The organism is Vibrio sp. S9_S30, from assembly GCF_014694455.1.
Lineage (GTDB): Bacteria > Pseudomonadota > Gammaproteobacteria > Enterobacterales > Vibrionaceae > Vibrio.
This window is the reverse complement of record NZ_JAAUWT010000006.1, coordinates 115343-173013: the sequence shown is the minus strand read 5'-3', so window position 1 is coordinate 173013 and position 57671 is coordinate 115343. Positions and strand designations below refer to the sequence as shown.

At 44.0% G+C, this 57671-nt stretch carries 49 protein-coding genes (2 of these 49 running past the window's edge); 23 read left to right on the top strand and 26 right to left on the bottom strand.

From position 1 onward, the window contains the following. The 3 genes from HC752_RS09270 to HC752_RS09260 form a co-directional block, all read right to left on the bottom strand. On the bottom strand, positions 1-171 hold the 5' end (the start) of the coding sequence (locus HC752_RS09270; RefSeq protein WP_190334860.1) for a pyridoxal phosphate-dependent aminotransferase. 912 nt of this gene lie to the left of the window's left edge; 171 of the gene's 1083 nt are visible here — the first part of the coding sequence; it begins with the start codon at positions 169-171; its stop codon lies off the left edge, out of view. Positions 172-173: 2 nt separating this feature from the next. Continuing rightward, entirely contained in the window at positions 174-803 is a 630-nt protein-coding gene (locus tag HC752_RS09265; RefSeq protein ID WP_190334859.1) for a 2OG-Fe dioxygenase family protein, read from the bottom strand. Between the two features lie 932 nt (positions 804-1735). Further along, a complete protein-coding gene (locus HC752_RS09260) occupies positions 1736-2662 on the bottom strand; it encodes a hypothetical protein (protein WP_190334858.1) in 927 nt (308 codons plus the stop codon). Positions 2663-3007: 345 nt separating this feature from the next. Here HC752_RS09260 and HC752_RS09255 point away from each other — a divergent pair, with 345 nt between their 5' ends. Next, positions 3008-3439 (top strand): nuclear transport factor 2 family protein, encoded by a 432-nt coding sequence (locus HC752_RS09255; RefSeq protein WP_190334857.1) that lies wholly within the window; start codon positions 3008-3010, stop codon positions 3437-3439. 173 nt (positions 3440-3612) lie between these two features. Then, entirely contained in the window at positions 3613-3996 is a 384-nt protein-coding gene (locus tag HC752_RS09250) for a hypothetical protein (protein ID WP_190334856.1), read from the top strand. A 112-nt stretch (positions 3997-4108) separates the two neighbouring features. Here the strand turns inward: HC752_RS09250 and HC752_RS09245 are convergent, their stop codons facing one another. Together HC752_RS09245 and HC752_RS09240 are read right to left on the bottom strand one after the other, a co-directional pair. Continuing rightward, on the bottom strand, positions 4109-5296 hold the full coding sequence (locus HC752_RS09245) for a M12 family metallopeptidase (protein ID WP_190334855.1): 1188 nt from the start codon (positions 5294-5296) through the stop codon (positions 4109-4111). Positions 5297-6114: 818 nt separating this feature from the next. Further along, positions 6115-6735, bottom strand: a complete 621-nt coding sequence (locus HC752_RS09240) for a heme-binding beta-barrel domain-containing protein (protein WP_190334854.1) — start codon at positions 6733-6735, stop codon at positions 6115-6117. A 728-nt stretch (positions 6736-7463) separates the two neighbouring features. On the opposite strand from HC752_RS09240, the gene xdhA reads away from it, so the two are divergent. From xdhA to guaD, 4 genes are read left to right on the top strand one after another with little or no spacing between them, the layout of a single operon-like run. Then, entirely contained in the window at positions 7464-8912 is a 1449-nt protein-coding gene (gene xdhA / locus HC752_RS09235; RefSeq protein WP_342029465.1) for a xanthine dehydrogenase small subunit, read from the top strand. Beyond that, positions 8905-11307, top strand: coding sequence for a xanthine dehydrogenase molybdopterin binding subunit (gene xdhB, locus HC752_RS09230; protein ID WP_190334853.1), 2403 nt, complete (start codon positions 8905-8907; stop codon positions 11305-11307). Before xdhA ends, xdhB begins: the two co-directional genes overlap by 8 nt. Positions 11308-11334: 27 nt before the next feature. Continuing rightward, positions 11335-12192 (top strand): xanthine dehydrogenase accessory protein XdhC, encoded by an 858-nt coding sequence (gene xdhC / locus HC752_RS09225; protein ID WP_190334852.1) that lies wholly within the window; start codon positions 11335-11337, stop codon positions 12190-12192. A gap of 10 nt (positions 12193-12202) precedes the next feature. After that, the gene (gene guaD, locus HC752_RS09220) at positions 12203-13528 is read left to right on the top strand and encodes a guanine deaminase (RefSeq protein WP_190334851.1); all 1326 of its coding nucleotides are present in this window, start codon (positions 12203-12205) and stop codon (positions 13526-13528) included. Positions 13529-13810: 282 nt separating this feature from the next. Here guaD and HC752_RS09215 read toward each other — a convergent pair whose 3' ends face one another. Further along, complete coding sequence (locus HC752_RS09215; protein WP_190334850.1) at positions 13811-14350, bottom strand: GNAT family N-acetyltransferase; 540 nt, start codon at positions 14348-14350, stop codon at positions 13811-13813. A 496-nt stretch (positions 14351-14846) separates the two neighbouring features. Continuing rightward, positions 14847-15461, bottom strand: a complete 615-nt coding sequence (locus tag HC752_RS09210; RefSeq protein WP_190334849.1) for a LysE family translocator — start codon at positions 15459-15461, stop codon at positions 14847-14849. Between the two features lie 233 nt (positions 15462-15694). On the opposite strand from HC752_RS09210, the gene HC752_RS09205 reads away from it, so the two are divergent. Both HC752_RS09205 and HC752_RS09200 read left to right on the top strand, forming a co-directional pair. Then, a complete protein-coding gene (locus HC752_RS09205) occupies positions 15695-16867 on the top strand; it encodes a hypothetical protein (RefSeq protein ID WP_190334848.1) in 1173 nt (390 codons plus the stop codon). An 11-nt stretch (positions 16868-16878) separates the two neighbouring features. After that, positions 16879-18486 (top strand): hypothetical protein, encoded by a 1608-nt coding sequence (locus HC752_RS09200; RefSeq protein WP_190334847.1) that lies wholly within the window; start codon positions 16879-16881, stop codon positions 18484-18486. Between the two features lie 103 nt (positions 18487-18589). On the opposite strand, the gene HC752_RS09195 is transcribed toward HC752_RS09200, so the two are convergent. Beyond that, positions 18590-19498 (bottom strand): DMT family transporter, encoded by a 909-nt coding sequence (locus HC752_RS09195; protein ID WP_190334846.1) that lies wholly within the window; start codon positions 19496-19498, stop codon positions 18590-18592. A gap of 96 nt (positions 19499-19594) precedes the next feature. On the opposite strand from HC752_RS09195, the gene HC752_RS09190 reads away from it, so the two are divergent. Further along, positions 19595-21016, top strand: coding sequence for an aminotransferase-like domain-containing protein (locus tag HC752_RS09190; RefSeq protein ID WP_190334845.1), 1422 nt, complete (start codon positions 19595-19597; stop codon positions 21014-21016). 75 nt (positions 21017-21091) lie between these two features. Here the strand turns inward: HC752_RS09190 and HC752_RS09185 are convergent, their stop codons facing one another. Beyond that, positions 21092-21529 (bottom strand): Lrp/AsnC family transcriptional regulator, encoded by a 438-nt coding sequence (locus HC752_RS09185; protein WP_190334844.1) that lies wholly within the window; start codon positions 21527-21529, stop codon positions 21092-21094. A 168-nt stretch (positions 21530-21697) separates the two neighbouring features. On the opposite strand from HC752_RS09185, the gene yjeH reads away from it, so the two are divergent. After that, entirely contained in the window at positions 21698-22954 is a 1257-nt protein-coding gene (gene yjeH, locus HC752_RS09180) for an L-methionine/branched-chain amino acid transporter (protein ID WP_190334843.1), read from the top strand. An 88-nt stretch (positions 22955-23042) separates the two neighbouring features. Here the strand turns inward: yjeH and lhgO are convergent, their stop codons facing one another. Next, entirely contained in the window at positions 23043-24245 is a 1203-nt protein-coding gene (lhgO, locus tag HC752_RS09175) for an L-2-hydroxyglutarate oxidase (RefSeq protein ID WP_190334842.1), read from the bottom strand. Between the two features lie 232 nt (positions 24246-24477). Here lhgO and HC752_RS09170 point away from each other — a divergent pair, with 232 nt between their 5' ends. Next, positions 24478-26664, top strand: a complete 2187-nt coding sequence (locus tag HC752_RS09170; RefSeq protein ID WP_238930485.1) for an ATP-binding protein — start codon at positions 24478-24480, stop codon at positions 26662-26664. Between the two features lie 12 nt (positions 26665-26676). Here the strand turns inward: HC752_RS09170 and HC752_RS09165 are convergent, their stop codons facing one another. From HC752_RS09165 to HC752_RS09145, 5 genes are all read right to left on the bottom strand, one after another. Continuing rightward, on the bottom strand, positions 26677-28794 hold the full coding sequence (locus HC752_RS09165) for a TRAP transporter permease (protein WP_190334840.1): 2118 nt from the start codon (positions 28792-28794) through the stop codon (positions 26677-26679). 202 nt (positions 28795-28996) lie between these two features. Beyond that, positions 28997-30013, bottom strand: a complete 1017-nt coding sequence (locus HC752_RS09160; RefSeq protein ID WP_190334839.1) for a TAXI family TRAP transporter solute-binding subunit — start codon at positions 30011-30013, stop codon at positions 28997-28999. 366 nt (positions 30014-30379) lie between these two features. Beyond that, entirely contained in the window at positions 30380-31720 is a 1341-nt protein-coding gene (locus HC752_RS09155) for a sigma-54-dependent transcriptional regulator (RefSeq protein WP_190334838.1), read from the bottom strand. Between the two features lie 41 nt (positions 31721-31761). Continuing rightward, entirely contained in the window at positions 31762-33000 is a 1239-nt protein-coding gene (gene codB / locus HC752_RS09150) for a cytosine permease (RefSeq protein WP_190334837.1), read from the bottom strand. Next, entirely contained in the window at positions 32997-35153 is a 2157-nt protein-coding gene (locus HC752_RS09145) for a transporter substrate-binding domain-containing diguanylate cyclase (RefSeq protein WP_190334836.1), read from the bottom strand. The genes codB and HC752_RS09145 overlap by 4 nt, the downstream gene beginning before the upstream one ends. A gap of 579 nt (positions 35154-35732) precedes the next feature. Here HC752_RS09145 and HC752_RS09140 point away from each other — a divergent pair. Together HC752_RS09140 and HC752_RS25265 are read left to right on the top strand one after the other, a co-directional pair. Then, complete coding sequence (locus HC752_RS09140; protein WP_190334835.1) at positions 35733-36224, top strand: molybdopterin-dependent oxidoreductase; 492 nt, start codon at positions 35733-35735, stop codon at positions 36222-36224. A 92-nt stretch (positions 36225-36316) separates the two neighbouring features. Further along, on the top strand, positions 36317-37312 hold the full coding sequence (locus tag HC752_RS25265; protein WP_190334834.1) for a diguanylate cyclase domain-containing protein: 996 nt from the start codon (positions 36317-36319) through the stop codon (positions 37310-37312). A gap of 225 nt (positions 37313-37537) precedes the next feature. Here HC752_RS25265 and HC752_RS09130 read toward each other — a convergent pair whose 3' ends face one another. Together HC752_RS09130 and HC752_RS09125 are read right to left on the bottom strand one after the other, a co-directional pair. Next, positions 37538-39850 (bottom strand): methyl-accepting chemotaxis protein, encoded by a 2313-nt coding sequence (locus HC752_RS09130; protein ID WP_190334833.1) that lies wholly within the window; start codon positions 39848-39850, stop codon positions 37538-37540. A gap of 295 nt (positions 39851-40145) precedes the next feature. Continuing rightward, positions 40146-41486, bottom strand: a complete 1341-nt coding sequence (locus HC752_RS09125) for an alpha-amylase family protein (protein ID WP_190334832.1) — start codon at positions 41484-41486, stop codon at positions 40146-40148. Positions 41487-41738: 252 nt separating this feature from the next. Here HC752_RS09125 and HC752_RS09120 point away from each other — a divergent pair, with 252 nt between their 5' ends. Continuing rightward, a complete protein-coding gene (locus HC752_RS09120; protein WP_190334831.1) occupies positions 41739-42869 on the top strand; it encodes an acyl-CoA desaturase in 1131 nt (376 codons plus the stop codon). Between the two features lie 68 nt (positions 42870-42937). Here the strand turns inward: HC752_RS09120 and HC752_RS09115 are convergent, their stop codons facing one another. The 3 genes from HC752_RS09115 to HC752_RS09105 form a co-directional block, all read right to left on the bottom strand. Beyond that, positions 42938-43402, bottom strand: coding sequence for a GNAT family N-acetyltransferase (locus tag HC752_RS09115; RefSeq protein WP_190334830.1), 465 nt, complete (start codon positions 43400-43402; stop codon positions 42938-42940). Further along, positions 43399-43728, bottom strand: a complete 330-nt coding sequence (locus tag HC752_RS09110) for an antibiotic biosynthesis monooxygenase family protein (RefSeq protein ID WP_190334829.1) — start codon at positions 43726-43728, stop codon at positions 43399-43401. The genes HC752_RS09115 and HC752_RS09110 overlap by 4 nt, the downstream gene beginning before the upstream one ends. A 389-nt stretch (positions 43729-44117) precedes the next feature. Beyond that, positions 44118-44816, bottom strand: a complete 699-nt coding sequence (locus tag HC752_RS09105) for an aspartate/glutamate racemase family protein (RefSeq protein ID WP_190334828.1) — start codon at positions 44814-44816, stop codon at positions 44118-44120. A 236-nt stretch (positions 44817-45052) separates the two neighbouring features. On the opposite strand from HC752_RS09105, the gene HC752_RS09100 reads away from it, so the two are divergent. The 3 genes from HC752_RS09100 to HC752_RS09090 all read left to right on the top strand — a co-directional run bounded on the left by HC752_RS09100 (position 45053) and on the right by HC752_RS09090 (position 47261). Further along, positions 45053-45598 (top strand): effector binding domain-containing protein, encoded by a 546-nt coding sequence (locus HC752_RS09100; RefSeq protein ID WP_190334827.1) that lies wholly within the window; start codon positions 45053-45055, stop codon positions 45596-45598. A 251-nt stretch (positions 45599-45849) separates the two neighbouring features. Further along, positions 45850-46200: a DUF3147 family protein gene (locus HC752_RS09095; RefSeq protein WP_190334826.1), complete on the top strand. Its 351-nt coding sequence runs from the start codon at positions 45850-45852 to the stop codon at positions 46198-46200. Between the two features lie 56 nt (positions 46201-46256). Next, positions 46257-47261 carry an AbrB family transcriptional regulator gene (locus tag HC752_RS09090; RefSeq protein ID WP_190334825.1) on the top strand — a complete coding sequence of 335 codons (1005 nt, stop codon included), beginning with the start codon at positions 46257-46259 and terminating at the stop codon, positions 47259-47261. Between the two features lie 107 nt (positions 47262-47368). Here the strand turns inward: HC752_RS09090 and HC752_RS09085 are convergent, their stop codons facing one another. From HC752_RS09085 to HC752_RS09075, 3 genes are all read right to left on the bottom strand, one after another. Continuing rightward, on the bottom strand, positions 47369-47587 hold the full coding sequence (locus tag HC752_RS09085) for a hypothetical protein (RefSeq protein WP_190334824.1): 219 nt from the start codon (positions 47585-47587) through the stop codon (positions 47369-47371). 216 nt (positions 47588-47803) lie between these two features. Beyond that, positions 47804-48784 (bottom strand): oxygen-dependent tRNA uridine(34) hydroxylase TrhO, encoded by a 981-nt coding sequence (trhO, locus tag HC752_RS09080; protein ID WP_190334823.1) that lies wholly within the window; start codon positions 48782-48784, stop codon positions 47804-47806. A gap of 310 nt (positions 48785-49094) precedes the next feature. After that, entirely contained in the window at positions 49095-49598 is a 504-nt protein-coding gene (locus HC752_RS09075) for a GNAT family N-acetyltransferase (protein WP_190334822.1), read from the bottom strand. 130 nt (positions 49599-49728) lie between these two features. Here HC752_RS09075 and HC752_RS25125 point away from each other — a divergent pair, with 130 nt between their 5' ends. Next, positions 49729-49854 (top strand): hypothetical protein, encoded by a 126-nt coding sequence (locus HC752_RS25125; RefSeq protein ID WP_274602119.1) that lies wholly within the window; start codon positions 49729-49731, stop codon positions 49852-49854. On the opposite strand, the gene HC752_RS09070 is transcribed toward HC752_RS25125, so the two are convergent. Next, positions 49851-51611 (bottom strand): methyl-accepting chemotaxis protein, encoded by a 1761-nt coding sequence (locus tag HC752_RS09070; RefSeq protein ID WP_190334821.1) that lies wholly within the window; start codon positions 51609-51611, stop codon positions 49851-49853. The two genes, HC752_RS25125 and HC752_RS09070, sit on opposite strands and share 4 nt — an antisense overlap. A gap of 571 nt (positions 51612-52182) precedes the next feature. On the opposite strand from HC752_RS09070, the gene HC752_RS09065 reads away from it, so the two are divergent. Next, positions 52183-52800: a glutaredoxin family protein gene (locus HC752_RS09065; protein ID WP_190334820.1), complete on the top strand. Its 618-nt coding sequence runs from the start codon at positions 52183-52185 to the stop codon at positions 52798-52800. 153 nt (positions 52801-52953) lie between these two features. Here the strand turns inward: HC752_RS09065 and HC752_RS09060 are convergent, their stop codons facing one another. Together HC752_RS09060 and HC752_RS09055 are read right to left on the bottom strand one after the other, a co-directional pair. Further along, positions 52954-53100, bottom strand: coding sequence for a hypothetical protein (locus tag HC752_RS09060; RefSeq protein WP_190334819.1), 147 nt, complete (start codon positions 53098-53100; stop codon positions 52954-52956). A gap of 121 nt (positions 53101-53221) precedes the next feature. Further along, complete coding sequence (locus HC752_RS09055) at positions 53222-53572, bottom strand: hypothetical protein (protein WP_190334818.1); 351 nt, start codon at positions 53570-53572, stop codon at positions 53222-53224. A gap of 66 nt (positions 53573-53638) precedes the next feature. Between HC752_RS09055 and HC752_RS09050 the strand changes: the two genes are divergently transcribed. The 4 genes from HC752_RS09050 to HC752_RS09035 all read left to right on the top strand — a co-directional run. Continuing rightward, positions 53639-54247 carry an alpha-ketoglutarate-dependent dioxygenase AlkB family protein gene (locus tag HC752_RS09050; RefSeq protein WP_446751431.1) on the top strand — a complete coding sequence of 203 codons (609 nt, stop codon included), beginning with the start codon at positions 53639-53641 and terminating at the stop codon, positions 54245-54247. 157 nt (positions 54248-54404) lie between these two features. Next, positions 54405-55967 carry a sensor domain-containing diguanylate cyclase gene (locus HC752_RS09045; protein WP_190334817.1) on the top strand — a complete coding sequence of 521 codons (1563 nt, stop codon included), beginning with the start codon at positions 54405-54407 and terminating at the stop codon, positions 55965-55967. Between the two features lie 637 nt (positions 55968-56604). Beyond that, entirely contained in the window at positions 56605-57075 is a 471-nt protein-coding gene (locus tag HC752_RS09040) for a YgjV family protein (protein WP_190334816.1), read from the top strand. Positions 57076-57191: 116 nt separating this feature from the next. Further along, positions 57192-57671, top strand: partial view of a DMT family transporter gene (locus tag HC752_RS09035; protein ID WP_190334815.1) — the 5' portion only. The gene runs 390 nt beyond the window's last position; 480 of the gene's 870 nt are visible here — the first part of the coding sequence; the start codon lies at positions 57192-57194; its stop codon lies beyond the right edge, outside the window.

The window sequence follows — 57671 nt, the reverse complement described above, 5'->3', positions numbered from 1 at the left end:
TCGAAGCGCCAGATCCCCCCTGTCGACACTGTAATCTAGGCACCATTCCCCTTTCAGGGTCAAATCCTTAAGGTATTGAAATTGGACACCACTTTCGGCCAAGTCGTAGTCGAATTTTCCGTGAGCTTCATTGAATAGCCACTCTTGAATTGTGTAATTTGCAATTGCCATAATCAGTCCATTAATTTTGAAAAAGTAATAACGAAAACGTCGCGTTTCGCTTCTCGTCCTGGAATTTTTGTTGTGATGGGAGTAACGAAATGCTTCACCTGCCTGTCATCAACGATCATGATTTCCCCCGGCAGTAAGGTGTGTTCATAGATACTGTTTTCATCTTCAAGAGGAGAAATAAGGGAGGTAGCGCCATTCACATTGTTAAGAGAAACGCAGTAAATCGCTAAGTAATCAAACCCGTCTTGGTGGAAACCTTCTGGCGCTGGATAGCCCACCGCTCCTTCTTCTGCCACAATCCTAATTTGATGGCACCCAATAGAGTAGTTACCTTGTGGTATGTGTTGGCTATCGACAACGGTTTGAACGATCTCCTCTATATGATGGCGAGATTCAATAGAAAGAGGCGTAAAATTTCTCTTCAGCCCTCCTGCATAACTATTGAGATCTTTTGTTTGAAAAAATGCACCCGATTCTCTCCAAGTCAGCTGTCTATTGTTATAGTCTCCAACGCTATAGGCTCGGTATCGGTATACATAGGTGTTATTCAGATACTCATCGGCTTTCAAATCTTCGAAAGTGCCATAAAGAAATGAATTGGGTTTATGTGGGACATTTAAAATATTCAACATTTCATTTATATCTGCGTTATTGGTTGTATTTTCATAATACAGATCATGGCTTATGATGGATTGAACAAAAATGTTCAATTTTTTGAATAATATTGTTCTTTTATCTGATTATTCCCAACGAAGTGTTGCCGTTATATTTTATTGGGATACCATTTTTCGAGACAGTACTCATTATTAAATTCCGATCCTATTACGATGTTCGTTATTTCAAACAAGACAGAATAAGCACAAAGACTCACCAACGTATAAATGACAAAAAATCATTAATAAACAACAACTTTGAACCATCAACCCGTAAATCCACCAAGCCAGAACACAAGATAAGTCAATGATTCAATGGGCAGAAGAAAAAACATTCCCCGCCGTTTAAAATAAAAAAACAGAGGGTAAAGCATTAATTATCTTGTACACATCCGTGTTGGTAAATCCAATTTATTGCTGCCCACGAGGCTGTTTTCATCTACCATAAAACCAAAGATGGTGATCCTAAAGAAACATTTCCCACACTCCATTTATTATATTGAAAACTGCACATTCAAACTTAGGTGTTTGCCTTTTCGGTAACCCTGAACCCATTCGAGAGTTAACCAAACCGTTTAGCCTGCACCAATACACCCCCTGGTCTCCCAAGATAAGTAAACAACACCATAGAGTTGAGTAAAAAGACTCACTGTCTCGCTGCAATTTGCAAAGTATTAGCGATTTGAAAATGCAAATATGCAACAAAACGGTAAGCAAACGTTTTCTTTGCTTATTTTTAAGGGGTTAGAGTTGGCATGCGAATTGTATTACTGGCTCGTGACCCTTTTAAGCCGAGGGTCACCTAGCCAACTGACGTTGTTAGTGAATAGATTTGTTCACATTGATATAGCCAGCCGCACTGAATTTTGCGACTGGCTTTTTTTATTTTAAATGGTGTGACCGCAACGTTATTACTTCGGGTTCACCGACTTCGCAATAGCGTCGACGGCTTTCTTCACTTTTTCGATCTCTTTCGCACTGCCCATCGAAAGCAAACGAACGTAGTAGCCATTATCCAGTACACCTATGTATTGAATAGCCGCTTGATTATTTGCTTCGGCCACAATTTTGTAGCCTTCTTTTCCTACGAAATTGACTTTACCTTCAGAAACAATTGTATGTTCTTCAAACCCTTTGATTGATTTTAGAAGTGTTTTGGCGTGTTTGGATTGATTTAGAATGCGACTTTGAGTAATGGAGCTGGCGATAACCAATAGCGGTTTCTCACCCGATTTATCGATACCATCAAATGTGGTGAGTGATACGGTGGAGTTCCCCATAACATCAGCGATGTTAAAAGGTTGTTCAGGTTCAAATGTGAAAGGAAGCAATGCAACTTTTTCAGACAAACTCGATGCCTTTCCAATTTGAATATTCTTGATTGAGTTCATTACCGCGGCTTTATCAAGCGCACCTTGACCCATAATATTGTAGGTGACCATCACCGTTTTCTGACCTTTGAAAAGAACAATGTACTTGTCCACACTCACGCCAGATATGGCTTGAGTACCAATAACAATGGGGGCTTTATATCCATCTAATTCCACAGAGCTCAGTTCAAGCACAGCAAGACCCTGCTTGCCGAAACCCTGTTTTGCCATGTCCAAATCACTGAACAATACTGAAAGTTGGTCAAAGGCTTCTAGCGGCAACTCCATAACGACAACACTGGAGTTGTTCTTTGCGTGAATAAAGCCTGCGAAGGCATCTGATAATTCAAAGCCTACAGGTTGCTCCATACTGGCTGACGTACCCGGTATATGAACTTGGTTTTGCTCAGCCCAAGTGCTGAACGACAGTATTACCGTTAGCAACAAAATACATTTTGCCTTTATCATCTTTTTGAACCTAGTTTTTAGAGTTTATGAACGAGAAAACACTAACATACCGATTCATCTAGCCAATGAATGCAAATGAAATTTTAGATCCCATTCAGATAAATATGGCGTTATTTATCGTTTTAGATTTCAAATGCATATAAAGTTCGTAACGGTCGGTATTGTGAACATCTGTGATCAAATGGACATTCCCTTGCGCGAGGATCTCTTCACTCTTTGAGCCGCCCCTTTCCATCTCTTAACTTTTCCATGAATGTACTCCTACACCGTGCATACGGTTATACCCAAATAACCTCAAGATGCAGGATTCAGAGCGTACTCTTCTACACTGCTTGGTGCACTGCGTTGACTAGGATCGTAATAAACAACCTCAACGATCTAAAAGACGTGACACGTTTTGTTGATGCTCACTTCGTTGGACACACACCTGAAGCCCAAAATGGCAAAGTGGCGTTTATCAACCACCTTCAAAGCATGGCGAAAAATAGGAAACGTTTTGTCCACACACCCGTTCAGACCATCGCCATGGGTGATGTGGTGCTTGTCCACTCCAAGCAAGTGGATCGCGATGTCGAAAACGATCTAGGTACTGGTTACATCGATATCTTCCGCTTCAATAATCAAGGACAAATTGTTGAACAGTGGAACGTGAAACAAAAGGTGAAACCTGTCGATGAACGCTACAACATTAACGAAATCTTTGCCTACCCTTACCGCTGGTCATGCTCCTTCATTTTGTTTATCTATAAACCGGAACTCGATGTAACACTCCGGTGATGCCTATAGGGGGAAAGGATACCCCCACCCTCCGATCAAAAATTTCTGACTTATTCCGTTCATTTCCTTTGACATCGACTCAAACACTGTATAAATATTGAAATGAAGCACAAATCTATTCACTTTTGCTTCTTTTGCCTAGCCCAACCTTTGTTTTCGTTTAAGGAAAAACCATGAGTTCTAGTCCCATTCTGAACCAGTCCCTAATTGTAAGTGGACGCGATATTCCATTGAAGGAACTGTTGTTTGCGAAGCGTGTTCTCGATAATTACATGTTAATTGCATTAGACAATAGCCCTGCCGAGCTGCTTGCCGAAATGAAAGAAGCGGTGCACAGTGTTGACTATTTCAAAACAGAATCCGACCCATGTGAAGCGCGCAACGCTGTCAGCACAATGCTTAAAACCGTTGAGCAAGCTTCTTCGTTTGATCAATTTAAAACATTTGCTTCTCAGCCCTCCCAAGCACTTCATGAACTTATCGAAGATAGGGCACAACTGATCAAACAAGAAAGAGATTTACTGCGTGAGTCCGGTTACAACGTATCTAAGATTTAAGCCTCACTTCCAATACCAGTTTATAAGCTCAAAGCAAACGCCACGAATAAAAAAGCCAGCTCCCTGCAAAGAAGCTGGCTCTTTCGTATATCAATTTAAGTGGAAGGAGTCGCTACTCCGTTTTAACAGTAACAGTCACGCCAGAACTAGCACGATGACCATATAACCCAATATACCACTTTCCTTCTGCTGGAGAATTAATCACACAGCTTTCCGCACTGCCATTATGCCGAGAACGGCAGTCGTATGAGCTACGGTTAGGTAGAGTGCCTTTTCTCACATACAAATCGACATCACCTGTCCCACCAGATGTGGTGATGGTCAACGTTTTGTATCCACTGGAAAGCTCCTGAACGTACTGTTGCCACCCGCTCTTCTTCACACTCACTTTGGTAGCGATTTTACTAATGGGATCAAGATTATAGGTTTTTGTTGTTGCATCATTGGCTCCATACATCTTTTGCAGCGCACTGATATCATGCTTCGTTAAGCTCTGACGCTGCCCTATCTGGTTATTGGGTACAGAGGGATCTTTAGACGATATTGTCACACGACCATCCCCAAATTCCCAAGCACGGTAATGCATGATTGAGCGAACATCATATGGACCAGCAGATGTTGACACCGAACCGCGCTTTTGGAAATTGAACTCCATACCCTGTCTAATATTCCCCCAATTAATAGTGACATACTTATCACGGTCAGCGCGTTGGTGCGTATGAAAAAAGCCCAACGTATGCAAAAGTTCATGAGCCACAATACCCGGTTTTCCACACCCCTTACCAATCGATAATGGTTGGACTCTGCGCTCATAACCTATTTTTGAGTAACACCCTTTATCACGAATAATCCTGACATAATGCTTTTGATTGGTTCTTTCAACAAAACGTACTTTCGATACACTCTCTATACTGCGCATCGCTTCCTTAATACCAGCCACATCTTTCGCTGGGAGGCTGCTCGAAATAGTATAAGGAACCACACCATTAGGCCATTTCTCGAATCCAGACCATGCCGAACGTCCCCGCCTATCATTTTCATCAACTAACTCCATTGGCGGTATGCCGTAGTTTTGAACCTCTTCCGCTGGGCCCAGAATAATATCGCCCTGGAAAACAGCAGTATCGCCACCTTCCAGCGCTTTTACATCATAAGTAACAAAGTCATTGGTACCTATAATATGGGTTTGCTGAGTATCGATAGTCGGTATCTCCGCGTTTATCTCTACTTCATTTTCGCCAAATGCAATAAGAGGAGTCATAGCCAATACGGATATTGGAATCACTACGTTAAATTTCATTATTTTCTCCATATATTTCAGATTTCACTTCTAATTAAAATATCAATTTTTAAACGGTACAATACGCCAAATAGTCATAGACCTATATTAAACTGGCTTTTATAACTTAAATAAAAACAATATTTCAACATGAGTTAACTTATACAAATACTCATGATTTATATAAGAACCCTACGAAGCGGGAGCAATAATATGATTGTAGAATTTTATAAATGCAAATAACAAACTCGCTTATTTTCGTTGATTTATCCCTTCTTTGCAAAGAAGGAATGGATATCAAAAAAAGAATTTAATGAAATGATAAATTTCTTGAAATTGGGCATAAATAATCTCTAGAACACTGAACTAAAACAATTGAAAATATAATAAAATAACCTTAAAAAACAACAACTTGACCTTATTTTAATTTAAAAACACCTGAAAGATAACGTAGAGATAACACTGTAAAAATAGATTAAAATCCACATCAATAGCTATGTTATATTATAACAAAACATGAAATAATGTAGGTAGAAAGTCAAAGAAACATTTCCAAAAGAGCTCACTTTTGATATTTAACCTGAAATAATTAAGATATGAAAACAACCCTCCTTAATTACAGCGTCACTGTCTGGGATTCCATTTTTATTAGGATAAAGAAATGGTTGAAGAGATTTATAATAAAATTAGCCCATACCCCGAATATTGTAACGCTTTTGCCTTAACAATAACCCCAAATACTTATGCATATTATTTTAGGCACTCTTCTTACACACAAAAAAAAAGCACCCAATAAAATATGGGGGCTTTTACTCTTCTGACAATTTCAGGTATGCGTGTTACTTCACTTTATACAACGTACTGGTATCCGTGTGCGCCATCGCTTTTCCATAAATAGTCAAAGCCGTATTTTGCGAGTAAGTCAGTTTTTCATCTTCAATTGAGAGCGTCATGGAGAAGCCCGTTGTGGTGGCATTGTTCGTCATAAAATTGGATTCCGCAATCCCACGCTCAGATGCGGTAAGTGTCATCTGCTTACCTGCTTGCCCTTCTGCCGTTACACACGTGGTACGAGGTACACAGAAAGAGTTGTAAACAACTTGGTTTTCAGCATCGTAAATAAAATAGCCACGCTGATCGTGAAACTTGGAGTCGTCTGCTTTTCTGAACACTTCTTGCTTATAATACAGAGCAACAAGGCTTTGCGAGCTCGCATTAACTGCATCAGCGGCCACTTCAAATGTTATCACTTCATAAAATGGCGTTACCGCTGGAGCACCTTCACCTTGCGGAGTCCCCTTCTGTGCAGGTGCAATGTCCACACCGCCTGATTCGACCGACTTCCATGTGCCGACAAGCGATGCCAATGGACCAAAGTCCATCCCATCAATGTCTGTATGAGCCGCTGCCGCTGGCAGAGATAAAGCCGCTGACATTGCTACTGCAAGATATTTCTTCATTATTACTTCTCTATGTCTGTTTATTTGGGCGGTATTATTCACTAACCTTAATCTCAAATATACATAGAAAAATAAATTAAATTAAATTACAAAAGAAATAAATGTAACCGAATATTTATTTATTTCCCTCACGAATAAAAGTTTAAAAAAACAAAAATATTCATATTATAAAAACAAATAAGCAAACCTGAATTCATTTACTTTAAACCAAAATCAACCTGAAAGGTTACAATAAAACAATAAATATCAACAACTTAATATTGTTCTCGTTAGAAAAATAAAGTAAGGAAAGAGAAGAAAAAAAAACATTAAATATGGGCAATCACTAGTATCCACTATTCAATGTAGTGTATTACACGGCTAATCTTTCAACTCTATACAATATTTCAACTTTATAATGGTTAACCATCCTTTAAATCAACCATAACCCAATCATTCATGTTAAATCATGCCTTATTCCTTTAGCTGATATACCTAATATAAAAACACTGAAATATAACAACCCTGAAAACATAAAATAGAGCTTCTCTCTAAGCACTTGGAGGGTATCAACACAACGCTGCATCAACACAACGCTGCATCGCCACTCACTGCCCCCTACAGCGCAATAAATGCATCGAAAATAAATGTATCAAAAATGTCAACAAAATGTTGACCAATTAGTCAATTTAATTAAAACTTGACCAATAGGTCAGCTTTAATTGCTTGTTTTGATGCTAGGAGACACCGTGATTTCGTTTTTGCTTAATCAGTCAGTGAAACACATTAAGGATGTGTCGCCGAACACAACCGTCTTGCAATACGTACGGACACAACTCCATAAAACCGGAACAAAAGAAGGGTGTGGTTCTGGAGACTGTGGTGCCTGTACCGTTGTTTTAGGCGAAGTTGTAAACGGAAAGCTGGTTTATCAATCTATAAACTCGTGCCTGACTTTTGTTTCCTCATTACACGGAAAGCAATTGATCACAGTAGAAGATCTAAAAAACCCAGAGGGAAGCTTGCACCCTATACAGCAAGCGATGGTTGACTATCACGGCTCACAATGCGGTTTTTGCACACCGGGCTTTATCATGTCGATGTTTGCACTCATCAAGAATAAACCCACAACAACCAAACACGATGTCATGGAAGCGCTTGCTGGTAATCTTTGCCGGTGTACGGGCTACCGACCTATCATTGAAGCGGCACTGTCGCTTAGCCGCAATCAACAACTCAAAGACCAATTTTCGGACTTGGAAGAAAAAACCATTGCCAAGCTCACTGCGCTGTCGAGTGAAGAAGGCAAATTGCAGTGCGGCGAACACCATGCCTTCTTACCGACCACCACCGACGAATTGGCTGCGCTGTATTTACGCCATCCTAGTGCTAAGTTGGTTGCAGGCGGAACCGACCTTGCGCTGGAAGTGACCCAATTTAGACGCCCTATCGAAACCCTGATCAGCGTCGCGACGGTTACCGACATGAAGCTCTGTGAACTGAAAGACAATCGATTAATACTGGGGGCGAACGTGACACTCAATAACGCCTACCAATCACTCGCCCAACACTTTCCTGATTTCGGAGAATTGCTTCATCGATTTGCCTCTCTTCAAGTGCGTAACCAAGGCACCCTAGGTGGTAACATTGCCAATGCCTCTCCGATTGGCGATACGCCTCCTTTACTCATCGCGTTAGGGGCTCGAATCTCACTGCGCCGTGGCGACACTTCCCGTCTCATGTTACTAGAAGACTATTTCGTAAGTTACAAAGTGACGGTGCAGCAACCCAGTGAGTTTATAGAATCTATCCATATTCCCCTTCTGTCATCAGAACAAACGTTCAAAGCATACAAAGTGTCAAAACGTTTAGACGACGACATCTCAGCCGTTTGTGGCGCGTTTAATCTCACCATAGAGAATGGCATGGTGAAACAAGCACTCATCGCATTTGGTGGCATGGCCGCAATACCAAAACGAGCCACACATTGCGAACAAGCACTGCTGGGTGAAGCTTGGACGGAAGAAACGGTACACAAGGCAATGAAAACTTTGGTGGACGACTTCGAGCCCCTCAGCGATTTCCGTGCGACCAAGGAATATCGCGCATTATGTGCAGCAAACCTGCTTCGACGCTTCTATATAGAATCCGTTCACCCAAACAGTACCATCGAAACTCAGGTAACCTCTTATGTCTAACGCGCCGAAAACATCCATGAGCCACGAAGAAATGATGGCGTTGTTCAAACAAGACCTGGAAACCGGGGTAGGCAAAAGCGTGAAACACGACAGTGCTGCCATGCAGGTCACAGGAGAAGCCAAATACATCGACGATAAATTGGAATTCCCGAATCAGCTTCACGCCTATGCGTTGCTAAGCCCCCACGCACACGCCAAAATACTCAGCATTGACCTTACGCCATGCTATGAATTCGACGGCGTTGCTATCGCCATTACCAGCCAAGATGTGCCCGGGAATCTAGATATTGGGGCGATCCTACCAGGGGATCCTCTACTCGCCGACGGCACAGTCGAATACGTTGGGCAACCTGTGATTGCCGTAGCCGCCAACGACCTTGAAATCGCAAGAAAAGCAGCGCATGCAGCGGTTATTGAGTATGACATCCTGCCAGCCATTTTAGATATAGAAGAAGCGTTAGAGAAAAAGCAATTTGTCACCGCTACCCATCAGCAAAAGCGAGGCGATGCCAACGCCGCCATTGCCCAATCCAAACATGTTCTTGAAGGCAGCTTGCATGTGGGTGGGCAGGAACATTTCTATTTGGAAACGCAAATCGCCACGGTGATGCCCACTGAAGACGACGGCATGATCGTCCATTCTTCCACTCAAAACCCAACCGAAATCCAAAAGTTGGTTGCTAGCGTTTTAGGCGTTCCCATGCACAAAGTGCTGATTGATGTACGCCGTATGGGCGGGGGGTTTGGCGGAAAGGAAACCCAATCCTCCTACCCTGCTTGTATGGCATCAGTGATAGCCAAGCTAACAGGTCGCCCAACCAAAATGCGCTTGTTCCGAACCGAAGACATGATGATGACGGGAAAGCGCCACCCATTCTATAACCGATATAAAGTGGGGTTTGACGATCACGGCACCCTCACAGGCATCGAGATCGACGTTGCTGGTAACTGCGGTTATTCACCCGATTTATCGAGCTCAATTGTCGATCGCGCCATGTTCCATTCAGACAACGCCTACTACTTAGGTGATGCGACGGTAACGGGTTATCGCTGTAAAACCAATACGGCATCCAACACGGCATTTCGGGGCTTTGGTGGACCGCAAGGCATGATGACCATTGAACACATCATGGACGACATCGCCGCTTACCTAAACAAAGACGCATTGGAAGTACGCCAAGCCAACTACTACGGAAAAGAGGATCGCAACGTTACCCATTATTTCCAAACGGTGGAAGACAGCGACTTCATGCCCGACATCACCGAACAGTTGATTGAAAGCAGCGACTACTACCAACGCCGTGAAGCGATCGCCAAATTCAATAAACACAGCCCGATTCTGAAAAAAGGATTGGCGATCACGCCAGTTAAGTTCGGGATTTCCTTTACCGCCTCTTTCTTGAATCAAGCGGGGGCGTTGATTCACATTTACACCGATGGCAGTATCCACCTAAATCACGGTGGCACAGAAATGGGACAAGGCTTAAATACCAAGGTGGCGCAAATCGTCGCGGAGGAATTTCAGGTGGACATCAGCCGCATACAAATCACCGCCACCAACACCGAAAAAGTCCCCAACACTTCCCCAACGGCGGCGTCTTCGGGCACCGATTTAAACGGCAAAGCGGCCCAAAATGCTGCACGACACATCAAAGTACGCTTAGTGAATTTCGCCAGCGAACATTTCAAAGTGAACCCCGAAGACATCCAATTCAAAAACGGCATCATCCAAGCAGGTGAACACCTCATCGAATTTGATGAGTTCATTCAGTTGGCGTACTTCAACCAAATTTCGCTGTCGAGTACTGGGTTCTATCGCACCCCGAAGATCTATTACGATCACGAAAAAGCCAAAGGTAGGCCGTTTTACTACTTTGCTTACGGCGCCTCTTGTTCAGAAGTCATTGTCGACACTTTAACTGGCGAGTACAAAATTTTGCGCGCCGATCTACTCCACGACGTCGGCGCTTCACTGAACCCCGCGATCGATATTGGCCAAATTGAAGGCGCTTTTGTGCAAGGCGCGGGCTGGCTGACAACGGAAGAACTGGTCTGGAATGACGATGGCAAGCTGACAACTAACGGTCCCGCCAGTTATAAGATTCCCGCAGTGGCGGATATGCCCATCGACTTCAGAACGCATTTGCTGCAAAACCGGCAAAATCCGGAAGATACGGTCTTCCACTCTAAAGCCGTAGGTGAACCGCCATTCATGCTCGCCATGTCGGTGTGGAGTGCGCTAAAAAATGCCATTCGATACGTCATTGAAGAAAACGGCGTAGGTGGAAGCATCCGTCCTCACTTGGATACGCCAGCCACACCAGAACGGGTACTCATGGCGATAGAGAAAGTGCGTGAAAGCGCGAAAATAAAAGCAAGCAAGAAAACGGCCTAGTCACCGCTTTACTGAGAGGAATGCGTCATGTACGGCGACAACTGGATTCAAGAACTGGCAAAACTCGAAAGCGCAAACGAACCTTGTGTGATGGTAACCGTGCTAAATGAGCGCGGGTCTGTGCCCCGAGGCGCGGGAACGAAGATGCTGATCACCGCCGACCGGCTGATTGCTACGATTGGTGGCGGGCATCTTGAACACATTGCCACTCAGGTGAGTCGCGCCATGCTGGAAGAGAAAGCGACCGAAGTAAAAGTCGATACCTTTAATCTTGGAGCCCGCTTGGGGCAATGTTGCGGTGGAATGGCAACCTTATGTTTTGAGCCGATAGGCACCCGTCAGCGCCACCTGTACTTATTCGGTGCAGGTCACGTTGCTAAGGCACTGGTCCACGTGATCGCCACACTGGATTTCGATATCACGTGGATCGATCAACGTGAGCATGAATTTCCCGCACATCTGCCTGAAAACATAAAGCAACTTGTCAGTGACGACCCAGTCGGTGAAGTGACGTTTGCTCATGAAAACAGCTACTTTCTGGTCATGACGCACAACCATCAACTCGATTTTGACCTCACAAGAGCTATCCTTGATAGAGGAGACAGTACCTATTTTGGTGTCATAGGTTCATCGACCAAGCGCAAAAAATTCGATATGCGGCTAAGACAGCGAGGTTACAGCGATCAGCAGCTCGCCAAGATGACCAGCCCCATCGGCATCCGCCATGTCCCTGGGAAACGACCTGAGGAAATCGCCGTGTCGGTCGCTGGCGAACTCATCGCCCATTACCAGCAAGCAGAACAATCGGCACCGAACAACCAAGGCAATACGCGCTCATGCGAGACAAAACCATGCATCACACAGCAAAAACAAGCTTCAATCTAAAGGAAGCAACATGACAACCACGACGCATGCTTTTCGAAGCGCGGTGCTGCACAGTGTGGCCGATCCACAGGAAGTGGGGCTGGAAAACTCGTATCAGTATTTTGAAGACGGCATAATTGTCGTTAAAGAGGGCATCATTGATCACATCGGCGATGCAAGCACCCTCTTACCTACGTTGCCACCTTCTATCAATATAACGCAGTTTGAAAACAAGCTGATCACGTCAGGCTTTATTGATACCCATATTCACTACCCACAAACTGGGATGATCGCCTCTTATGGTGAGCAGCTATTGGATTGGCTGGAAAACTACACCTTTCCAGAGGAATTGAGATTCAAAGATCCCGACTACGCACGGCAAGTCGCCAAACTGTTCTTGGACGAGCTAGCGAGCAACGGCACTACCACGGCTTTGGTGTTTGGCACTGTGCATAAACAATCGGTCGATGTGTTTTTTGAAGAAGCGGAGCAGCGGAACCTCAGAATGATTGCGGGTAAAGTGTTGATGGACAGAAACGCGCCAGAATCGCTGACCGATACCCCCGAGTCGGGCTACGCCGATTCCAAAGCCCTTATCGAAAAATGGCATCAACGCGCTCGTCTGCATTACGCAGTAACGCCTAGATTTGCCCCCACCAGCACCAACGAACAACTCGCTACAGTTGGTAAGCTCTTAAAAGAGTACCCAGACGTTTACCTGCATACACATCTTTCTGAAAACAAAAAGGAAATTGAATGGGTACTGGATCTTTTCCCAGAAAGGAAGAGCTATTTGGATGTGTACGACCACTACGGTTTACTGCACAAACGCTCGGTGTTTGCTCATGGTATTCACTTATCGGATACTGAGTGCCAGCGGTTGGCGGAGACTCAATCTGCGATTGCCTTTTGCCCCACCTCTAACCTCTTTCTTGGTTCAGGTTTGTTTCGGTTATCTAAGCTGGAGAAACTTGGGGTTCGGGTAGGCATGGGCACCGATGTGGGCGCAGGAACCAGCTTTTCCATTCTGCAAACCATGAGCGAAGCCTACAAAGTCATGCAGTTACAGCAAGAAAAGCTTCACCCGATAAAATCGCTTTATTTAGCCACACTTGGTGGGGCAAAAGCATTGCATCTAGAAGATAAAATTGGAAACCTAGAAAAAGGCAAAGAGGCGGATTTTGTGGTGTTGGATCTGCATGCCACGCCCCTGATGAAATTTCGCATGAACCAAACCAAAACGCTGGACGAAAAATTGTTTGTGTTGATGAGCCTAGGGGACGACAGAACCGTATGTGAGACCTACATTATGGGTAAAAGCGTTTATGCTTCGGAGCCGCCAAATAAATATCGATGATCCCATCTTCGTGAAACCCCATGATCAGCCCATATTGTTAACCGAACGACTGACGGCTAAAACCATCGTGGCTGTATTTGGAAGGGTCGAGAAAAGCAACCTTGCATCGTTGTTTCTTCGCCTAAAATTGGGGGGTTATCGAACCGATCCTAATTCAGATGATACGAACTGTTATCGGTTCGATGTCATTGCTTTAACGAGTTAAGCCACCAACAAACTCTACAGCTAGGTTCGATCAAAACCTCTTGAGCCCTCGCCTTCGTTTGTTTGAGCGTCTGTACATTAAATAAACGTTTCGGCTTTCCTAAGTAACACCGAAGGTGAAGACCAAGTAAAAACAGCTTCTTTCACCTTACTGCCACATGGTGCACTCCAATCACTCAAGTGAGATTGCGTTGCGCCAAGTGCCAAATAGAAATGTTTCGCTGCAACATTTTGCTCCAGCACTTCCAAATAAACGCCTGAATCTGGGAAGTATTTTTCCGCCCACTTAGCCGCTTCTAACATTAATTTAGTGCCTAGACCATGTCCTTGATATGCCAAGTCCACGTGTAAGTTATCGATAATGGTTCCGTATTCAAAATTGTGGTTACCATAAACGCAAATGAACCCGCACAGTTCACCTTCGTTTTCTAGCACGAGGACGTTTTGATTAAACGATGGGTTGGTCAGACGTGTTTGCCAAACAACGACTCTATTGTTTTCTGCGTATTGCTCTATATAAGCATCGGTCACCAAACCACGATAATGTTGTTGCCAACTTTTCGCGTGTAAGTGTGCAATTCGCTCGTAATCTTGATAATTCGCTTGCCTTAATTCCACTCTATCCTCCTTGAGTGCCAGTACTCCATGCCACACCAACGGTTTTCATTACTTGAGCAGAAAAGCGAGAATGACTTAAGCGCCTACGTCTTCGCTTTTTACAAAACCCATCATTAAAAACACATGAGTGTAATGCCAGTTAATTCTCACTAAACCAAGCTGCTTGAGGTGGCTTGGGTATCGCGCAATTAACATTAAATACAGCGCAGTTTCCTACTGCTTCACTAGCTTCTACTACAGTAAAGCAAAACAAACCGAATTATTCACTTTATTTGCTTAAAATAACTACATTTACAGAAATTAAAATCATATATACCTAGTTTGATAGGCTAAAAGCCATATAAAACTAAGACTATATGGTCAAACAAACCAAATAGGCCAAAAAGTTGGCATGGGTTTGGACGCTCGATAGCACCGAGATATGAGAGAAATGAGAGGGGGATTCCAACAAGCTTGAAGCCATAGCTGACTGATGGGCAGTAGAAAAAGTGTGAACTTAAACGACCCACACAACACGGATTGCCAATCCAATCAGAATGATCCCTGAGATACGATCAATAAATACCGCTTTTTGGCGAATTTTGTCGATCACTAAAGGCATAGAGAGCAACAACGTAATGAGTGTGTACCACAAGCCGTCCACAATAAATGGGGTGGCCACAATCACCACTTGATTAAACAGCTCGTTTCCTAACACAACAAATTGGCTAAACAAAGCAATAAAGAAAAGGGTAATTTTGGGGCTCAATATCGAAATTAAAAAACCTTCTCGAGCAGAAGTAAAAACAGACACACATTCTCCCGCTTCTAAACGCGCCGCGACCCCACCTTTGGAACGCAGAGCATTAAATCCGAGATAAGCGAGATACGCCGCCCCCAAATAGCAGATGGTTTTAAACACAATGGGAGACTGTTGCAAAACAACCGCCAAACCAATAATCGTAATCAACGCATAGATCCCAATGCCAAACGCATGCGCCCAAGCCGCCGCAAGACCATTCCTTCGCCCACCTGCTAACGCATGCTTAGAGACAGTCACTAAGCTTGGTCCTGGTGACATCGCACCCAGTAAACAAATCGCGAATAAAGAGAGCCAAACGCTTAATGTCATTGTTCGTCCTTTGATATCGTTATGATTCCGGTGTCACTCTCTCATTTCGCACTGCTGGCTTGCAAGTTTTCTTTACTCATTGCTGTAACCTCTCCCCTCATAAAATTTACATAAATTTAACATTACAGCAATTTATTAGACTTTGTTCACAAATATGCACTGGGAAGAATTTATAATATTCAATCGACTTACATGGAACTCAAAGCAGTTGAACGAATTGCACGGAGGCAGAGATGTTCAGCAAAACGGGACTTTCAATCGTTCTTTGTACGTTCATTTTGACAGGATGCATGTCGTCCAATGTCAAATGGCGCGAGGGAAGTCAACCAGATAATAAAGATGAGTGGGTCCGATTTAAAACCAACTATTTCTTTCGAGTGATCAATTCTTGTGAACCACCCAAGCCAAGAATACTAAGAAATGCAAAAGACTCTATCCTCTCTACCAATAACGGTTACATGCTTAGCGACACCTTATATCGGTTTACACTCACGGGTAAAGCGCACCCTTGGAATGCGGTGAAGTTTGAAGCTGGAACCCTGCTGGCAAATCAAATTGACCCCTTCTCCACTCACGTCATGTACGATAAAACCAGCAAAGAAATAAAAACAGCGTCAGTCGGCAGCACCGCAAGCATTAACACCACTAATGAACAGCAAACTAAGTTAGACACCATCAATGCTGAAATAAAAACCGTCGCAGAAAAGCTAGACAAGGAACAGGCGAAAAATAACGTTAAAAATCAGACACTCATTGACTCATATCAACGTCAACTTGGGTTGCTTGAAAATGCACGAAGCGAAATATTCCGGTTTCTTTATGGGAATAAAGTGGAACCACCTTTCGAGTTATCCAATGAAGAATCGAAAAAAATTAAAAATTCCGAAACGTTTCGAAACCTAAATGATGATCAGCGTGACAAAATCAATAAAGATCTTGATAACAATATCCTCAGTTTTAGCTCTTTCAACTCTCCCTTTTTTGAGCTTCTGGACTCCAAAACCATCGAAAAACACCACAGTAAATTACAGCGCATCGACTCACCCAGTGTCCAATCGGCTAGCGCCTACACACGCAGCGATTGTCCACCCGGTTTTTCCCGAAATCACGGTTTTCTCATTCTTGGTCCTGAAGGCTGGAAGCATTTTGACCCAGAAGAAAGATTGTTGCTCGCCATGTATACCTCAGAAGCGCCGTTGATCTCGACCATGACGAAGCTATCTCAAAAAATGACGCAAGCGCACAGTCAAACTCGGCTCAATGAAAAACCCTTTCAACAAGAGGTGCAACGCGCACTTGAGTCGCAAAACACCTATCTCAAGTCAAAAGAGGAATGGGAAAATAAACTGGACGTCCTTATTCAGTCTTTTAAAGATGCCAATGGTAGTACCAATAATCAGGATTAGGGAGAATGAAAATGACGAAGCTAATTGTTTTACTCTCTGTAATCACGGCACTTTCAGGCTGTGTTGCCGTAAAAACCTTAGTAAACCCATATAAAGGAAGCTCCATGGAAGTGGAGGTAGACGTGTACCAAGGTCCACTGTCCAAATCGAAAGAAGTGCAATGGCAAGAAATACAAGTCTTACGTCGCTCGTTGGAAGGATTGTGTGCGTCGTCCTTCACATCTCTAACTTTCAGCAAAAGTGCCGTTCTAAAAACAGAATTAGAAAACTATGCCAAATGTGCCAGCAAAGTACTTCAGGACATTTATTCTAGAGCATTGTGGCCAAACATAAGCTCAAACAAGAAGGTAACGAACACCGTCGATGATGGTAAAAAAGTCACGACGTATGAACTGGATCAAACCATTACAGGGACATCGATAAAAGCCACGAAAACAACCGTTGAAAAGGGAAAAGGGCAAGAAGGCAATCAAAAACCGAATCCAATCAAGATCACAACATCCGCGACAGAAATAAAAAACGCAGAACACACGGCTTTGATTGCTCGCAGTTTACTGGCACGTAGCGAATTGCTATTGCAGCAAATTAAAGGAGAAGATCGCCATTTGCTGCCTTTGAGCGCCTATTTGGCTGAAGCTTCGCCTTCTTTGTTTATCGAATACTGCTACCAGTCAACCGACCCAAAAACCAATAATTGGCAATGTGACTACGGTAGAAAAACAGGTTTTGCCAAGCCTAACATGGCTGATGGTTTGTTAAATGAACAATACTGGCAACGAATTAACCATGTCCATAGCTCAGGTATGGGGGACGTCGCTACAGCGTTTGTGAAAGATGAAATAGGAAACTGGTCACTAAAAAGCTTCGACTCCAACCCCGAAGCATTGTTGAAAGCGTACCAAGATCTTTCCTTTCAAGCGCTTTCCACAGCCACCAAGCTCGCGGCGGGGAATGTCTCCTCCATTTCGTTAGAAAGCCTTGATAAATCCAAGCGATTCATTGCGTATGCGGAAAGCATTGCATTCGGTGATTCATCCAGCACTTCAAACACCCTATCAGAGAAGCAGGTCGCGTCCCTGAGGCAAGAAATGATCTCGACCCTTGAAAAGGTTAAACAGAGTTATGCCAACAAAAAATCCGACATTGAAAACAGAAAACCTTTGGATAATCGTGATGAATTGAATGAAAAGCTGACCGTCCTAAAAGGTAACGTGGAAGACAAATTGGAAGAGCTTTGCAAAACACTAAAAAGTGCCTCTGAAGACACAAGAGACGGCAGCGGCTTATGCGTTCCTCACCAAAGTCGAAACCTAGACAAGCTGTCAGACATGGAAAGCTACTGGAAAAATCAATTAGAAGCCGATCCTAAGTTGCTTTCTCAAGGCGATGGTAGCCGATTGGCGGCTTGGTCTAATCTCACCAACGCAATAAATGCCGGAATAAAATTGGAAGAGGAAAAGTCAGTGCTTGAGCAAAAACTTAACCAAAACCAGACCGACCTAAAACAGTTGGAAGACGAAGTCGATAAAGCCGTGCAAGAGAAATTAGACCCCTATATGTTGAGACTGGTGACGTTCCAAGGCCTTAGTTACGATACGAGCCCTGAGCCTAAACCTTAGAACCTTAGATTCTAAGCCTTAGATTCTAAGCCTTAGTTTCTCAACCTTAACCGTTAGCCTGCGGTGGTATTCAAATGGCTAACGTAAGCCTGTTAGGCTTCGTTTAAGAAGCCAATTTGGATCTATTACTTTCCTCTAAGGGAGCGGGTGACGGTTTGCCCGCACCGACCAAATAGACAGCTAAGGCGGCAAGTCCGAAGCCAATCACGCCGGTCATATCGAAACGCTCGTCAAACAGAAGCCAAGCTTGCACGGCGGTAACAGGAGGCACTAAGTAAAATACAGACGCCACTTTTTCTGACTCACCATGATCCACCATATAGAGCAGCAGCAACACCGCCAATACCGAAACCACAATGACCAACCATGTCAGCGTTGCGACGAACGTCAGTGTCCAATCTATCATAAGCGGTTCGAAAGCATAGGCAGCCATAGTGAAAACAATCAACGCTGCGAGATATTGCCAAGTCACACAGGTCACCAAATCGGTCCCGTTACAGAATTTCTTTTGATAAAGCGTGCCAAACGTTATTCCCATCAAAGCAACAGCAATAGAGAAAAATGCCCCCCCTTGATTGGTCGCCTCTACCCATTCTATTTTTCCATTCAATACCAAAAAGATCCCAACGAGCCCTAGCGCTAAGCCCAGCCATTGATACCAGCGTAAAAAGGCAGTACCGACCGAGACCAAAACAACTGCCGTTAGAACCGGTTGTAACCCCACCAATAAGGCACTCAGGCTGGCTGGCATTCCGAGTTTAATAGCAACATAGGTGCCACCAAGATACATACCGTGAATCATAAGCCCAGAGATGCAGGCGTGAAATGCCTTGTTAGGGCTAAGGGCCTTACGCTTAAGCAATACGACCAACACGCCTAACACGACAACATTCAATGCCGTTCTAACGGTCAGCAAAGTGGCAGGATCGGTAAATTGCAACCCCAACTTAGATCCAACAAATCCTGAGGCCCATAACACAACAAATACCCACGGTATAAGACTTAACGGCATAGCTTTCTCCTTTTGGTTTACTGTATTGGATACAGATATTCAAAAAAGGTACAGTTAAGGCTAAATTAATGGGTACAGATTGAGTAAGGCAAACGGATGAACAGCAAAAAATACCAAGACGTTATTAAGTATGTGCATACTCAAATTGCCAAAAATCGATGGATCAGCGGTGAAAAAGTCCCATCCATTAGAGCGCTAAGCCTTGAACTGTCGGTATCAAGAAACACGGTTATTCGAGCGTATCAAGAGCTGGAAGCCGCGAGAATCTTATACGCCGAAGCACGTTCTGGGTATCGGGTTCGTGGTGAATCGGAACCCTCGCTCAATGCCCACATCGAAGCACCGGGTTACGTTGACCTGCTGTCTAAAACCAAGTCTATTTTGAAAACCCCTCTTGGTGCTCACCTCATGCCCGCGGGTTGCGCGCACCCCGACACCGACTTTCCTGCCATTCGCTCATTGTACGCCGAAATAGGCAGGCAAAGCCGCTACCAAGCTCATATCCCCTGTCATTACCAGCTCCCGCCAGGCAACGACAAGCTTGTCGACCAGCTCCGAAAGCTTTGTCTAGACAACGACATCGACTGCACAAAATCCGATATTTTGGTCACTCACGGTGCGCAGCAAGCGATCAGTTTATGCTTACAAGCTTTAACCTCCCCCGGAGACATCGTCGCTGTCGAGTCGCCGGGCTATTTTGGGAACTTGCTTTTAATGGAATCGCTGGGGTTGAAAGTCATCGAGATCCCAAGCCACCCAGTGACAGGAATTGATGTAGACGCCGTGATAACCGCGCAAAAGGAATGGGCCATAAAAACCCTGCTCGTCACACCGAACTTTAATAACCCCACCTCCTCTGTGATGCCGCTGGAAGCCAGAAAACGGCTTCTTGATGTCACTGGGGATCTTCCTATCATTGAAGACGATGTCTTTGGTGAACTGTACTTCGACACACACTTGCCTTCGCTTATGGCATTAGACACCAAAGATCGAGTGGTGTATTGCAGCTCTCTTTCAAAGACGTTGGATTCACGCTTAAGGTTAGGATGGATTGTTGCCGGAAAGCACCGAGCCATCATTGAAAAGCGATTACTGAGCGACAACATGGGGTCGTTGAATTTAATGCAAGCGGCCATCGGTGAATTTTTATCGACAGGCAAATACCGCCAACACCTCATGAAAATTCGTCGGCATTACGCCAAAAAACAAAAGCTGTTCATACCTTGGTTAACACAAGCACTGGATGCTCACGATTGCCTTAAAGATCAGTATTCCATGAATGTGTCTAACGGCAGTTACATTGTGTGGATTGAATTTCCAAAAAACTTGAACAGTGACTTACTGTATGAAACCTGCTCAGAGCGTAAAATAAGCCTATTTCCCGGTTCACTGTTTACAACAACGAAACAGTACGACCATTGCATTAGGCTAAGTTTTGCAAGGTTTAAGCCCAACAAAAGCTGGCAAAATGGATTAACCGAGCTCGCGAGGTTAACCGCAAAACTTCTCGACGCCTAATACGCCCTTTGATTGAGGCGCGGTTAGGTAGTTAGGTGGTTAGGTGGTTAGGCGGTCGAGCGTAGACGCATCACATTAAAATCGCCGGTTGAAAAACTCTGCTAATACGGTGTGTGTGATCAAATGCTTTAAGTGAGGCATTGCCTGAAGTTCATCCCGAATTTCATTCAACCGCTTCATGGTTGGCGCTTCAATAAACACCATCATATCGGTTTCGCCACTGATGGTATGCACCCATTTAATTTCAGGAATATCTGCCAATTTAGCGCCATAGGTATCGCAACTGTACTCGGCTCGCGAGGTATCAAAATACAGCGCAATATAGGCGCTCAATGAGGCATCTGGCGGGGCGATTTTCACTTGATAACCAAGAATCACGCCATCGTCTTCCAACTTCTTTATTCTGGACGTTATGGCACTACGAGACAGGTTCACTGCTCGCGCTATGTCGCTGACCGAGCGCCGACCGTCTTGCGCCAAAATCGACAGGATTTCCTTATCAAACTTATCCAATGGTTTCCCTTTCTTCTCATTGATACGGGTAGAGCGTGCGCTACCGAGACAAAGTGTCTGTGAAAAGTGTCATTTTAACGGAGTGTTTCGTCATTTTGCCAGATGTATATTGAGCATAAAGAATATAGTCTTGAGTCTGTTGACCAATTATTCTTCATGGACGAAGCAGTGCACGAACTCAAAAAAGAAATCACCCTGATCTCAGGTGTCGGACAGCTCTCTACCACTTTGCTTGGTACGGGTCTATTTATGATTCCAGCCATAACCGCAGGTATTGCGGAAAAAGCGTCACTATGGTCGTGGGTGATACTGTTTGCGGCGATTTGCCCTATCGCCTTAACGTTTGCCATGCTGGGTCGCCGCCACCCAAATGCGGGTGGAACGGCACATTTTGTTAAGCTGGCGTTCAACGCCAGGCTAGAACGAAGTGTCGCTTGGTTATTTTTGTCGGTCATTCCTGTTGGCGTACCAGCAGCCGTTGCACTCGCTGCCAGCTTTGCAAAGCCTTGGCTGCCAGAAGTGGTGCAATCTCAATTTGTCGCAGAGGGCTTTACCGTTGCGCTGCTGCTCGGCGTAAACCTATTGGGCAGTAAATCGTCCTCTCAACTCCAAACGCTCATCGCACTGTGCCTGTTTACTTTGATCATCTTGTTTTTTTGGCAAGGTGACGTTCAACCTTCCGACCTCACCATGCCTGCTTTCTCTTCTGTTGAATGGGTGCCTGTTGGCTCGGCTCTCGCTGTGATGTTTTGGTGCTTTGTGGGCATTGAAGCGTTTGCGCACATGGGAGAAGAATTTAAAAACCCAGAAAGGGATTTTCCTATCGCCATCATTTTAGGGTGTTTTGTTGCGGGGTTAACGTATTGGGCGTGTTCGGTTGTTGTGTTGAAATTCCACGCTTACGGCACTACAGAAATGGAAACCGGAGCAATACCGTGGATCACCGCTCATCTGTTTGGCGAAGGCAGCCGAGTGGTTATCAGCATTATTGCCTTTCTGGCTTGTTTTGCCAGCGTGAATCTTTACCTTCAGAGCCTGTCTCGTATGCTTTGGAGCCAAGCTCGCCAACATAAGCCAAACGGTAAATTAGCCAAAGTTTCCTCCAGAGGCGTACCTGCAAACGCGACGTACGTCATCAGCATGACGCTATTGCTTTCCTTACTTTTTGGGCGAGTGGTGGGTCTGGATTTGGAGATGTTTGTTAAACTCGCCAATGGTATCTTCGTCTTGATTTATCTTCTGGCGATGTTATCCGCGGTCAAACTGCTGACTGGCGCAGCAAAAGGTTTGGCTTGGCTGTCTTTGGTGCTCTGCGTGTTGGTGTTTGCTTGTTTGGGGTGGGCAATGCTTTATGCCATAGTTGTTTTCGCCCTGCTGCAAATACCGACCGCCAGAAAGCGTAAGCCGTTCGCGACCAAAACGTAGCAGTGAGTAACGTCATCGTCCGAAAAAACAAAAGCGAGTAAACACCCACGCCTGACTTATCCATCAGGCATTTTGATTTCTATTTCTCTTATCTCTTATCTCTCAGCTTCGCCACTTTCTCACAAATGTAATGCCCAATGGGGATCGCGGAAGTGGCCGCTGGAGAAGGTGCGTTGCATACATGCAAACTGCGTTTGGATTCCACAAACAAAAAATCATGAACTAAGGTGCCGTCTTTCATCACGGCCTGAGCGCGGATCCCTGCTGGGTAAGGTTCGAGATCACCGAGCGCGATTGCGGGGCAATATTTATTAACGAGCTTAAGGTAGCCGGGCTTCCACCATGAATTTTTGGTTTCTTCTAGCCCCGCTTTCAAATGCTTGGTAAGCACTTTCCAAAAGCCTTCAAAGCGCATCATTTCAATGGTGTCTTTCAAGCTAAAATTGAGCGCCCCATACCCTTCCCTTTTCCAGCCTTGAACCGCATTAGGACCGACGGTCACAGAACCATCGATCATTCGAGTCAAATGCACACCAAGAAATGGGAGGTCCGGATCAGGGATAGGATAAATCAGGTGATTGACAACCTGATTGTGCTTTTCCGCCAATCGATAGTACTCGCCCCGAAAAGGCACTATCTGAAAATCGGTAGGCAACCCCATGAGCTTGGCGACACGATCCGCCATTAAGCCACAACAGGCGACAAGAAACTGGGTGTCGACGATCCCACCGTCAACCCACACTTCTACGCTTTCAGCGCTCTCAATTAAATGTGTTACCTTGGCATTGAATCGAATCTCTCCCCCTAGATCGGTAAATTCTGCTGCCATGGCCATGCAGACTTTGGTGTAGTTGACGATACTGGTGGTCGACACATAGATCGCCCCTAACCCCGTAATATTGGGTTCACGTGCTTTTAACTGTTCTTCAGACAACATCTCGACATCAATACCATTGGCTTGGCATCGCTCGAATAAGGCTTCCATCCGCTTAACCTCGACAGAATTTGTTGCCACTAAAAGTTTGCCGCAGTTTTCGACCGGAATATCATGCTTCGCACAGAACGCCTTGGTTGCATCCACACCCTCACGACAAAACCGAGCTTTCAAACTGCCTGGCGCATAGTAAACCCCAGCATGAATAACGCCACTGTTGTGCCCAGTCTGATGCATGGCGAGTTGCTTTTCCTTTTCGATAAGCAAAATCCGCGCACTGGGTTCGTTTTGTTGGAGCTGCCATGCTGTGGATACCCCGACAATACCTCCCCCTAATACAACGTAATCATATTGCACACATCCCTCCTATTGAGCGTTCTGTCATATCTCACAATTTTGTTACATGTGAACCGTTGTAGACAGTTCTTTTGCTAAACTCAGTGTCAAATAGTGACTAAGGACGAGAAGCGACTGGGAACCGTCGGTAACCGAGCATGATCAGTAACCAAGAACGATCAGTAACCAAGAACCGTCAGCAACCGAGAACGAAAAATAACCGAGAACCGTCAGTAATGGAGAACAATCAGTGATGGAGAACAAAACGCCGTCACACCCCTTTCGAAAACTGCCTATTGTCCTCCTAATCGTTTTGGCAATGAGCCTAACATTGCTCTTCATCCGAGACACCACCAAAGGTTGGTTGTTAGACAGCACGCATCTGAGCGGTCAGGATCGATTGCTTATCTATGTGGGCGATATCCGCCGAACCCTAGCACGGTACGATTTCCTACCCTATTTAATTGCAGAGCACCAACCCAGCCGAGCGTTATTGGAAGGCGATGTCTCTCAAAGAGATGCCGTCGAAACCTACTTGGCTCAATTGGATAAAGCGTCTCAAACTCGTGGCTGGTATTTACTCGATTTTAAGGGGGCTTTCGTTGCCAGTAGCAGCCCAGTTTATCAATGGCGCGAATCCGATGGCTTAGCCATTACCTCATTAATGCAGCAGTTGGGAGGAGAGGTGGTCACCCTGAACTACCTTTCTCAAGGGCAAGCACGCTATTATCGCGCCGCCCCAATTTACGGTTCTCAAGGCTTGATTGGGATCGCGGTAGCAAGGATAAACCTTCAAACGCTGTCTGAGTCTTGGCTAGCCAACAACGAATTTGTGTTGATCAGTGATCGCCAAAAGCGCTTCTTCCTCACAAGCTCTCAATCCATATTGAAACGCCAAATTGGCAAAGACACCATGCCACCGTTCAGCCCGTTTTTGCTCCCTGATGGCACGGAAGTGAGCCTCGTTTCGATTGAAAACCAGCCTTATTTGGTTCAGAGCGTAAGCTTGGATGACTTGAAGTGGAACATTCATTACTTAACCCCCATCAAGGAGCTTGATGACACCGTAAACACCGTTATGTTGATAGCCACGATTGTGATGCTGTTGATCCTAGTGGTTATTATGTTAACGATTGAAAGAAGGCAAAAAATCCGCTCAAGGGAAGCCCTGCAACAAGCGATCTCCGATTCAGAAAGGCAGCTACGCACCATCATATCGAAGACCAATGTCGGCTTGCTGATGCTGACGGGACAAGGCCGTGTTGCCTACATCAACCCTATGGCATTGCGCTATTTTGGTTTGTCTGAACCGCTCGCCACCCATATGGAAGCCTGGCAGTTGTTTGAAACCATGGTGGGCAATACCACGGTTATGTCGATGCTAAAAAGTTTATCGACACACGCTAATTTCTCGAGACAATCTGGCTTCTCGAAACAATCTGATTTATCGAAACAATCTGGCTTCTCACAGCACAAAAATAAAGACATCACAGAACTTAGCGCCGTAGAAGTGATGGCACAGCGCAGTGATGGTTCTCGTTTTCCCGTGCTTTTCTCTCTGACTTACCTGACATTTGGTGCGCAATCCGGTTACCTTGTCACTCTCATCGATATCAGCAAACGAAAAAAGGCGGAAAACGCCCTTCAAAAAGCGAACCTAGAATTGGAAGAGCGCGTCAAAGCCAGAACGCTGGCTCTCGAAGCCGCGCAAGATGAACTGGTTCAAAACAGCAAAATGGCGGCACTAGGCCGAATGTCGAGTGCCATCACTCATGAACTCAATCAGCCTTTAACGGGCATTAGAACCTTATTATCGAGCAGCGGCGTGCTGATAGAACGTCAGGAAACCGATTTACTCAAGGCAAATATGAAGCTAGTAGACAGCCTAATTGACCGGATGGCGACAATGACCAGTGAGCTTAAAACGTTCTCTTACAGCCGCTCTCAAGCACTGGTTCCGCTCTCCATTCCAACGATAACCGAGGAAGTGCTTCAGCTCCATGCCGACACACTCCAGCCTATTCAGGTCACCGTAAGTTGGCCAAACCCGATGCCTGATGCACTGGGGGAGCCACATCGACTGGCGCTGGTGATTGGGAATCTGATATCCAATGCGGTTGATGCGATGAATCCATCATCCGCCCCAACCCTGAAGATCAAGGGGGTGGTTTTAGACAACACCATTGAGCTTCATATTAGAGATAACGGTACAGGGTCAACCGATGACGCACTACAACACCTATTCGAACCTTTTTACACCAGTAAGAAGGTAGGACAAGGGTTAGGGCTAGGCTTAGCAATATCCGCAAACAGCATGAAAGAAATGCAAGGCAAGGTATGGGCAACAAACAACGCTAGCCTCCCAGCGCTGAAAAAAAGCGCCCCCCCCACACACGAAGCCGGGATGACGTTTGTATTAAGCTTGAAGAAGGCCAACTAGAACAAGATCAAATCAACGGGTCTCCATTTCGCCCACCACTTTGTCATTTTGGTAGCTGTAATAAAATAGCCCGACAAATACCAGAACGGCCGCCACACGCAACGCTAGCGGCACATCTGGCCACATCATAACCACACCAAGCGTTGCGATAACGATTCGTAACCCCGCGCTTAAAGGCGATTCCAAGTAACCTTCTAACGCCGCGATAAGGGCATAGACGCCGAATACGGAGAAGACACCAATCGAGATGACCGAAATGAGATCCCAGCTCACCAAGGCGGTATAGGCCATTAGAACCGGCACGATATACAGCCCTTTTGCAATTTTCCATGCCGTGAGCCCCGTTCGCATCGGGGGGGTTCGCGCAATGGTTGCAGCGGCAAACGCGGTTAAGCAAACTGGGGGCGTGACATTACTGTCTTGCGATAACCAGAAGATGATCAAATGGGCGGCAAGCAAGGCAAGCCCAACGCTCTCTAACCCAATGGCTTGTTCCAACAACGTCGGTAAAAATTCCGCAGGCACTAAGGCTATCAAGCTTTGCGCTTTCTCTACCGCCATTGGCGCATTCAACAAGGCAAGCTGATCCGGCGCCACCAGCATAAATATGGCTTGAGCTTGCTCGGGTAGTTGCCCTAACGTCAGCATTTCTAGCAATTGGTCTTGAGCGATCAAGTTATAAAGCGCAGGTGCAGACAAAGTGCCGAGCACGATATACGCCGCGGTGACTGGCAGCCCCATCCCCAAAATTAAGGAAGCAAGGGCTATCAGCACCAGCATGACCATCAAGGAGCCACTCGCCCATTCATTGATCATTAACGAGAAGGTATTTCCAATACCCGTTGTGCTGATCACATTGATGACAAGCCCGATACCCGTTAATAACACAGCGGTGGTGGCCATGTTTCTCGACCCTTGTGCCAGTGCTTCAAAGATCGCTTTTATGCCCATTTTATTCGGTGACAACCAAGAGGAAACCACAACCGATATGATAGAGATACCCGCAGCATAGGTTGGTGTAAAACCAGAAACAAGCAAGTAAACCAGCACGACTAAGGGAATAAGGTAATGCCAGCCAGATGCCAGCACTTTAAGTATTGGTACACTGTTCTCTTCGACTTGATGCACGCCACTTCTTTTTGCCTCTATCCGAACAAAAAACGCGACAGAGAGAAAGTAAATCAACGCTGGAACGATGGAAACAGCCACAATATCGACATAAGGAATCTGTGTATAAGATGCCATGATAAAAGCACCAGCCCCCATAACGGGTGGCATTAACTGCCCGCCGGTTGAAGCGGCGGCTTCAACACCGGCTGCAAACCTCGAAGGAAACCCAGCTCGCTGCATAAGTGGGATGGTAATCACTCCCGTTGAAACCGTATTGGCCACGCTGGAACCCGAAACCGATCCCATTAACCCCGACCCCATCACAGCAACAAAACCCGGCCCGCCGATCACTTTGTTGGCTGCTGCACGGGAAACATCAATAATGAAATCTCCGGCACCAGACCGGACAAGAAAGGCCCCAAAGAGAATGAACATGAACACGTAACTCCAGCTGATTCTGGAGATCGTACCGAACATGCCCTCGGAACTGTAGAAACTGCGATAAAGTAAGGTTTCTGCACTCAACCCCGGAAAGTGAAAGATACCGGGAACCCATTGCCCCCACCACACGACATACGTCAGCGAGATAACAATCAGCACGGGTATGAACCAGCCAATCGTTCGTCGAATGACTTCAAGGACAATGATCATACTCATTAATGAAAACACCCAATCGGACGTAACGAACTTCACGCCACGTTCATACAAGGCGTCTTCCGCGAGTGGGATATAAATCAAACAAGATACCGCAGCGGCGGCAATAACCATATCAATGGCGAGTGCAAATCGGCTCTTTTTCCAGCCTTTCCGAGCAGGGTACAGCAGCGCGCACATCAATGAAAAACCGGCAAAATGCGTGGCTGAAACCCACAACTCCGGCAACGTCGCCAAGGTGTTAAACCAAATATGCAGCCCAGCCAGTACAATGCCTACAGCCGTGATAAACGTCGTTAGCCACGGAAAATCCGTTCTTATGGGCAACTCAAATTGCGCCAACTCGACGTCTTGTTTTTCTTCCATGATCTTTTCCTCATGTACGGCAGAAAAACTGTACCCGAGCCGAGGGGGACTCAGTTCGGGTGCAGTGAGGGTTATTGAGCGATAACGCTGTTGATCGATAACGCTGTTGACCAAACAGCCATTGATCAAAAACCACGAGTCAAAAGCTATTGATCAAAAGCTATTGATCAAAAGCTATTGCTCAAAAACTATTGGTCAAAAACTATTGAACAATAAGGTGCGACGGAATAGTAATACCTTGTTCTTTGTAGTAACGAGCCGCGCCAGGGTGCAGTGGCACAGGCAAGCCGGAAATCGCTTTTTCAATCGCCATCGCTTTGGTGGCTTTATGAATGCCGTTTAAGAAAGTCAGGTTTTCGTAGATGGTTTTAGTTAGCATGTAAACATCATCATCGCTAATGTCATCACGAACGGCTAAGAAATTAGGCTGCGCAATCGTATTGATGTCTTTGTCTTGACCAGGGTAAGTGTTGGCTGGGATCACGAAGCGCGTCCACAATTCATACCCATTGTTGGCTTCTTTGATTTGTTCATCCGTAAAGTTCAATACTTGGATCTGATTACCAAGCGCGGCGTAAGCACGTGTCACGGCACTGACTGGCACACCGGCGGGGGTGTTCATGCCATCAATTGCGCCGTTTTGTAGTGCATCGGCGCTGGCACCATAGCCGAGGTAAGCAAGGTTAAATGTATCTGGGTTAACGTTTAAGCCAGACATAATCTGACGCCCCGATCCTTCTGTACCCGAATTCTTTTTACCAATGGAGAATTTCTTACCGTTCATCTGTGCCAAGTCGCTCACCGTTCCTGTTTTTGCAAACTGAGAACGCACAACAAAATGCTCGACGTTTTGCCAAAGCATGGTGACAGAACGTAAATTCTTCTGAGGACCAGATTGTTTTACTTTGCCTTCGCCATTCCATGCCCAAGCACCGTATAAACCTTGAAGAATGGCAAACTGCGCTTCATTCTCTCTAAGCAGTTTTACGTTTTCACCCGACCCAGCAGAGCTGATCGCAGACAATGCAAACTTATATTTGGGTTCCAACTTAATTTTACTTAATGTTGCCAATGCAACCCCGACGGGATAGTAAGTTCCCCCAGTCGATGCGGTGGCTAAAATGTAGCTGCGATTTTCCGCTGCCGATGCGACTCCCGAAACCGAAGCCGCAAGTGTGGTGGCGACAAGAAGAGATTTTACGAGTGTGTTTTTTAACATGTTACGCTCCATGTAGAGTTATTGACTCACCTTTTCATTCAAACACAGTGGCTTAATTGAATCCTGTGAGCTTTTGTTGTCTCCATTCCCTACTGCAACATACGAGCCAAAACTTAACCTTTTGTTTTCATTACAATTCAATTCAAGCCCACCTCTAAATGAGCAAAATTTCGCTTATTTGAGTGAAATTCGATGAGCAAAATCTTGCTCATCGAATTTTATGTAAATTCTTTGTTAACTATGGCTTGAAATGAATTATCTGACCTTTGAGCCTTATTCCACCAAACGATCGGCAAAATTTCGCTCATGTTAAATAGACTCAAATGGCCTTAGGTGTAGGGTGTCTTTTTCAGGTCGAGAAAGCGGTTATTTAGAAAGGTAATCCTGTCGGCTTAAACCGTATTTTTGCATTTTCTGATTCAGTGTCCGTCTTGGCAGATCCAGTTCAGCCATCACTTGGGTGATGTTCCCCTTGTGTTCGCGTAGGGATTTATCGATCACTTTTCGTTCAAAATTATGCACTTGTGTCGCAAGAGATAAGGTGTTGATGACTGGCTCTGAAGACAGCGTCGCCGACTCAGACAAGATATCCGCTACCGAAAGATCATCATGCGCAAACCGGGTCGCCACATTTCGTAATTCACGTACGTTACCCGGCCAACGGTAACTCAACATCGTCTGTTTATCACTGAGCGTCGCAGGTCGGCATTTCGAGTTCGCCTGACGAGTATAGTGCTCAAACAAAATGACCACGTCTTTATCGCGCTCCCTAAGCGGTGGAAGCGTAAGCTGCGCCACATTCAGCCGATAATAGAGATCTTGACGAAAATTGGGGTGGTCAAACAGATTGTCTTTCGCTGCCGCAACCACTCGAAGGTTGATTTGAATAGGGTTATTTGCCCCCACTCTCTCGACGGTATGTTCTTGCAATGTTCGGAGCACTTTTACTTGCATCGACAGAGGCATACTTTCTATTTCATCCAGAAACACAGTGCCTTTGTCGGCATACTCTAACTTGCCAATTCGTTGTTTACCTGCACCCGTAAATGCGCCCGCTTCATGACCAAACAGCTCACTTTCAAACAAGTTTTCAGGAATGGCCGAACAGTTGATGGGCACAAAACGGTGAACGGCCCGCGTGCTGAGTTTATGCAGGCAATTCGCCACCAACTCTTTGCCGCACCCAGTTTCACCATAAATAATGACGTTTGTATCCATCATCGCTATTTTTGCCAGTTGCTGGCGCAAGTTCACCATAACGTCACTTTGCCCAATCAGAACTTGTTCTAGCCCGTCTAACTGATCCAAATAATCAAGCCTTTGCTGGCTTTCTTGATGAGCTTGCAGCGAAGAAAAGGCGTGACTCACCGTATCGACCAAGCGATCTGGATCAAACGGTTTTTCGAGGAAATCGAACGCGCCATCACGCAGCGCTTTGACTGCCATGCCGACATCACCATGCCCCGTCACCAACACAATAGGCACTGAGGGTATTCTGTTCAACAGGGCGTTCATTAAGGCCAAACCATCGTAATCAGGCAACCGCACATCGCTGACAATAACGCCTGAAAAGGAGGGCGAAATGCCTTCGATTGCCGATGTGCCATCACCATATTCTGTTACGGAAAAACCCGCTAGTTGCAGCCATTGGCTGGTTGCTTGGCGAACGATATCGTCGTCTTCAATCAATACGATTTGAGAATCCATTCTGAATACTGCCTTTTATTGTCTGAATCTTGAACCTGTGATCATGACACTCTGGAAATGGCTACTTTCACAGGTTTCAAATGTAGCATCCAGTAGGACAACATCGCTATGATTACGGCATTCACGGGAACCACACCGGGTAAAAAAGCGCCTCCGGCAATGCCCGCCACAAAGGCATAAATACCAAACCAATTCACTTCCCGAAACTCAATACCCGTGTAGTCTTGATATTGGTGACGCCGCATTAAAAAGTCGGCAATGATCACACCACCAATAGGGGGAATGGCGAGCGACAGAAAGTGCAACCATTCGATAAAATGCTCATAAAGCCAAAGCGCAAATAAAGTGCCAAGCAATCCATTTAGCACCGACAAACGGTGGCTAGGTAACTGCGTGATGTTCGAAAAGGCCAACCCTGAAACATACAAAGCGTTATCATTCGTCGTCCATACATTCAGACCTAAAACGACAATGGCAGGAATTAACAACCCCTGTGCAAGCATTGCATCAAACAAGTCAGCATAACCAATGCTAGAGCTACTTAATGCACCAAACACAAACATAACCGAATTACCAAACAAGAACGCTAATACAGTAACGAACAGGGCTTTTTTATGGTTTTTAGCAAACCTCGCAAAGTCTGCCGTTAACGTAGCGGCACTGATGAATGTCCCCACCACTATGGTCAATGCTTCTGTTGTGCTCAATTTGCTAGGGATAGAACTCAATTCACCATAAAGCGCACCCACCGTAAACGTGTCAAGCGCACACAATACGGAATAGCCGCCGAACAGTAAGATCGATGGAACCGCGATAGCCGAGAGGAATACGAGTGCCGAAATACCAAAATAAGCGGTGCTCACCATCAGCAAACCACCCACCGTAATCAATATGCGCACATCCACTCCAATGGCTTTACTCACCGGGATGGCAAACATCGCTACGCCCACGCCAAACCAACCAACTTGTGTGCCGCCCAATATAAGTGAAGGGAGCCAGGAACCTTTGTGACCAAATGAAAAGTGAGTCAACAAGTGAGTTGAGAGACCGGTGGTTGAACCTATGTAACCTAACAGCCCTGCGTACAAAGCCAACATAACATTGCCAGCGAAAACGACCCAGATAAAGTCTGACGTTGATAATCCACTCCAAACCACACCGCCGGCTTGCATGCTAGCAGAAAAAAGCGTGAGCCCAACCAGTACCAGACCTAAAGCCAGTGTTCGCTTTCTCGCATAATAAGGAACCGGACGGAGGCTATAATTTTCATCAAAAATCATGTCGAATCATCTTTATATTGACGGTAAAGATCGGTGTGGCTTGTAACGGTGTTTCGCCCTATTCGTTTGGAGTGATATAAGGCTCGGTCGGCTCTTTGCATTAAATCGGTTATGGAGAGCTTCGCAAAGTATTGTGCGACACCAAAACTGCAGCTCATGATGCCCGCTTCAAAAGGTTCCGCATTAATGGCGCGTCTTAATGTTTCAGCCAAGTCCTTCGCCTGTTCTTCTGTTTTTCCTGAACAGATGACGAGCAGCTCTTCTCCCCCCCAACGCCCGACTAAATCGGCATCAGAAATGTTTTCTTCAAACACTCTGGATATGGTCACCAGTGCTTGATCTCCAATTAGGTGCCCGTAGCGGTCGTTTAACGCTTTAAAGTGGTCAATATCCCCGAGAATAACGCTGAAGGGTTTACGGCTAAAACCAAATTGCGCGACTTGTTCTGCCAAAACGGTATCGATGGTGTAGCGGTTATACAACCCTGTGAGCTGATCTTTTGTGGACAGCTCTTCTAGTTTGCGGTATTTCACTTGCAATACGTAGTAACTGTACCCCATCGCACACGCCGCAATAGAGCCGATAACCAATACCGCCCAAACCAGCCGGTTGTCGCTAACGGGTTTGTAATTGACTGGTGCCCATGAATCCAAAATGGAGGAATGCAGACGAATGTCCATTTTGTCTATGGCTTTATTGAGGATTCCCGCTAATTCTTGTTCAGATTTATTCACACCCACACTCAGCGGAAATGATTGATTCATTCGGCTTCCAATCATCAGGTTTGGAAAATAGTTTTGAAGATGGTAGGTCAACACTGGGAGGGCACCGATAAACCCAAACAGTTCTTTATTTTCGACCAGTTGAAGCCCTTCAAATGCTGAATCGACCGGGACAAAGTTGATCTCGGAGTACCGCTCACGGAATTCATCAGCAAGACCATGATTTTGGTTAAAACCAATATATCGCCCCCCCAACGCACTGATTTCGGCGGCGTAAGGGGTACTCTCATGGATAGCCACTGCAATAGGCAAAGAAAGATAAGGTTGGGTAAAGGTCATATAATCCAAACGGGACTTGTTTGGGCTGGTTAACGTAAGCACATCGCATTTACCCGCTTCGATGTATTGGAGGGATTCTTTCCAACTTGCACTTAACACGTGTTCGAAGTTTACGGCGAGACTTTTCTCAAAATACTGAACATACTCCCCAGTCATTCCTTGGGCTTTGCCATCCAAGTTCCCCTCTATAGGCAGAAAATCAGGGTGAGTACAATAGCGTATGACCTTCTTTTCATTCAGGTAGGTACGCTCACCTCGGCTCAAGTTAAGCACATTGACTTTGTTGGTTTGATTGTTCGTCAGCCATTTACGTTTCAGCGATTGGATGGTTTCAGGCGACAATGACAAATACGCTTTATCAAGAATCGTCGCGAGTTCTGGTCGATCATTTCGGACAGCCAGTGCTTGATAATAAACACCAAGGTTGACATGTTCAGCAAGAGACGTCACTCGAAGGGGCGAATCGATATAGTTTTCTAGATAAAAACGCAAAACGTGTTCACTATCAAGTGCGGCCGACACGCCTCCACTCACGACTTTTTCAATGGAATGCAGGGGGCTTTGAGTTTCGACCAGACGGATCTCAGGATAATGTTCTCGGAGAATAGGAATTTCCGCCGCCCCTTGCACAACCGCAAGCGACTTTCCTGTTAAATCGGAAAGCTGAGTAATCGAACTAATGGTATCACTTGAGACGAGTGCATTGGTGACGGTAATCGTTCTAGAGTCTGTGAACTTGGCGAATTCCTTGCTTTCTGGCGTCGGCGTCATGTTAGAAATGATATCGAGCTCTTTCGCCTTCAATTTGTCTTGTGCCTCTGTCCAGCTGGTTACATCGACAAACTCAACTTTTGCGCCAACCTGCTGAGCCAGCAACAGTACTAATTCTGTCGCATAGCCTTTCCTCTCGCCAAATTCGCGATAATTGAATGGGGGCCAATAGTCCTCTGAGTGCACCTTCCAAACGGGGTACTGCTCTAGAAACAGCTTTTCTTTCGCTGTGAGTGCTTCCTCTCCCTGAGCTTTAGCCATCACTATTAACGCCACTACTAATGGAATAACCCAACGTAGAATAGGTGAAAATTTATACATCTAGGAGAGTGTTTCCTCTTCAAATTGAGCTAAAAATTAAAATCCAAAAAAGAGATGGACTAAATACCACGATGTCGCTGACAACGATTTTAACTCAGCCATCAGTGATGTCGATTCCAATTCTTCATTAATTCAATACTTCATACTCATGTGTGACCAGCTTCAAAGCTCATCACTCGGTACTTTAATTCTTGCCTCTAACTATAGGTTAACTTAGTGAATAACTCATAAATACACGTTGAATAATATGCGTATATGTCAATTATCGTTCTCATCTCTGCAATGAAAATCTTATTTCCGCACGATAGATAACCTTCTTTGGATCGTGCTCATTGTTGTTAATAAGAAATAATGAGCTGATTATTAAAAACTTGTATGACTCACTTGAGTTTCCACCTCTCCTAACAATTTTTACATTTCATCAAATATATGTATAGTTCAACACAATCAGATAGCCGTATGCTATTCTTTGTTATTAGATAAATATCAAAACTCATGCATTCAAACGAAACTTGATCTTAATATAATAAATTCGTTGGTCATTTACTTACGGTTTTTACATTCTTTAATGGAGGAAATATGAGCGTCATACTTAAAAACATGTTCGGTCTTTTACTTTTACTTATTTTTTCAGGACTTAGCTCTGCACAAAGTAAAAATGAAATTTTAACGGTCACTGGCGAAGTAGAAAAGCCTGTCAATTATACGTTAGAAAAGATCAAATCATTTCCTCAGTTTTTGATTACAACTAATACCCCATGGACGAATGAAGCCCACTCTTATAAAGGACCAAAGCTAGAAGACATTTTAACGGATGCCAAAGCCAAAGGTTCATGGTTGACATTAAAAGCACTCGACAAATACCAAGTTACGGTGGATTTTGAACGGATTCGCCAATTCAACCCCATATTAGCTTGGGAAGATAATGGTAAAGAAATGTCGGTTCGAGGAAAAGGACCGTTGTGGGTTATCTTGCCAAAGGACCATTATAAAGAACTTCAATCTCAAATATTTAACGACTATATGGTCTGGCAGCTAATTAATGTCGAAGTACTTGCTAAGGAACCTTGATAATGCCGCTACCCAGCCGTTTTCAAACACCAATATTGATAGTTGTAGCGGTGCTTTTTTTGTTATGTGCAATAGTTAGCGTAAGCCAAATAGTGAAAAGCTTAGACCTGTTAGCAGTAAATGAACACTCTACAGGTCGCGCACTGGTTCAACTTATGCTGCTTCATCAACAATATTTGACGACCGCTGAAGATTATTTCAGAGATTTGGCCAATATTAACGAGCTCATTTCCAGCTATGACCTAACTTGGTCGGCTTTTGAAATTCTATTAAGCGGGTCAGAATCGGCTAACCTGAAGGAGCAACATGGGCGTATAGAGATTATTGTGAGTACTTTTGAGTCATTTAAAGTACTGGACCCAACCTCTGATTCATTCGATGAAATTCATTTTTCGCAATATTTGGCGACGGGGCAACATACTGCTGAAACCATTAACACATTGATGAACCAAGAATTCCAGCGGGTGGCAGAGAATAATTACCTACGCGATTATGAATTGGTTCGTTTGAACAGCATTATGGGATACAGCTACGCTGGATTAGCACTATGTGGCGGTTTTCTATTGTATGTAACATTGAAAGACCGCCAAAAAATAAGCCATTTAGCCTATCATGACTCTTTAACTGGGCTAGCAAACCGAGCCGCTTTGCAAAACGAACTCATTAAATTGAAACGCCAGAATCAAGCTCAGTTTTCAGTATTATTATTGGACCTCGACGGATTCAAACTCGTCAACGACACTTATGGACACGATGTTGGCGATCATTTATTGAAGAAAATCAGCGCTCGGCTCAAAGAAACATGCGGTGAAACAGACTTTATTGCGCGTCTAGGTGGCGACGAATTTGCCATTATTCGACATAGCCAAGAAGAGCCTCAAATGCTACCCGAGAGCATTATTAAAACTCTCTCTAAGCCTATATGTGTCGGTTCAATCGACTGTAAAGTGGGTGTCAGCATTGGTGTCTGTCTCGACAGCGAATACCAAGATTCTTGGGTCGATATTTTGAAAGCTGCTGACATTGCAATGTATCTGGCAAAGTCTAATGGCGGTAATTGTTATGACTTCTTTGATGATGCCGCTTAGGGCTCTGACCCTCGTTCAGTCGCTATTTCCACCTTTCTCAAAGTACGAAACCCATGGCTCGATCATCTGATTCCATTCAAATCTTTCCATTCAGTGGAAGAATGTTCCACTTTTGCCAAATTCTTTGCGATTGAATGGAATTGAAAGCACTCAAGGATAGGGGCATCGGGATACAAAAAAGCGGTGCTGTGTTATCGGCACCGCTTTTCTCATTGATAAAGACGTTTAATACCGGAACTGCCCAACTTTCTTATTTAACGCCGTGGCTTGGTCTGATAACCCAGAAACAACGCCATCTATTTCATTGGTCTGAGTTGATATCTGCATTGATGCATCGGCAATGGATGTGATGCTGCTACTGATTTCATCCGTGACAGAGGATTGTTCATTCGCCGCCGTTGCAATCTGCAAGTTCATATCGTTCAGCTCGGTCAGCATCTTCGTGATTTGATCAAGCATATCCGTATTTTGACGACAACTTTCTGTCCCTCTCGTTACGGACGAGTTCGCGTTAGTGATGCCGTCTGCCACGGCTTGCGTTTCCCCTTGCAAAGCTTCAATTTTGCCACGAATTTCTTCCGTTGAGGCTTGAGTTCTGCTTGCTAAAGAACGAACTTCATCGGCTACGACGGCAAAGCCTCTTCCTTGTTCTCCGGCTCGTGCGGCTTCAATCGCCGCGTTCAGAGCCAATAGGTTCGTTTGTTCGGCAATAGACTGAATAACATCAAGCACTTCCCCGATAGAGCCGCTCTCCTTAAGAAGCCTTTCAATGGCTTGATTGGCTTGCTGCATTTGATCGGCCAATTGCCCCATCTCGTTGCCTAGTGCACGCCCAATCGATGCGCTCTGCTGTCCGGTATCATTGGCGTTTTTAACGAACTCTGCCGCTCGGCTAGCAAACTGCGCCACTTCAGACACTGACGCGCTCATTTCATTTACCGCTGTGGCCACTGAGTCAGATTTGTTGTGTTGCTCATGAACCGCATTGCGCGTGTCCTTCATAGCAATGGACATTCTTTGACTGTTTTCGCTCAACTCATTGGTTGCCCCGCTGAATTCCTTAATGATGCCTTGCAACTGCTCAAACAATTCATTCAATGCCTTGGCAAGATCCGACATCTCGTCTTTGCCATTATTTTCAAGCCTTGCGGTCAAATCCTTAGAATCGCTGATATGAGAAATTTGCCGTGCAGCGGCTTTAATGGGGCGGGTGATGCCCCCTCCGACTAGTGACGCACCTATCGCAGCCAGAATGATTAACATAACGGTGCTAATGCCCACAGCCGTAAAGACCGCATGGTTTAAACGGCTCAGATCCTCCATCGCTTCTTCTTCGTCAATTTCACTGAGGATCGCCCATTTTAGCCCAGCCACGGTAACAGAGGAGTATGCCGACAAAACAGAAACGTTACGGTAATCCAAGATAATATCGCTGCCCACTCGCCCACTTAGCGCCGCTTGGCTTGCTGGTGTGTCAACCGTTTGACGACCAATGGCGCTGCCTTTACTACTGATTGATGAAACAACTTGTGGCGAAACACCAGCGGACGTCAGAGCGTTAAGATACCCTTGCTTATCCTCTAGTAGAAAACGGGGTTGACTTCGCAGCAGACCATCTTGCCCCACCAGATACGTTTCACCACTCAAACCTAACCCCGCCTCTGCCCACTTGCCATCGTAGGTCATGATTTGATTAATGGCGTCAACCGGCATTTGAAAAACCACGACCCCAAGCCTTTCATCATTTTCGAAGACGGGAGCAGCCATAAACGATGCCGCCGCTTCATAGGACGGATAGTATGGTTTAAAGTCAACAAGGAAAAAATCGTTCTTAGCTTTTGACTTAGCACCATTAAACGCTTCTGCTAGACCGCTGTTCTTATAGGGTCCAGAGAGAAGATTGGTCGCGTAGTCCAGTTCCTTAAAGACGGAATAAATAATGTTTCCTTGATTGTCTACCAAAAAAATATCGTAATACCCAAACGATTCAAGAAAATGTTTGAGGGACGGGTGATACAAGCGATGAGCTTTGTCATAATCGGTATTCAAAGAATCTGATTTCAAAAGGTGTTTTTCGCCAAGAGCGTTAGGGTTAACACCAATATAGCGAGCCTGAAGCGCTGTAGCTACATCGCCTAGCTGACCCAAACGGGTTAACTCACCCCCCGACTGATTATCGTTACTCTTTCGGTAGGTTTGCCCAAATTCATTGCTGTAATAATTTTTAAGCGAATTAATATCTGCAGAACTCACCTTCTCTTTTGGGTATTCTTTGAACGCTAAAGTAAAGTCTTTTATTGCCGCTTGAGTCGAGAGGTCATCTGCTACCGTATTCAGCTGAAGCTGGATCTGTTCAAAGTACCTTTCTATTTCCCGCTTTTTTATCTCTCGGACTGAAATTAATTGGCTAACAGCTCTATCGTAAATAGCTTGTTCGGATAAATCCGATGCTCTCCAGGCTACGAAGTTCCCGCTTACAATAACCCCAATCGCACACAAGGAAGAACAAGCAAGAATAATTTTAGTTGCGATCTTCATTTTATAACCTTATTAGATTTATCATTATTTACACCTATCAATAGCGTGTATCCTCAAAGATAGAAATTAACGACAGCCTACTAACTTTTATATATTTAAATTTTCTATTTCACCATCAAGGTTAAGTTTGGTACAGATTGTAACGAGTTACATTGCATAAATGCGCTGGGTTAGCAAAACTCTCAAATAACTCTTTGTAAGCAATGATTATATTTTATAGTCATTAAATATAACTATAATGAATTAGGGAGCAAAAAAGTTAGCTAATAAGGAAAGTAACAGAAAAGAATAACAATCAATCAAAACAATGAATTAAGTAGTCTTTTGGCTTTATTTCGAGTTGATCTAGGCTGCATTTTGAGCCAATAAAAATATTTCTATAATTTGGATAAAGTTTGGAAATGAGTTGGGGGTATTTTCCTTTATTGATACCTATGATTCCTTTTTTTCCACGTGAGAATAAAATGACATCTTTACTTATAAAATCAAAGGTCATTTTTTCACCGTACATTTTATGATGAAAAGTCAATAGATCTTTTAATTTATCACTCTGCCAGCCGTACTCCCATCGATTCGCTCTGTCTTGATTTGCCATTACTCTCGCTGGCGGCTCCGCATAAATTAGTGGCACCCCTCCATCACGTCCCAACAAGTAGGCATAAGCTAACCATTCGCTTGCTTCATCCATCACTAACTCTTTAAAAACATCATTATTGGGAATGTCATGGGTAATGGCGAATGTGACGGCTCTCGGGTTAGATAGGGCCATGCCTAATGCATAGGGATCGACCAGTGATTCCAATGTGCCTTCAGGCTTCATGGCTTTAAACAAGGTATTAAACAGCGGGAAATCATACGCAGCCAAATCTGTTTTTTCTAAATATGGCTTAAGAAATAGCTCATATTCCTGCTTTGTTACCCCGCCATCGGTAATGATTTCGCCAAAAATGTGCATGCCTTCGGTTATATCTGGTCCCCACACTTTCTCTAAATGCTGCAAGCTCATATGCTTGGCCGCGTCTATCCGAAAACCACGAACGCCTAACTGCTTTAAAGCCTTCAAATAATGCCTTTGTTGCTCAATAACATGCTGATTATCTTTAAGAGTCGGCAAGCCTGGATCGGATGGTCCGCTGCTGATTCGACCGTTTTGTACCTCCCATTTATTACACCAATCTACAATTCCAAACGGCTCTACAAAATCGTCCTGATCAAACAGTGGATGTGACAGATCCCCGAATAATTTTAATCCTTCATAATATGACGCATTCGATTTGTAGATTTCCATATCAGATTGGGCAGGATACTGAAGATCCGATCGTCTATCCGATTCGTTGGCCATATGATTAAAAACGACATCGACATACACCCAAATGTCATACTCTATGAGCACTTGCATCATGTGTTTAAAGTCGTGGGTGTTTCCTAAAGGGTTGTCGATGATCCTGTAATCTTGTGGCTGATACCGCTGCCACCAAAAGCGACCTTTTCCTTCTTTCAACGATTTTAGCGGAGGCGATACTAAGACCGATCGATAGCCTAATCGACTGATTTTTTCTGCCTGTTCGGCGACTTCACAGTACTGCCAGTCAAACGCATGCAATATCACATTTGATCGGCCTTCATTTTGTAACATTCTTCGATCGGCTCCACATTACCCAAATGGTTCAGTCAGTATCTTAATGAGCAAGCCGATTTAAATGCAACTGTTCCCACAAAAGGTTAAGCCAGTTAAGTGACCATGTTTCAAAAAGCACGGCTCTCCCCCATTACTGCTATGCTTTTACTATGGTTTCAACAACATTATTGCAACTTAACTATTGACTTACACATGTCCGCTGAATATCTTTTAGTGCACATCTGTACGCTGAAAATGGAATAACCGAAAATGATCAACGCCGAAAAAAAACCGCCCCTCATATGGCTTAATATAGGGGTATTTTCTATCAGCATGCTTTTGGCGGTGTTGGTTGCCCCTTTGTATGGGTATCAATTCGGATATGGGGTTGAGCATCTGGTTTGGCTGATTGTTACGTTCAGTTTTTGCAACCTTTCTATCACCGCAGGCTACCATCGTCTTTGGGCCCACAAAGCCTATGAAGCACACCCTATCGTTCGAGTGGTTTACGCGTTAGGCGGTGCTTTTTCTCTTCAAAACAGTGCACTGCATTGGTCATCCGATCATAGAGTACACCACAGACACGTTGATATTAACGATAAAGACCCTTACTCGGCTAAAAAAGGGTTTTGGTTTTCGCACATTGGTTGGATGTTAAGGCATTACAACAAAGCCACTTATTCCGACTATTCAAATTGCCGAGACCTTCAAAAAGACGCCATTGTCATGTGGCAACACAAGCACTACTTGTTGCTTGCTATTGCCATGAATGTAGGTGTACCCGTGTTGCTTGGGCTACTGCACAATGATATTTGGGGAATGTTGCTGATCACAGGAGCGGTTCGTTTAGTACTGAACCATCATACGACTTTCTTTATCAACTCATTGGCTCATATTTGGGGCTCTCAACCTTACACGGATAAGAACACCGCAAGGGATAATGGATTTTTAGCATTGCTCACTTTTGGCGAAGGCTACCACAACTATCACCATATTTTTGAAAATGACTACCGCAACGGCATTCATTGGTGGCAGTACGATCCAACCAAGTGGATGATTCGGTTGTTTTCATGGGTTGGTTTAGCCAACAAACTGACACGATGCCCAGCCATTCGAATTGAGCGTGCGAGGATACAAATGCAACTTCGCAAGGTAAAAGAAAATATTCAAAGCAAACCACAAGGTGCGACGTTAATGGATTCTCTGCAATCTGAATACGATGCACTGTGGAAGCAAATGCAGGAGTATTACGAAGTCAAAAAACAGCTTATGGAAGCGAAAAAAACCGACCTGACTCGTAAGTATGAGGCGTCGTTGCTCAAGGTTCGTTACCAGCAAGTGCGAGCGACTCTGAAAGCCAAGCAAAAAAACTGGGATAGATTGGTCGCGCAATACGCGTAAACTTTTACAGCAGACCAAAATGAAAAACTCACCAATTGGTGAGTTTTTCATTTTGGTCTGCACGAAGGTTAAATGTTCTTTTCCATCAGGAAGTTGGTTAACGCTCGGCCTCGGAGCTCAATTTTTTGGCGCTGCACGACTTCAAACCCAAAATGCTCATAAAACGGCTTTGCGGTAATGCTCACCTCTGAATAAAAACGATCGATGCCTTTCGCCTTACCAACCGAAAAAATATGATTCATTAGTGCCGCTCCAACGCCTTTCCCTTGGTATAAATGATGGCAAAAGAAGTGATCGATTAAACCGTCTTTTTGTAAGTCAGCGTAGCCAACGACCTTACCATTCAGTTCAGCAATGAATGGCTCTATACGGTTCATTCGCTTTTGCCATCGTGCTAATTCAAAACGTTCTGGTGCCCATGCCTTCACATCATCTTCGCTGTAATCGCCTAAATTCACTTTGCGTACCGTGTGAAAAAACAGCTTCCAAGTCGCTCTCGCATCCTGTTCCGTATAGTGTCGAATCAGAATCATATACCCCCCTCAAAACTATAATCGCGTTCTACTTTTGCAATTCGAATTTTGTAAGATTGGTACCATTGTTTTCTGCCCCGCTTTTGCGCATCTAGGTGCTCCGCATTGGTCTTCCATTGCTTTATCGAATCCAAGTCACGCCAGTAAGATACCGTAATACCAAGTCCCTCGCGTGCGGATTCTACCCCCAAATACCCTGCTTGCTGCTTTGCAAGCGTAAGCATACGGCTAGCTGCGTCTCCATACCCTTCATCATGAGGGCTTTTTACTGAGCTAAATATTACTGCGTAATACGGCGGCTCTGGTGTGTTTGCAATTAACGACATCTCTCTACTCCTTCACAAAGTACCCAGTAGCTCAAAGCACAAGCTAGGTACAAATCTTATAAAGCACTTACTCTATTTATTGAGTATTGGCTTAGTTCTTAGGGTCTATTGAGCCTAATCATAAAGCAACAAATTCGTCGCTTTTCATCTTCTTCTCTTGCTAAATATCGCAATATCCAGTGTAACGCCTAGACAGTTCTATCGCCGTCCATCAAAACAGAGGCTGTTTTCATTCGATTCAATTTAGAGCACTCAGGGGTATCTAAACCATCAAATCGCCTACCGAATCCGACCCGTGAAAAGACCACATAAAGTGCTTTACAGCATTCACACTGTAACGCGGTGATAAATACGTTAATATCGACGGCCTTTGGTGGTCGCCATTACTTTTAATCCTTAGCTAAAGCGAATTCGACGGCACTCTGCGCATGCAAATGCGTCGTATCATAGAGCGGTATGGCGGTATCCGAAGGCTTAACGAGCAAGGCTATTTCGGTACACCCTAAAATGATGGCTTGCGCCCCTTGCTCAGACAAAGCATCGATGACATCTAAATAAATAGATTTAGATGCGTCCAAAATCTGCCCATGACACAGTTCTTCATAGATGACCCTGTGTACATCGGCTTGCTGTCTTTCATTAGGAACAACAACGGAAACACCAAATTTCTTTTCAATGCGCTCACGATAAAAAGCTTGCTCCATGGTGAAGCGTGTGCCCAGCAACCCCACTTTTGTAATGCCATTTGAAACCAAAGCATTTCCCGTTGGGTCGGCAATATGAATAAGCGGTATCGAAACTGAAGATTGAACTTCTGGTGCGACTTTGTGCATCGTGTTGGTGCAAATCAAAATGCACTCCGCCCCTGCTGATTCAAGAGATGTTGCAGCATTGGAAAGGATATCGGCCATTTTACTCCATTCACCAGCACGCTGAAGCGCTTCAATCTCAGCAAAATCAACACTGTACAAACAAATCTTAGCAGAATGAAATCCACCCAATCGTTGGTTGGTGAGTGTATTGATAGCTCGGTAGTAACTGGTTGTGGATTCCCAACTCATGCCACCGATCATCCCTATTACTTTCATTCCACCAACCTTATATTAAATTTTCCATTACAAATTAACAAAGACACAACAAAACTTCGATATAAATATACATCTTATTGATAAAATTTTAAGTTAACCTAAGCTTTGGCTAAAAAACGGCATAATCTATTGAATTAAATGGAAGCCGTCTTTTACATCCTTTCTAGTCAGAGATTTCTGTTGATAACTAGGCGTATTTGCACGTCAATGGTGAGCCCTGCACATAGGGAATGATCGTGTCTTGCACTGCACTACTGACACAACCTGTCACTCGAACTCTTTATGCTAAAAGCTCACCAAAACACGTTTATTTACTGATAGGACATCATATGCGCTTGGAAAAAGTCGAACAATTCGCCGTTCACGGATTAACAGTTCGTACAAACAATCACGATGAAATGAAAACCTCCGCCATGAAAATTAGCACTCTGTGGCAAGAATTCTCTGTTCATGTCGCCCCACATCTTCAAGCCGAATCAGAAGTCTTTGGGATATATCATCAATACGAATCGGATCATCTTGGCGAATTCGATGTCACAGCAGGAGCCACTCAGCTAAGTGAGCAAGGTACGCTCGAAGTCTCCCTCGTCGAATCTGGAGAGTACTTAGTATTTTGCAACAAAGGCACGATGCCAAGTATGGTCGTTGAGCTTTGGCAACAAATCTGGGCATATTTTTCTAACGAACATTGTGAATATAAGCGAGCGTACCGTACGGATTTCGAAAAGTACAAAAGCGAGGAAGACGTGGAAATTTACATTGGTGTCATTCCAATCACTTAACTCCAATCACTTAACTCCTACTGCTTAACCTTAGTCTTTACACTTAAGCCGTCTACATATCTCGCCAACACCAAAGCCTTTTCCAAGGAATATGGCGTTGGCGTTTCCATCGCTCTACATCAAGGTTATTGACCAATAAAATCAACCTAGAATGCCTAAACGCTCTCTGTTAAATGCAAAAAAATCCATTTGGGGTATGATACCCGCTGAACGGATGCTTCCTTTTGCTGCTCTATTAATCAGGATTTTTTATGGCATGGATTGTCACCAAATTTTTTATCACCGCAGCCATTATTGTTTTAGTGTCTGAGCTTGCCAAGCGCAGCGACAAACTGGGTGCACTATTGGCATCTCTTCCTTTAGTTACTGTGTTGGCATTAATTTGGCTCCATTTTGAAGGGCAGCCAAAAGAAAAACTCGCCAATCATGCGTTTTACACATTTTGGTATGTTGTTGCCACACTGCCCATGTTTTTGGCTTTCCCAATGCTCATGCAGCGATTTCATTTTTTTACATCACTTGGAATCGGCATCGTCATCACGATGGTGTCGTTTGCCATCATTGTCTGGATAGCGCGCGCTTTTGGCGTGGATTTGCTTTAGCTTTCCTTCCTAACAGAACACAAACTATGTAAGCATCAACTTGAAAAGGAGAGACGGTGCAATATCTTAAATTACTCACTTTCTCCTTGACCGTAGGTGTCATATTTCAGCAATTTGCCATTCCACACGGATTGCTTTTGGGCACGTTGTTAGGCGCCGCAGTCTCCGTTCGATTGTTCCCTAATGCAAAGACAAGCAGAAAGGACAGTGTATTCCTTCAGTTAGTACTTGGGTTTTCGGCAGGATTTCAACTGGTTGAGTATTCACTAGAGCAGTTTCTCAACCTGCTGCCCAGCCTTTTGATCCTTTTAGTGTGTTTAGTGGTTCAAGTCGGGATGGGGTATTGGTGGCTCCGTAAGCACGAAAAGTGGTCGAAATTGGACAGCATACTCGCCGCATATCCAGGGGCAATGGCGGCTGTACTGGATGTAATAGACAAAAACAATGCTTCACCTAGCGTCCTCTTTGTTCATCTATTTAGGCTGGTATTATTGACCATCTTCGCTAGCTTCTTTATTCCAGATGGGTATGAGTCTGTAGAAGCCGAGCAACTGCGTTATTCTTTTGAGTCCATAAGCACTTTCGTATTTCTCGCCATTATTTCAATGGTGTCTGGTCGCTGGCTTGAACGTTTGAATGTCCCCGCTCCCTACCTATTAACAACGATGCTGTCTTGCCTTATTTTCTCGCCCATTCTTCCTATCGAAGATCTTTTGGTTCCGAGTTGGCTTATGAACGCTGCTATTGTCGTTCTTGGCTTGTTGATAGGGTCGCGTTTTGGCGGAATAACGGGACATGACGTATTGAAATACAGCAGAGCAGGATGCATCTGTTTTGTATTAGTCCTTACCATTACGGCCCTCTTTGTGGGGGTTACGGTTTCCATACTTGATGTTCCAATGACGTCTGTTGCACTCGCATACGCGCCAGGAGCACTAGAAAGCGTTGTGGTTGTGGCATTAGCCAATGGCTTCGACGTGATGTTTATTATACTGCATCACGTCATTCGTTTGAGTGCGTTACAGCTTGCGCCTGCGGTTTACATTTTGTTCAGAAGGTAAATCTAATCCATAACCGCTAGATACAAAACGAGAAATGGGGCAATTAGCCCAAGAAACGCAGCAAGACTAAAATAATAAAAATACGCAAACTTCATAATCACTGTCCTTTAAAACGAGAGCTTTCTTTCGTATCGACCAACAATAAAGGCGACGTAACCCACTTTAAATACACCTGCAAATACGATGGTTCCGATATGAGCAATTGCCTGCTGAATAATGCTGAAACGATCCGCGAACGGAAAGCTGATTAACAACGTGGTGGTCATCACTATCAAAGAAACGATCATGACCGTACCCCCAATTTCGCTGACTCTCTTAAAATTCATACTCAAACACCTCATAACATGTATTTCATATATATGTTATGAGGTGTTTTTAAATTAGTCAATATAAAGCAAGCTTTATTAAGTCATATAGAGGCATTAAAAAACCCTCAAACACAGGTGTCTGAGGGTTTCGAGAAATTAAATCATCTTTAATATTAATGCGATGCAAGGATAATTTTGGTCAATACGGACCAAACTTTCTGTTTGGATTTGCGACTACTTACGCTGACGCTGTTGCGCTTTACGTGATAGTTTTTCTTGTCTGCGCTGCGCAATGACCTTGTCGGCTTCCCCACCTACGTGAATTTCTCCACGCTCGACAGCAAGTTGAACTTGTTTTTCACGCTCGCGAAAACGGGATTTTTGCTCTTCTGAATGTTTGTCGACACACTTAGGGCAACTCACCCCTTTTTCGAAAGCGGAAGACGCCATATCTTGCTCTGTGATAGGCAAACGGCACGCATTGCACATCTCATAACCACTTTTCTCAAGTTGGTGGTTTACCGCCACTCTCCCATCAAACACGTAGCAATCACCTTCCCACAGACTTTCTTCTTCCGGCACTTCTTCAAGATATTTTAGAATGCCACCTTCTAGGTGATAAACCTCTTCAAACCCCTGCTCTTTCATGTAAGCGGTCGATTTCTCGCATCGAATACCTCCTGTACAAAACATGGCCACTTTTTTGTGCTTCTCTGGATCCATGTTTTGAGCAACAAACTCTGGGAATTGACGAAAGGTATCCGTTTTAGGGTTAATGGCGTTTTGAAACGTCCCGATTTCTATTTCGTAATCGTTGCGGGTATCAACAACAAACACTTCCGGATCCGCAATAAGATCGTTCCAATCTTGAGGTTTGACATAGGTCCCCACTACATGACGAGGATCGATACCTTCGACGCCAAGTGTCACAATCTCTTTTTTGAGTTTTACTTTGGTACGATTAAAAGGCTGTACCTTATCAAAAGACTCTTTGTAGACAATTTCAGCTAAACGAGGATCTTGCTTAAACCACGTAAGCAACGCATCGATACCCTCTCTCTTAGCGGCAACCGTACCATTTATGCCTTCTTCTGCCAGTAATAACGTTCCGCGAACTTCGTGCTTTTCCATCAAAGCTTTTAAAGGCTCACGGAGATCCACATAATTTTCAAGACGTACAAATTTATACAAGGCGCATACTACGTATTCAGACATTTCTTTTCCTTCTAGCGAGCTGGATCGTAAATCCAGAGCTGTTGATAACATCACGAGCCCTCTTTTGACTTGGTATCAACCCAAAAGAGCGATTCGAGACGAAGGAGTATAGCTGAGTGCGCTTTTCACAAACACAGATAAGTTCTATGGGTATTTTCGGACACTGGCTCAGGAAGCTTTCGAGGCGTGAACTGGAAGCTTTCAAGGTGTGAACTGAAAGCTTTCGTGGCGCGAACTAGAAACATTAGCGCCGTAAACTAGAAGCATTAGCACCGTGAACTAGAGCATTAGCGCCGTGAACTAGAAAAGATTAGTGGCGTGAAATGGCGTAATACAGGAGTTCATTAAAGTCATAAAAGTTTGCGTCGGGTTCTGGCTGCATCCCAAGCTTTTCTATCACTTTTATAGAGGGATAGTTTTCATTAACAGCAACGCCATAAATCTTACTCAACTTACTGGTTTGAAAAGTAAAGTCTAAACACGCTCGTGCCGCTTCTTGAGCAACGCCATGGCCTTGAGCCTCAGGCAGAATGGCGTATCTGACCTCAAAAATATTGGGTTCTGGAGATTCTTCAACGCCCACATAGCCCAATTTTTTGGTTCGATCCGATTTTTGACAAACGGTAAACGTACCAAAACCATGTTTAAGCCAGTGTGCTTCACGATTTTTGATGTTCGTTTGAATTTGCTTCTCTGTGTAAGGTTTACCCGATGGTAAATAGCGCGTGACAATGGCACTGGAAAGCAGCTCTTTATAAATATCCAAATCACTGTGTGATGTTGGCACAAGGATAAGGTGTTCCGTTTCTACCATAAGATTTCCTTTAGATGAGCATGGACACGAGGTGGTGAGGGACGACTTGGCAAGCTATGTCACTAAACTATAGCAAAGCTCCGCTATTACATTCTTGAATCTTAAACGAGCTGCCGAGAAAATTCTTTGAATGTTACCTCTAAGAACGCTTTCTGGTAAGCAAGAGATTGGTGTTCGAGGAGAAAAAGACAACGTGGACGAAGGAAAAGAAAAAGGGCGCGACAACGCCCTTCTACCCAGAGGTTTGTCTAACTAACCAACTTTGAATCGACCAACCACATCCCCTAGGCTGTTAGACGTGGCTCTCAGCTCTTCATTGATGGCGAGCCCATCAGATGCATTGTCGTTTAATTGATGAACAATATCTTGAATCGCAGCCATGTTTCGGCTGACCTCATCCGTAACTTGGCTTTGCTCTTTCGCAGCCGTCGCAACAAGTGAATTTATTTCATTGATTTCTACAACAGAATCCGTGACAAGATTCAAAGACTCCATCACTTCATTGGTACTTTGTGCGGTTTCCTCACAACTTGCTCGGGTGGACTCCATTGCCGTAACCACGTTGTCCGTCGCATTCCGAAGCTTGCCTAGCATTTCATTAATTTGCGATGTACTTTCTTGAGTTCTTGCCGCAAGCGCTCGGACTTCATCGGCGACGACGGCAAAACCTCGACCCTGTTCACCCGCTCGAGCCGCCTCAATAGCTGCATTCAGTGCCAACAAGTTGGTTTGTTCCGCTATATCTCCAATGACCTGAAGAACCGAATTAATTTGGTTAGTATCATGACTCATGGTGCTAATCGATGTTGACATCGAGCTTACTTCATCAATCAAGGCTGAAACATTTTTGACGGCTTGCTGAACCGTTCTCTTCGATGTGTTGGCATTCATATTCGTGATGTCTGTTAGTTCAGCTGCTTTTACCGCGCTATCAGTAATCGCGTCAGCGGTCGCGCTCATTTCACTTATTGCGCTGATTGCTTGCTCCGTTTCTTGTGTATGACCATCCAACGTACTCAAGTTTGACTGGGATTGACGGCTTAGTTTTTCAATCGCTTTATCTATATTACCTGTAGATGTAGCAACATCGATAAAGTTCTCTTGTAGCTTTTCAATAAACATATTAATTGAAGAAGATATAGTTCCAATTTCATCGGTGGATTTAACCGAGAGCCGCTGAGTTAAATCTCCGGTACCATTAGATAATTCTGTTACCATATTTTTTAATGATAGCAATGGTCTAAATGCTTGATGAAGCATCAACGTACTCAATACAATAACAATGAAGCCAATGAGTACGAGGACGATAGTAATATCATTATTAAGAGTGTCGGTGTTATCCTCTATGCTTTGAAGGTTAACATAGCTGTCAAGAGACCAGTTAAGTCCATAGGTGTCAATTGTCGAACTTAAGATTTTCAGGATTTGAGGACCACTATCAACCTTATCTGAATATATTTTTTCATTTGAGGGTGAAATGAGTTCTATATAACTTCCATTTTCAGAATATTTCTTGATAATTTCAGAAAACACCTCCAAATCTAAAGTATAAAAGTCAGCGGAACCGCCTTCTCTATTAACGGAAATAGTTGAGTATAACTTTCCATCTACCATTTCCGGTTGACTCACACCCACAGTGATCGAATCCGATTCCATGGCGCGGGCTAGATTAATATACTTGTCCCTTGCCTCACCTTCCAACCTTCCCGTATCACCAACAGCAATAACACCAGAGACGACTTTAACAACCTTAGAGAACATAGTGGATTCTTTCACTTCTTCAGGCGAATCAATCATCATGTTGGAGCTGATAGCCAACGATACTATGTTCTCTATTTCATCGGAAATACGTCCGTTAATCAATGATGTATTATGCTCAATCTTATGAACATCAGATTCATAAATATACTCACTAATATAGTAGTTAACACTAGCATAAGAAGTAACAATAGTGATTAAAACTGAAAAGGAGATCAGTATTATTACTTTTAATTTAAAGCTTAACCTGCTCATACAATATAGTCCCTAATATATATATTCGAAAGCGAAACCAAAGCCAAATAAAACCGGTTTCATATAAACAGAATTGTCAACAATTTAACTACATTAGCACAAAGGAAGACAATAAATGTGCTATCGCTCACAACGCAATAATTCTTCAAATATATTAAATATTACGCATGTTTTAATTTTATTATAAAGAGCATTTTCTTTTTGATGATAGGGGAATTCGAACTTATATAATGAAGTAGAAGCTAATAGACTTTTTTTACTCGGATTAAAAAAAGGCATTTTCTTGGCTAAGTTCTTTATTACATCGCTAGGAATTATGTAAGTATTTACTAATTAAATTCAGGCTTATTTTTTTTCAAAAAAAATGGAAAAAAGCCGAGCCATTTAGAGAATAATGTGAGCCCAAAAAATATAAATAGCGATATTTGTCTGTTTGCTATAATTTTTACAGTCAATCTGACTTTGTTGGTTACCCTGCACTCCACGGTTAGATAAAAATATGTTTAATAGATGAAAGATTTTTTTCATTATCCGGATCTATTAAATCAATACACTTTATGAGGAAACATCAATGGCAAATCCGATCAAGATCACATTATACCGCTGGGGGGGGAGTTGGGGTCCATTCAAGGTGAACATTCCTTGTGGAGAATGCACGCTAACAAAAGATATCCTCCAAGACACCTTTGAAAACGAATTGGACGGGATTCCCATTGATTTAGAAATAAAAGACTGGTTATCACACTGGTGGGAGCCATTGAAATACGGCGCTATTCATGCACCTATTTTAATTGTGGAAGGCAAAGTGATTAGCCAAGGTGAAGCACTCAACCGTGGTGTGTTAGTGCAATCGGTTGTTCAACAATGGACAAAGCGCAGTAAACTCTCTGGAAATATTATTTATGGAAAAGCGACATGCCCTTACTGTGTTAAAGCAAAACGCCTACTCGATGAGTTAGGTATTGAGTACGAATACCATGACGTCGTAAAAAACAGTTCAGCCCTCTATCGGATGATTCCAGAAGTAAAAGCCATTATCGGGAAAAAAACGCCCGTCACCGTTCCTCAAATTTGGTTAGATGGTAATTATGTTGGTGGTTTCAACAAACTTGAAGAACACATTGGAACAAATGGATTGCGCCCTGTGCCGGATAACGTGATTGAAATAGAATCTAAAAACGCAAGTTAACCCGTTTATAAACTGATGAGCCAAGTGGCATGGATACAAACACAGTCTGGGGTATGGAAGTCGCGGGGGTATAAAGCAGCTTGGGTAAAAAAAGGCAAAAGCCCAATTGTACAATTGGGCTTTAGTTCGTTCCTTCGACCATCATTGCGTCCCTTACTTTGTTTTTTTAACCTTCATGGTCAGCCGACGAAATAGAGAGGGTCTTTCGATTTTTGAAAGTGGTTGCCCATAAAGCTTTTCTTCAACCATCTTCTTAGCCATTTGGTTAGCGATGTATACCGATCCTAAATCTAAACCCATTTTGAACGCACCTATAATGTGAAATAAGTCACATTTTACTCATTAAAGGAATAGATTCAATACTCAGATCACATTTCTTCTGCAACAGAAGCAAGCCAATGCTCAGAAAGAGTGGACATGCTTAACTTCGTTTAGGTTGCTTGTAGGTCTTGCCTGCTGCTTGATACGTATCGCGCTCTTTGATTTCAAACATACTGAAGAAGAACCAAGCGACAAACTTTATAATGTCGTCCCCTTCATTCATCACATGCTCAACAAATTCTTGTTCCTCGCCTTGCTCATTTTCTTGAAGAGTTACGTGATAAATTCGATGCTCGCCTTCTACCTCGGCTAACTCAAATTGACCCGAAAGAGATTCAGCCGCTTCCGCCACTTCTTTTTCCTCGGAGATTTTCAACAATTCTAGCGCTTTTGGAAGGGATTCTTGGGCACATAGGGATTTCACTAGGACTTCAAACTCGTGTTGCTGCATTCTTCTTTTACCTTGCATGGAAAAGAACGTATTTTATACCCATGTGACGATTCGAGGAATCATTAAGTGCAGAATTACGATTTGTTTGAACAAGAAACCGGAACATGGTTAACCTCCCCAAATAGCTTAATTTACTGGGACGCGCACTTTCTTACTGAATCATATGCCAATCATTTATTTCAAAGACTTACTGACACCCTTCCCTGGCAACAAGAATCGATAACGATGTTTGGAAAAGAAGTGTTACAACCACGCCTACAGGCTTGGCATGGTCATGCTTCCTATACATACTCTGGACTTACGATGCATCCACACCCATGGACAAAGGAGTTACGGTCTTTAGAGAAGAGATGCGCGAAACTCTCCGGACAACGTTTCAATTCTGTTCTCGCAAACATGTATCGTGATGGTCGTGATTCGATGGGGTGGCATCAAGATAATGAACCTGAACTTGGCCCCAATCCTATTATAGCGTCGTTATCGCTCGGTGGACCTAGGCGCTTTGTTCTAAAACACAAGTACTCTAATGAAAAACAAGAGTTTATTCTTGGTCATGGTGCCCTACTTATCATGGCGGGGGAAACACAGCATTATTGGTTACACGCGATTCCAAAAACCAAAAAGGTCGTCAATACGCGCATTAACCTTACCTTTCGGCATGTTATTGAAAGATAATATTTTCATTCAATCAACCTAAATACTCATTATGAAAAAATTACGAAACTCGGTGATACTGCGTCAAGAATTCACAATAATTTAACTGGACCACTTATTAAATAAATTAGCTTATGCAAATATAGGTTTATTATCTCCAATCGGTGTTTCAATTTTCATGTTGGTCAGACTTACTCGTATACAGGCTCTGCTTGTGATTTTTACAGCGTGCTTCGGAAGCTTAGGCTCTTGGTTCGCTTACAGCATCGCCGCAACTGTCGAAAAGCAGAACGTTGAAACCAGTCTTTATGAAATCGCCTATACCCAAGCATTAAAAGCGCAATACCTACTTGATGACGTATTAGGTTTGCTTGAATCCTATGGCGCATTGTTTTCCGCCTCAGAACAGGTTTCTCGCAATGAGTTTGCTCGTTTTTCTGACGTGATGCTTCGCACTCAGTACAATATACTCGCCATACAATGGGCTCCCAAAGTCCACCACTCTGAACGTAGTTTGGTTGAGTACAACCTACAGCAAGAGGGGTATGCACCTTCTGGCTTTTTTACAACAAATTCAAATGCTTCTGAAACTTTCCCAATTTCTACAGGCCCCGTTTACTTTCCTATTACGTTTGCAGAACCTCTTCAACCAAATAAAGAGGCGATTGGTCTCGAAGTAACACAAAGGCCCTTTAATCAGCAAGTGATTCGTCAGTCCGCTCTTGATAAGCGTGTTCAAGCCACCAGCCCTTTTCCCATCTTTCAAGATCCTGAAGGGCCACTCGCCACCGCGATTTATTTTCCGGTCTTTGAAGAACACGAACGCTATAACGCTATCGATGAGAAGCACTTCCCGCCAGACGATCTGAAAGGCTATGTGATCATGCTCCTTAAGCCTGAAAGATTGCTACTCGGTAATTTGGCTAACCGTGAGCATATTCACTTTATTCTCAATGATGTAACAAGAGAAAGTCATCACCGTATTTTCCCGCAATACATCGAGGAGTCAGACGAGCATCTTTCCTATAGTTTTCCTCTCACTTTACCGGGGAGAACTTGGCAGCTTAATATTCAGTTCACCCAAGCGATGCCCATTTTGTGGATCCCTTACTTGGTTCTCTTTGCGTTCTCCGCCCTCACTTTTGTCATTCTGAGTGCCATGGTTTATAGCTTCTATAAAACATCCGTCATTTCGGATGCAAATGAGCAACTTCGACGACAAAAAGAAGTACTCCAAGATTTGGCGATGAAAGACCCTTTAACTGGACTCGTGAATAGACTCAGCCTGCAACAACAAGTCACAAGTTTAGACCTAGAGGAAAATCAGCTCTCTGCACTCTGCTTACTGGATCTTGACAACTTCAAACACATCAATGATCGATTCGGGCATCAACAAGGTGATAAGTTCTTGAAGAAAATTGCAAAAGTCATCAGCGAACATTTTGATGGGATAGGCATTACATCACGCCTAGGTGGCGATGAATTCGTATTTATGTTGACTGAATTAGATTCAAATCATCAAGTAGACAAAATACTTCAAGATCTTCTCATAAAAATTGAACACGCTTGCTCTTGTGGCGAACACCGATGCGACGAATATCCCGTCTCAGCAAGTATTGGGGTGGTTAGGACTCGGGGGAAAATAAACGAGTTTGAACAAGTACTTAACCAAGCCGATAACGCCATGTACATGGCGAAGCGCAATGGTAAAAATCAGTTCTATGTTTACTCAGAAATATAATTAGGCATTGGTATTAAGCCCAAAAAGAAAACCCCAACACAAACGTGTTGGGGTAAAGCATTTTTTGGCAGCGTTCCCGCTACTTAACGCGTCCTGCGTTGGTAATCCATAAGTGTTGCAACATCCTGATGCCTGTCCATTGCGCGCCTTCCGAAGCGGTGCCCTTGCGAATCCTTCCCTACCTCAATCCTGGAGATAGAACCTAATCCTAAGGTGATATCCAATCTGTCCTTATGTATCCCTACTTATTTTCCGTGACGCCTCATTCCTTCAACGCGTTGTCCTTGTTAAGCAGAGTTCCTTGCTTATTCTTCCTTATCACTCTTTCCTTAGAGGAGCGTCGTATCCAGTCGACATGAATCATATTAGTTCTGGAGTATGTTTTTTTGACTATAAATTTAAAAAAAATTTTTGATAACCATTAAATAACAATCCAATTTTATCTTTATATTCATTAAGATACGGTGTGCCCGATGTAATAACGCATCAGAAAATATCATGATTTCCTACAGTACTTGTGAGAGATTTCTTACATCAAGTTTCCATTTTTATTATCATACTCGTTACGCAATATTGCACTAGCACACAAAAGTAATCATGTTGTCTATTTTTAACGCCCCCCCCCCAACTCGTCGGCTTGTTTGCGTTCCTTTTCGGATCTGCCGCTTTTGCCCATAAGTGCGGCTATCGTATGCGCATCCATCTCTCATTATTCCAAATACTGCTTGTGATTCATTTTGGTTTAATGGGAGCAATGACTGCGGCGACCACATGTGCGGTAAGTGTATTAAGAATTTATTTTTCGACTAAAACGAAATCTTCCTACCTCATGTGGTTTTTTATCGTATTCATATGGGTTTTGGGACTGCCTAACGCCTCTGAGCCATATCAGCTTCTCACATTACTCAGCACATCCGTGGCAACATGGGGAATGTACAAATTGGAGGGGCTAGCCATGCGCATGACGGTATTACTCAATACACTATGTTGGTTACTGCATAACATCGTATTGGGCTCTGTTGGGGGCGTGCTAATGGAAAGTACTTTTGCGGTTATTAACGCCACCACCATTTTCAGATTATATCGCCGTCAACACTCGACATTATGACCTTTGTATAAGTGATTCTGTTAACAATTTACTATATGGTCAACAAATACGAGACAGACCAAACTGTAATATAACTTTAGTTTGTCCCCCCCTTTGATCTCTCACAAGGAAAGTGAATGAAAGCCGTTTTATGGATGATGGGAACACTCGCTTCGTTTACCTTTATGGCGATCACGGCGAGAGAATTAGGTGATAACTATACGCCTTTTCAATTGGTATTTACTCGCAGCTTCGTTGGCCTAGTGCTTGTGACCATTTTATTGGCTTACTTTCGTCAGTTTCATTTAATCAAGTCCCCAAAAATGCCGATACATGTGGGTAGAAACCTCATTAACTTTGTCGGTCAGTATTCTTGGTTTTTGGGGATCTCACTTCTGCCTTTGGCCAACGTATTTGCGCTCGAATTTACTGTACCACTCTGGACTCTTCTTATCGCTTGTTGGTTTCTCAACGAGGCATTCACTAAAACAAAAGCCATCTCATTGTTGCTAGGATTCTTTGGTGTACTTGTCATAGTAAAACCCGGTGCCGATATATTCGACCCCGCTTCTTTCGTGGTCATATTAGCGGCAGTCAGTTTTTCAACTGCGTATGTG

Excerpts from the sequence above, each read along its gene's own strand:
- HC752_RS09250 (WP_190334856.1), top strand. The coding sequence starts at position 3,613 with ATGAGTTCTAGTCCCATTCTGAACCAGTCCCTAATTGTAAGTGGACGC.
- HC752_RS09060 (WP_190334819.1), bottom strand. The coding sequence starts at position 53,100 with ATGGGTTTAGATTTAGGATCGGTATACATCGCTAACCAAATGGCTAAG.
- HC752_RS09265 (WP_190334859.1), bottom strand. The coding sequence starts at position 803 with ATGTTGAATATTTTAAATGTCCCACATAAACCCAATTCATTTCTTTAT.
- HC752_RS09245 (WP_190334855.1), bottom strand. The coding sequence starts at position 5,296 with ATGAAATTTAACGTAGTGATTCCAATATCCGTATTGGCTATGACTCCT.
- HC752_RS09190 (WP_190334845.1), top strand. The coding sequence starts at position 19,595 with ATGAACAGCAAAAAATACCAAGACGTTATTAAGTATGTGCATACTCAA.
- HC752_RS09200 (WP_190334847.1), top strand. The coding sequence starts at position 16,879 with ATGACGAAGCTAATTGTTTTACTCTCTGTAATCACGGCACTTTCAGGC.
- codB (WP_190334837.1), bottom strand. The coding sequence starts at position 33,000 with ATGATTTTTGATGAAAATTATAGCCTCCGTCCGGTTCCTTATTATGCG.
- HC752_RS09065 (WP_190334820.1), top strand. The coding sequence starts at position 52,183 with ATGGCAAATCCGATCAAGATCACATTATACCGCTGGGGGGGGAGTTGG.
- HC752_RS09170 (WP_238930485.1), top strand. The coding sequence starts at position 24,478 with ATGGAGAACAAAACGCCGTCACACCCCTTTCGAAAACTGCCTATTGTC.
- HC752_RS09085 (WP_190334824.1), bottom strand. The coding sequence starts at position 47,587 with ATGAATTTTAAGAGAGTCAGCGAAATTGGGGGTACGGTCATGATCGTT.
- xdhC (WP_190334852.1), top strand. The coding sequence starts at position 11,335 with ATGTACGGCGACAACTGGATTCAAGAACTGGCAAAACTCGAAAGCGCA.
- HC752_RS09045 (WP_190334817.1), top strand. The coding sequence starts at position 54,405 with ATGTTGGTCAGACTTACTCGTATACAGGCTCTGCTTGTGATTTTTACA.
- HC752_RS09075 (WP_190334822.1), bottom strand. The coding sequence starts at position 49,598 with ATGGTAGAAACGGAACACCTTATCCTTGTGCCAACATCACACAGTGAT.
- HC752_RS09210 (WP_190334849.1), bottom strand. The coding sequence starts at position 15,461 with ATGACATTAAGCGTTTGGCTCTCTTTATTCGCGATTTGTTTACTGGGT.
- HC752_RS09070 (WP_190334821.1), bottom strand. The coding sequence starts at position 51,611 with ATGAGCAGGTTAAGCTTTAAATTAAAAGTAATAATACTGATCTCCTTT.
- HC752_RS09240 (WP_190334854.1), bottom strand. The coding sequence starts at position 6,735 with ATGAAGAAATATCTTGCAGTAGCAATGTCAGCGGCTTTATCTCTGCCA.
- guaD (WP_190334851.1), top strand. The coding sequence starts at position 12,203 with ATGACAACCACGACGCATGCTTTTCGAAGCGCGGTGCTGCACAGTGTG.
- HC752_RS09145 (WP_190334836.1), bottom strand. The coding sequence starts at position 35,153 with ATGTATAAATTTTCACCTATTCTACGTTGGGTTATTCCATTAGTAGTG.
- HC752_RS25125 (WP_274602119.1), top strand. The coding sequence starts at position 49,729 with ATGTTACCTCTAAGAACGCTTTCTGGTAAGCAAGAGATTGGTGTTCGA.
- HC752_RS09115 (WP_190334830.1), bottom strand. The coding sequence starts at position 43,402 with ATGATTCTGATTCGACACTATACGGAACAGGATGCGAGAGCGACTTGG.
- HC752_RS09120 (WP_190334831.1), top strand. The coding sequence starts at position 41,739 with ATGATCAACGCCGAAAAAAAACCGCCCCTCATATGGCTTAATATAGGG.
- xdhB (WP_190334853.1), top strand. The coding sequence starts at position 8,905 with ATGTCTAACGCGCCGAAAACATCCATGAGCCACGAAGAAATGATGGCG.
- HC752_RS09160 (WP_190334839.1), bottom strand. The coding sequence starts at position 30,013 with ATGTTAAAAAACACACTCGTAAAATCTCTTCTTGTCGCCACCACACTT.
- HC752_RS09140 (WP_190334835.1), top strand. The coding sequence starts at position 35,733 with ATGAGCGTCATACTTAAAAACATGTTCGGTCTTTTACTTTTACTTATT.
- HC752_RS09110 (WP_190334829.1), bottom strand. The coding sequence starts at position 43,728 with ATGTCGTTAATTGCAAACACACCAGAGCCGCCGTATTACGCAGTAATA.
- HC752_RS09105 (WP_190334828.1), bottom strand. The coding sequence starts at position 44,816 with ATGAAAGTAATAGGGATGATCGGTGGCATGAGTTGGGAATCCACAACC.
- HC752_RS09130 (WP_190334833.1), bottom strand. The coding sequence starts at position 39,850 with ATGAAGATCGCAACTAAAATTATTCTTGCTTGTTCTTCCTTGTGTGCG.
- HC752_RS09260 (WP_190334858.1), bottom strand. The coding sequence starts at position 2,662 with ATGATAAAGGCAAAATGTATTTTGTTGCTAACGGTAATACTGTCGTTC.
- trhO (WP_190334823.1), bottom strand. The coding sequence starts at position 48,784 with ATGTCTGAATACGTAGTATGCGCCTTGTATAAATTTGTACGTCTTGAA.
- HC752_RS09195 (WP_190334846.1), bottom strand. The coding sequence starts at position 19,498 with ATGCCGTTAAGTCTTATACCGTGGGTATTTGTTGTGTTATGGGCCTCA.
- HC752_RS09165 (WP_190334840.1), bottom strand. The coding sequence starts at position 28,794 with ATGGAAGAAAAACAAGACGTCGAGTTGGCGCAATTTGAGTTGCCCATA.
- HC752_RS09125 (WP_190334832.1), bottom strand. The coding sequence starts at position 41,486 with ATGTTACAAAATGAAGGCCGATCAAATGTGATATTGCATGCGTTTGAC.
- HC752_RS09155 (WP_190334838.1), bottom strand. The coding sequence starts at position 31,720 with ATGGATTCTCAAATCGTATTGATTGAAGACGACGATATCGTTCGCCAA.
- HC752_RS09095 (WP_190334826.1), top strand. The coding sequence starts at position 45,850 with ATGGCATGGATTGTCACCAAATTTTTTATCACCGCAGCCATTATTGTT.
- HC752_RS09205 (WP_190334848.1), top strand. The coding sequence starts at position 15,695 with ATGTTCAGCAAAACGGGACTTTCAATCGTTCTTTGTACGTTCATTTTG.
- HC752_RS09055 (WP_190334818.1), bottom strand. The coding sequence starts at position 53,572 with ATGCAGCAACACGAGTTTGAAGTCCTAGTGAAATCCCTATGTGCCCAA.